At 39.8% G+C, this 57671-nt stretch carries 54 protein-coding genes and 7 pseudogenes (1 of these 61 cut by a window edge); 27 read left to right on the forward strand and 34 right to left on the reverse strand.

Annotated elements, in window-relative coordinates:
• Positions 1–270 carry the 5' portion of a saccharopine dehydrogenase C-terminal domain-containing protein gene (locus tag V8V91_RS18735; RefSeq protein WP_373396752.1) on the reverse strand. The gene continues 1056 nt to the left of window position 1, outside the view, so only the first 270 of its 1326 coding nucleotides appear in the window; the start codon lies at positions 268–270; the stop codon falls past the left edge of the window.
• Positions 271–387: 117 nt separating this feature from the next.
• On the opposite strand from V8V91_RS18735, the gene V8V91_RS18740 reads away from it, so the two are divergent.
• The 7 genes from V8V91_RS18740 (at position 388) to V8V91_RS18770 (ending at position 4919) form a co-directional block, all read left to right on the forward strand.
• Positions 388–870, forward strand: coding sequence for a cytidine deaminase (locus V8V91_RS18740; protein WP_373396753.1), 483 nt, complete (start codon positions 388–390; stop codon positions 868–870).
• A gap of 4 nt (positions 871–874) precedes the next feature.
• Positions 875–1390, forward strand: a complete 516-nt coding sequence (locus tag V8V91_RS18745; RefSeq protein WP_373396754.1) for an alpha/beta hydrolase — start codon at positions 875–877, stop codon at positions 1388–1390.
• Positions 1387–1524 (forward strand): hypothetical protein, encoded by a 138-nt coding sequence (locus V8V91_RS18750; RefSeq protein WP_373396755.1) that lies wholly within the window; start codon positions 1387–1389, stop codon positions 1522–1524. The genes V8V91_RS18745 and V8V91_RS18750 overlap by 4 nt, the downstream gene beginning before the upstream one ends.
• A gap of 85 nt (positions 1525–1609) precedes the next feature.
• Positions 1610–2047 carry a UPF0158 family protein gene (locus V8V91_RS18755; RefSeq protein ID WP_074226755.1) on the forward strand — a complete coding sequence of 146 codons (438 nt, stop codon included), beginning with the start codon at positions 1610–1612 and terminating at the stop codon, positions 2045–2047.
• A gap of 75 nt (positions 2048–2122) precedes the next feature.
• A complete protein-coding gene (locus V8V91_RS18760; protein ID WP_373396756.1) occupies positions 2123–2584 on the forward strand; it encodes a GNAT family N-acetyltransferase in 462 nt (153 codons plus the stop codon).
• Between the two features lie 54 nt (positions 2585–2638).
• A complete protein-coding gene (locus tag V8V91_RS18765) occupies positions 2639–3235 on the forward strand; it encodes an HdeD family acid-resistance protein (protein ID WP_373396757.1) in 597 nt (198 codons plus the stop codon).
• A gap of 106 nt (positions 3236–3341) precedes the next feature.
• Positions 3342–4919, forward strand: a complete 1578-nt coding sequence (locus V8V91_RS18770; protein ID WP_373396758.1) for a M1 family metallopeptidase — start codon at positions 3342–3344, stop codon at positions 4917–4919.
• 4 nt (positions 4920–4923) lie between these two features.
• Here V8V91_RS18770 and V8V91_RS18775 read toward each other — a convergent pair whose 3' ends face one another.
• From V8V91_RS18775 to V8V91_RS18790, 4 genes and pseudogenes are all read right to left on the reverse strand, one after another.
• Positions 4924–5595: a permease gene (locus V8V91_RS18775; RefSeq protein WP_373396759.1), complete on the reverse strand. Its 672-nt coding sequence runs from the start codon at positions 5593–5595 to the stop codon at positions 4924–4926.
• A gap of 106 nt (positions 5596–5701) precedes the next feature.
• Positions 5702–6085, reverse strand: a pseudogene (locus V8V91_RS18780) (permease); the annotation flags it as partial.
• A gap of 210 nt (positions 6086–6295) precedes the next feature.
• Positions 6296–6736, reverse strand: a complete 441-nt coding sequence (locus tag V8V91_RS18785; protein ID WP_373396760.1) for an SRPBCC domain-containing protein — start codon at positions 6734–6736, stop codon at positions 6296–6298.
• Between the two features lie 2 nt (positions 6737–6738).
• Complete coding sequence (locus tag V8V91_RS18790; protein WP_373396761.1) at positions 6739–7686, reverse strand: carbon-nitrogen hydrolase family protein; 948 nt, start codon at positions 7684–7686, stop codon at positions 6739–6741.
• Between the two features lie 106 nt (positions 7687–7792).
• Between V8V91_RS18790 and rlmN the strand changes: the two genes are divergently transcribed.
• On the forward strand, positions 7793–8851 hold the full coding sequence (gene rlmN, locus V8V91_RS18795; RefSeq protein WP_373396762.1) for a 23S rRNA (adenine(2503)-C(2))-methyltransferase RlmN: 1059 nt from the start codon (positions 7793–7795) through the stop codon (positions 8849–8851).
• Between the two features lie 220 nt (positions 8852–9071).
• Positions 9072–9371, forward strand: a complete 300-nt coding sequence (locus tag V8V91_RS18800) for a hypothetical protein (RefSeq protein ID WP_373396763.1) — start codon at positions 9072–9074, stop codon at positions 9369–9371.
• A 1-nt stretch (position 9372) separates the two neighbouring features.
• Here V8V91_RS18800 and V8V91_RS18805 read toward each other — a convergent pair whose 3' ends face one another.
• The 4 genes and pseudogenes from V8V91_RS18805 to V8V91_RS18820 form a co-directional block, all read right to left on the reverse strand.
• Positions 9373–10305, reverse strand: a complete 933-nt coding sequence (locus V8V91_RS18805; protein ID WP_373400753.1) for a rhomboid family intramembrane serine protease — start codon at positions 10303–10305, stop codon at positions 9373–9375.
• Between the two features lie 3 nt (positions 10306–10308).
• Positions 10309–11100 (reverse strand): rhomboid family intramembrane serine protease, encoded by a 792-nt coding sequence (locus V8V91_RS18810; RefSeq protein WP_373396764.1) that lies wholly within the window; start codon positions 11098–11100, stop codon positions 10309–10311.
• Position 11101: 1 nt separating this feature from the next.
• Positions 11102–12945, reverse strand: a pseudogene (mutL, locus tag V8V91_RS18815) (DNA mismatch repair endonuclease MutL).
• The gene (locus V8V91_RS18820; RefSeq protein ID WP_373396765.1) at positions 12938–13342 is read right to left on the reverse strand and encodes a hypothetical protein; all 405 of its coding nucleotides are present in this window, start codon (positions 13340–13342) and stop codon (positions 12938–12940) included. The pseudogene mutL and the gene V8V91_RS18820 overlap by 8 nt, the downstream one beginning before the upstream one ends.
• 279 nt (positions 13343–13621) lie before the next feature.
• Between V8V91_RS18820 and V8V91_RS18825 the strand changes: the two genes are divergently transcribed.
• Both V8V91_RS18825 and V8V91_RS18830 read left to right on the forward strand, forming a co-directional pair.
• Entirely contained in the window at positions 13622–16225 is a 2604-nt protein-coding gene (locus V8V91_RS18825; protein WP_373396766.1) for a glycoside hydrolase family 3 N-terminal domain-containing protein, read from the forward strand.
• A complete protein-coding gene (locus V8V91_RS18830) occupies positions 16222–16581 on the forward strand; it encodes a serine hydrolase (RefSeq protein WP_373400754.1) in 360 nt (119 codons plus the stop codon). The genes V8V91_RS18825 and V8V91_RS18830 overlap by 4 nt, the downstream gene beginning before the upstream one ends.
• A gap of 1 nt (position 16582) precedes the next feature.
• Here the strand turns inward: V8V91_RS18830 and V8V91_RS18835 are convergent, their stop codons facing one another.
• Together V8V91_RS18835 and V8V91_RS18840 are read right to left on the reverse strand one after the other, a co-directional pair.
• Entirely contained in the window at positions 16583–17302 is a 720-nt protein-coding gene (locus tag V8V91_RS18835; protein WP_373396767.1) for an APC family permease, read from the reverse strand.
• A complete protein-coding gene (locus tag V8V91_RS18840; RefSeq protein WP_373396768.1) occupies positions 17268–17897 on the reverse strand; it encodes an APC family permease in 630 nt (209 codons plus the stop codon). Before V8V91_RS18840 ends, V8V91_RS18835 begins: the two co-directional genes overlap by 35 nt.
• Positions 17898–18211: 314 nt before the next feature.
• Here V8V91_RS18840 and bshA point away from each other — a divergent pair.
• The 6 genes and pseudogenes from bshA (at position 18212) to V8V91_RS18870 (ending at position 24801) form a co-directional block, all read left to right on the forward strand.
• Positions 18212–19347 (forward strand): annotated as a pseudogene (bshA, locus tag V8V91_RS18845) (N-acetyl-alpha-D-glucosaminyl L-malate synthase BshA).
• A 115-nt stretch (positions 19348–19462) separates the two neighbouring features.
• Positions 19463–20085: pseudogene (locus V8V91_RS18850) on the forward strand (sterol desaturase family protein).
• A 43-nt stretch (positions 20086–20128) separates the two neighbouring features.
• Positions 20129–20956 (forward strand): epimerase, encoded by an 828-nt coding sequence (locus V8V91_RS18855; RefSeq protein ID WP_373396769.1) that lies wholly within the window; start codon positions 20129–20131, stop codon positions 20954–20956.
• Between the two features lie 90 nt (positions 20957–21046).
• Positions 21047–21520: a PQQ-binding-like beta-propeller repeat protein gene (locus tag V8V91_RS18860; RefSeq protein ID WP_373396770.1), complete on the forward strand. Its 474-nt coding sequence runs from the start codon at positions 21047–21049 to the stop codon at positions 21518–21520.
• Positions 21483–23165 carry a PQQ-binding-like beta-propeller repeat protein gene (locus tag V8V91_RS18865; protein ID WP_373396771.1) on the forward strand — a complete coding sequence of 561 codons (1683 nt, stop codon included), beginning with the start codon at positions 21483–21485 and terminating at the stop codon, positions 23163–23165. Before V8V91_RS18860 ends, V8V91_RS18865 begins: the two co-directional genes overlap by 38 nt.
• 94 nt (positions 23166–23259) lie before the next feature.
• A complete protein-coding gene (locus V8V91_RS18870) occupies positions 23260–24801 on the forward strand; it encodes a long-chain fatty acid--CoA ligase (protein ID WP_373396772.1) in 1542 nt (513 codons plus the stop codon).
• A gap of 61 nt (positions 24802–24862) precedes the next feature.
• Here V8V91_RS18870 and V8V91_RS18875 read toward each other — a convergent pair whose 3' ends face one another.
• The 12 genes and pseudogenes from V8V91_RS18875 to V8V91_RS18930 all read right to left on the reverse strand — a co-directional run bounded on the left by V8V91_RS18875 (position 24863) and on the right by V8V91_RS18930 (position 34460).
• Positions 24863–25180 (reverse strand): hypothetical protein, encoded by a 318-nt coding sequence (locus V8V91_RS18875; protein WP_373396773.1) that lies wholly within the window; start codon positions 25178–25180, stop codon positions 24863–24865.
• A gap of 2 nt (positions 25181–25182) precedes the next feature.
• Positions 25183–27210: a carboxypeptidase-like regulatory domain-containing protein gene (locus V8V91_RS18880; protein WP_373396774.1), complete on the reverse strand. Its 2028-nt coding sequence runs from the start codon at positions 27208–27210 to the stop codon at positions 25183–25185.
• Between the two features lie 77 nt (positions 27211–27287).
• Positions 27288–28484 carry a hypothetical protein gene (locus tag V8V91_RS18885; RefSeq protein ID WP_373396775.1) on the reverse strand — a complete coding sequence of 399 codons (1197 nt, stop codon included), beginning with the start codon at positions 28482–28484 and terminating at the stop codon, positions 27288–27290.
• A gap of 79 nt (positions 28485–28563) precedes the next feature.
• Positions 28564–28926 carry a hypothetical protein gene (locus V8V91_RS18890; protein WP_373396776.1) on the reverse strand — a complete coding sequence of 121 codons (363 nt, stop codon included), beginning with the start codon at positions 28924–28926 and terminating at the stop codon, positions 28564–28566.
• The gene (locus V8V91_RS18895) at positions 28916–29623 is read right to left on the reverse strand and encodes a hypothetical protein (protein WP_373396777.1); all 708 of its coding nucleotides are present in this window, start codon (positions 29621–29623) and stop codon (positions 28916–28918) included. The genes V8V91_RS18890 and V8V91_RS18895 overlap by 11 nt, the downstream gene beginning before the upstream one ends.
• 84 nt (positions 29624–29707) lie before the next feature.
• The gene (locus tag V8V91_RS18900) at positions 29708–30238 is read right to left on the reverse strand and encodes a hypothetical protein (RefSeq protein WP_373396778.1); all 531 of its coding nucleotides are present in this window, start codon (positions 30236–30238) and stop codon (positions 29708–29710) included.
• A gap of 9 nt (positions 30239–30247) precedes the next feature.
• Positions 30248–30742 (reverse strand): FecR family protein, encoded by a 495-nt coding sequence (locus V8V91_RS18905; protein WP_373396779.1) that lies wholly within the window; start codon positions 30740–30742, stop codon positions 30248–30250.
• Positions 30743–31055: 313 nt separating this feature from the next.
• Positions 31056–31223: a hypothetical protein gene (locus V8V91_RS18910; protein ID WP_373396780.1), complete on the reverse strand. Its 168-nt coding sequence runs from the start codon at positions 31221–31223 to the stop codon at positions 31056–31058.
• On the reverse strand, positions 31220–31822 hold the full coding sequence (locus V8V91_RS18915) for an RNA polymerase sigma-70 factor (RefSeq protein ID WP_373396781.1): 603 nt from the start codon (positions 31820–31822) through the stop codon (positions 31220–31222). Before V8V91_RS18915 ends, V8V91_RS18910 begins: the two co-directional genes overlap by 4 nt.
• Positions 31823–31912: 90 nt before the next feature.
• Positions 31913–32107: a hypothetical protein gene (locus V8V91_RS18920; RefSeq protein WP_373400858.1), complete on the reverse strand. Its 195-nt coding sequence runs from the start codon at positions 32105–32107 to the stop codon at positions 31913–31915.
• 54 nt (positions 32108–32161) lie between these two features.
• Positions 32162–32604, reverse strand: a pseudogene (locus tag V8V91_RS18925) (cyclase family protein); the annotation flags it as partial.
• Positions 32605–32669: 65 nt separating this feature from the next.
• Positions 32670–34460: a heparinase II/III family protein gene (locus V8V91_RS18930; RefSeq protein ID WP_373396782.1), complete on the reverse strand. Its 1791-nt coding sequence runs from the start codon at positions 34458–34460 to the stop codon at positions 32670–32672.
• 169 nt (positions 34461–34629) lie between these two features.
• On the opposite strand from V8V91_RS18930, the gene V8V91_RS18935 reads away from it, so the two are divergent.
• From V8V91_RS18935 to V8V91_RS18945, 3 genes are all read left to right on the forward strand, one after another.
• Positions 34630–36735 (forward strand): beta-L-arabinofuranosidase domain-containing protein, encoded by a 2106-nt coding sequence (locus V8V91_RS18935; RefSeq protein WP_373396783.1) that lies wholly within the window; start codon positions 34630–34632, stop codon positions 36733–36735.
• 686 nt (positions 36736–37421) lie between these two features.
• Positions 37422–39155, forward strand: a complete 1734-nt coding sequence (locus tag V8V91_RS18940) for a WD40/YVTN/BNR-like repeat-containing protein (protein WP_373396784.1) — start codon at positions 37422–37424, stop codon at positions 39153–39155.
• A 23-nt stretch (positions 39156–39178) separates the two neighbouring features.
• A complete protein-coding gene (locus V8V91_RS18945; RefSeq protein ID WP_373396785.1) occupies positions 39179–39862 on the forward strand; it encodes a hypothetical protein in 684 nt (227 codons plus the stop codon).
• Between the two features lie 8 nt (positions 39863–39870).
• On the opposite strand, the gene V8V91_RS18950 is transcribed toward V8V91_RS18945, so the two are convergent.
• Both V8V91_RS18950 and V8V91_RS18955 read right to left on the reverse strand, forming a co-directional pair.
• Positions 39871–40443, reverse strand: a complete 573-nt coding sequence (locus V8V91_RS18950) for an alpha/beta hydrolase family protein (RefSeq protein ID WP_373396786.1) — start codon at positions 40441–40443, stop codon at positions 39871–39873.
• Between the two features lie 34 nt (positions 40444–40477).
• On the reverse strand, positions 40478–41260 hold the full coding sequence (locus tag V8V91_RS18955; protein ID WP_373396787.1) for an alpha/beta hydrolase family protein: 783 nt from the start codon (positions 41258–41260) through the stop codon (positions 40478–40480).
• 637 nt (positions 41261–41897) lie between these two features.
• Between V8V91_RS18955 and V8V91_RS18960 the strand changes: the two are divergent.
• A pseudogene (locus V8V91_RS18960) lies at positions 41898–43036 on the forward strand (acyl-CoA dehydrogenase family protein).
• Positions 43037–43120: 84 nt separating this feature from the next.
• Here the strand turns inward: V8V91_RS18960 and V8V91_RS18965 are convergent.
• From V8V91_RS18965 to V8V91_RS18975, 3 genes and pseudogenes are all read right to left on the reverse strand, one after another.
• The gene (locus V8V91_RS18965; RefSeq protein ID WP_074226779.1) at positions 43121–43855 is read right to left on the reverse strand and encodes an MIP/aquaporin family protein; all 735 of its coding nucleotides are present in this window, start codon (positions 43853–43855) and stop codon (positions 43121–43123) included.
• Positions 43855–45353: pseudogene (glpK, locus tag V8V91_RS18970) on the reverse strand (glycerol kinase GlpK). The gene V8V91_RS18965 and the pseudogene glpK overlap by 1 nt, the downstream one beginning before the upstream one ends.
• 69 nt (positions 45354–45422) lie before the next feature.
• A complete protein-coding gene (locus V8V91_RS18975) occupies positions 45423–46988 on the reverse strand; it encodes an FAD-dependent oxidoreductase (RefSeq protein WP_373396788.1) in 1566 nt (521 codons plus the stop codon).
• Between the two features lie 125 nt (positions 46989–47113).
• Between V8V91_RS18975 and V8V91_RS18980 the strand changes: the two genes are divergently transcribed.
• Positions 47114–47875: a DeoR/GlpR family DNA-binding transcription regulator gene (locus tag V8V91_RS18980; RefSeq protein ID WP_373396789.1), complete on the forward strand. Its 762-nt coding sequence runs from the start codon at positions 47114–47116 to the stop codon at positions 47873–47875.
• On the opposite strand, the gene V8V91_RS18985 is transcribed toward V8V91_RS18980, so the two are convergent.
• A complete protein-coding gene (locus V8V91_RS18985; RefSeq protein WP_373396790.1) occupies positions 47872–48369 on the reverse strand; it encodes a histidine phosphatase family protein in 498 nt (165 codons plus the stop codon). The two genes, V8V91_RS18980 and V8V91_RS18985, sit on opposite strands and share 4 nt — an antisense overlap.
• Positions 48370–48483: 114 nt before the next feature.
• Positions 48484–49218 (reverse strand): RluA family pseudouridine synthase, encoded by a 735-nt coding sequence (locus tag V8V91_RS18990; RefSeq protein WP_373396791.1) that lies wholly within the window; start codon positions 49216–49218, stop codon positions 48484–48486.
• A 111-nt stretch (positions 49219–49329) separates the two neighbouring features.
• Here V8V91_RS18990 and V8V91_RS18995 point away from each other — a divergent pair, with 111 nt between their 5' ends.
• Positions 49330–50502: a hypothetical protein gene (locus V8V91_RS18995; RefSeq protein WP_373396792.1), complete on the forward strand. Its 1173-nt coding sequence runs from the start codon at positions 49330–49332 to the stop codon at positions 50500–50502.
• A gap of 18 nt (positions 50503–50520) precedes the next feature.
• Here the strand turns inward: V8V91_RS18995 and V8V91_RS19000 are convergent, their stop codons facing one another.
• From V8V91_RS19000 to V8V91_RS19010, 3 genes are all read right to left on the reverse strand, one after another.
• Positions 50521–51495 carry a YpdA family putative bacillithiol disulfide reductase gene (locus V8V91_RS19000; RefSeq protein ID WP_373396793.1) on the reverse strand — a complete coding sequence of 325 codons (975 nt, stop codon included), beginning with the start codon at positions 51493–51495 and terminating at the stop codon, positions 50521–50523.
• Between the two features lie 61 nt (positions 51496–51556).
• Positions 51557–52261: an NRDE family protein gene (locus tag V8V91_RS19005; protein ID WP_373396794.1), complete on the reverse strand. Its 705-nt coding sequence runs from the start codon at positions 52259–52261 to the stop codon at positions 51557–51559.
• Positions 52262–52306: 45 nt separating this feature from the next.
• Positions 52307–53416 carry an alkene reductase gene (locus V8V91_RS19010; RefSeq protein ID WP_373396795.1) on the reverse strand — a complete coding sequence of 370 codons (1110 nt, stop codon included), beginning with the start codon at positions 53414–53416 and terminating at the stop codon, positions 52307–52309.
• Positions 53417–53645: 229 nt separating this feature from the next.
• On the opposite strand from V8V91_RS19010, the gene V8V91_RS19015 reads away from it, so the two are divergent.
• The 4 genes from V8V91_RS19015 to V8V91_RS19030 are packed head-to-tail and all read left to right on the forward strand — an operon-like array spanning position 53646 to position 56112.
• On the forward strand, positions 53646–54017 hold the full coding sequence (locus V8V91_RS19015) for a BlaI/MecI/CopY family transcriptional regulator (protein ID WP_074226790.1): 372 nt from the start codon (positions 53646–53648) through the stop codon (positions 54015–54017).
• The gene (locus V8V91_RS19020) at positions 54017–54892 is read left to right on the forward strand and encodes a M56 family metallopeptidase (protein ID WP_373396796.1); all 876 of its coding nucleotides are present in this window, start codon (positions 54017–54019) and stop codon (positions 54890–54892) included. The genes V8V91_RS19015 and V8V91_RS19020 overlap by 1 nt, the downstream gene beginning before the upstream one ends.
• A gap of 3 nt (positions 54893–54895) precedes the next feature.
• A complete protein-coding gene (locus V8V91_RS19025) occupies positions 54896–55204 on the forward strand; it encodes a hypothetical protein (protein ID WP_373396797.1) in 309 nt (102 codons plus the stop codon).
• The gene (locus tag V8V91_RS19030) at positions 55201–56112 is read left to right on the forward strand and encodes a hypothetical protein (RefSeq protein ID WP_373396798.1); all 912 of its coding nucleotides are present in this window, start codon (positions 55201–55203) and stop codon (positions 56110–56112) included. The genes V8V91_RS19025 and V8V91_RS19030 overlap by 4 nt, the downstream gene beginning before the upstream one ends.
• An 82-nt stretch (positions 56113–56194) precedes the next feature.
• On the opposite strand, the gene V8V91_RS19035 is transcribed toward V8V91_RS19030, so the two are convergent.
• Positions 56195–57310 (reverse strand): TlpA disulfide reductase family protein, encoded by a 1116-nt coding sequence (locus V8V91_RS19035; protein ID WP_373396799.1) that lies wholly within the window; start codon positions 57308–57310, stop codon positions 56195–56197.
• Positions 57311–57671 lie beyond the last annotated feature (361 nt).

Here is a 57671-nt window from a genome sequence, read left to right on the forward strand (position 1 = left end):
ACATTCTTTAGCGACGATAGGATGCATAAATGCAGGCAGCATGGAAATGACCAGATCCGAGGCAGTGATTAATTTTTTCAATGCCTTTTTATCTTCAATAGAAAAACCTGTTGCTTCTGTATTTGGCCTTCCTTGGAGTTTGGAGTTAGCTAATGCGAGGTCTAAATCTGCAAGAATAAGTTTTCTGCTACCATCACTACAAGTTGCTGCTATATAATCAATTAAATAGGAGGATGATTTTCCCGCTCCAAGAATCAAAATTGTCTTCATATTCAAACTTGGTCAAAGGCCTAAATTGGTTATTATTATCAAGCTAGGAAAGGGACTGGCATTTAATTTTGGAACTATTCACTACATTGTTCGTATGGATAACTCCTAGATACAACTATGGGTAAAAAAATTAAAATATCGGCCGAATTAGAAGAGTTGGTTTGGGAGGAATTGAAGGATGAGGACCAGGAACTGATTTTAGAGGCAAAATCAATTAGTAATGATGCTTATGCACCCTATTCAAATTTTCAAGTTGGTGCGGCGGCTAAACTTAATTCGGGCAGGATTTTGAAGTCCAGTAATCAGGAGAATGTAAGTTTTCCTGTAGGGGTTTGTGCCGAACGATTGTTATTGGGATATGCAGGAGCTAATTATCCTGAAGACCCGGTTAAAAAGCTGGCGATTGTAGCCAAAAGAAAAGGCGAAGAAGAATGGGCCTCGGTTTCACCTTGTGGGTTATGCCGACAGACCATCAGTGAAACAGAAATGAGGTTTAATCAAGCGATTACCTTACTCATCTTAACACCACAAGGTCATATATTGAAGATTCCTGGAATTCAGGCTCTCTTACCATTTAAATTTGAGGATTTGAATGGGTAATCCAATGAAGAGACGTATCATGGTCAGTTATGAGGCAGAATACTGTGTCTCCCACGAACCTAATTTTCAAGAGGAAGAAATTTGGATTTTGTTTCATGGATACGGACAATTGGCAGAATTTTTCATTCGTAAGTTTTTGCCCTTTGATCAAAACCATCGGCTTTTTATTGCACCTGAGGCAACGAATTATTCTTATTTGAAGGATTTCTCTGGCCGGGTTGGTGCCAATTGGATGACCAGTCATGAACGGGAACTAGCCATTGAAAATAATCATAGGTACTTGGATCAATTAGTGGATGGAATCCTGTCAGGATTTGAGAATGCTCCAAAAGTTCATGTGTTAGGCTTTTCCCAAGGAGTAGCCACTGCCACCCGTTGGGCAAGTCGTTGGGAGGGAAAGGTCAACAAGTTCATTCTGTGGGCTGGGGGATTTGCACACGATTTGCAATTAAATGTCAGCAGAGAAAATTTTTGGATACTGAGTTTATTAGTGTTTTGGGAGACCAAGATGAATTTGTGAATTCTGAGAATCTCCAAAAACAGGAGGAAATAGTAAAACTATTGGGGAAAAAAGTGAAAAGAATCAATTTTTCTGGAGGGCATATCATTGATTCTGAGGTTTTAAAAGACCTTTTTGAAAAAAATGAGAAATAAATTCATGATTTTTAATACCGAGTCCAAAAACAATTTGATGCAACTTTGACATTCACTATTTTTCGAAAAATTTTGTAATTCATTCATGTTTTCGCTTACTGAAAAAGAGGTTGAATCAATATCAACCCAATTGCTGAAAGGCAATGTATGTTTCTATCAAATCGATAAAAAGAAGATTCATCATATGCCCGATGACGAAGATTATTTCAACTACGATCTCACCGAAGAGGAGGAGGATATTCTAGACGAAATAGAAGATAATCCTGACAATTTTGCTGAGTTCACTAAAATGGAACCTGCTCAGGAGCATCAAATGATGCAGGACTTTGTCGATAGAAAAATCAAGGAGAAAAACTTAGCCGAGGATTTGGTGAATGCTTTGAGTAAACCAAAGGCTTCTACGGGTTTTAAGTTTTTAATTGATGAATCCAAATACAAGAATGAATGGTTGGAGTACAGGCTTTCGAAATACCATGATTGGGTAAAAGAGCAAGTTGATAGCTTCAATTATTCTGAAGATTAATCCCAAACCGCCTTTCCGGCGGTTTTTTGTTTTAGTATGATCACTGAAGAAAATAAACTTTCGATTCGGAATTTTTTGAAACCTGGGGATTTGGGACAGGTAGCTGCCTTGCATGGCAAGATATATGGGGAGGAACACGGTTTCCCCATTGGTTTTGAAATGTATGTAATGGAGAGCTTGATAGAGTTCTATAGACAGTTTGACGAAGAAAGAGATCGTGTTTGGGTGGTGGAGTCCGAAGGGAGAATGGTTGGTTTTTTACTTTTGATGCATCGGGCTAAGAATAGTGCCCAGCTCCGCTATTTTATTATGGAGAAGCTCTATAGAGGAATTGGAATAGGGAAAGAGTTGATGCAAAAATGGATGGAGTTTTTTGAGGAAAAGAACTACCAATCTGCCTACTTATACACTACCTCAGGATTGGACCCCGCTATCAGCCTATATGAAAGATATGGCTTTGTGAGAATATCTGAGGAACAAACAGAGAATTTTGGTTTTCCAATGTTGGAGATTTTATATCGATTAGAAAAGGCTTGATAGTTAAGGGTTTGCTATAGGAAAATGTATTTTTAGTAAACAATCATATCAATCATGACTTCACAACCTTTCAAAACCATCAAAAAAGCGCTGGATTACTGGTATTTCTTGACATTAATTGGCGCAGTATTTATTCTTTTAGGAATTTATGTGTTTAGTACTCCTCTCGCTTCCTATTTAGTGTTGGCGACACTTTTTAGCCTATCATTTTTAGTTTCTGGTTTGAGCGAGTTGACCTTTGCTTTTGGGAATATAAAACACCTGGATAATTGGGGCTGGTTTTTGGCATCAGGCCTGATCAGTACGGTAATTGGATTTTTATTACTGACTAATCCGGCACTTTCCATGGTGACTTTACCCTTGTATGTAGGGTTTGGGGTTATGTTTAAGTCCATAGCAGGTATCAGTTTTGCTTTGAGTTTGAAAGACCATGGCGACGAGTACCAATCCTTACTTTGGTTAAGTATTGGAGGGATGATTTTGTCCATCATTCTAATTTGGAACCCAGCAATCATCGGGATGACTTTAGTTACTGTCACAGCCATGGTGTTTATTCTTCTAGGGATTGTTGCAGTTTTATTCTCGTTGAAGCTTAAGAAATTACACGACCTTCCCAATAAGCTAAAAAAGAAAATTGAAGAGAATTCTTGAGGGAAATGACTTTCTTGGATAGTTGAAAAAGTGGTTTAACCTTTTCTAAGGGTTAAGACCTTAGAAATGGGGATGGATTTTAATTCCTTCAAGCTATCTTTGTTTCATGCTAAAATCCATATTCTCCTTATTGATTGTTTTCTTTTCTATCTCTTCTTCCTATTCCCAAAATTGGGATTGGGGCGGTCCTATGGATCCTCTGCAAGAGAAATTCAAAGTGTTGCATTATCAATTGGAACTTGAAATTCTTCTGGATTCAAAATCTATTAAAGGGAAAAATAAGGTCACTTTTGATGCCCCTGAAAAACTAGATACCCTTCGATTAAATTTAATTGATGAATATGAGGTGTCCAGGGTTTTGATGAATGAGGAGGAAGTGAGTTTTACCCATCAAAACGATATTTTGGATATCATTCCCATCGATTGTACCTGCAATTCGGTCGAAGTATTTTACGAAGGGATTACACCTATCGCAATCAACCCGCCCTGGACCGGTGGATTCACTTGGGAGTTAGATTTATTGGATCAGCATTGGATGGGACTTTCTTCCCAAGGAGAAGGGGCAAAGATTTTTATGCCTGCTCTGGATCACCCTTCAAGTGAGCCAGAAAATGGAGTAGACTTATTTTTTACGGTTCAAAAACCCTATTTCGTAGCTTCTAATGGGAGGTTGCTTGAACAAAAGGAAACAGCTGATCGCATCACTTATCATTGGGCAACAGAGTATCCCATTAATAATTATGGAATAAACTTTACAGTGGGAGTTTTTCATGAAGCTAAAATGGATTTTGAATCCATTTCAGGGCAGAATATCCCCATGCACGTATTTGTTTTGCAGGAAGATGAAGCAAAAGCGCAGTCCTTGCTAGAAGTCTTAAAGGTAAGTGTAGAAACGCAAGAAAAATATTTTGGAGCATTTCCTTTCCCAAACGATAAAATAGCGGTAGTTGAAACTCCCTATTTAGGGATGGAGCACCAAACCATCAATGCCTATGGGAATAATTTCCAGTTTGTTCCAATGGGGGATGTTTCCTATGATTGGTTATTGCATCATGAACTAGGGCATGAGTGGTTTGGAAATAAAATGTCGGTTGGGGATTGGGCAGATATGTGGATCCATGAAGGTTTTACAGCCTATGGAGATTGGTTGTTTTATGAAGCCCATGGTGGTTTTGATGCCTATTTGGATCACGCTGCTTCTGTTTTAAAGACTATTCCCCATGCCAAACCGGTGGTATCCCCACCTAACAGTACGGAAGAGGAGGCTTATCATGGTGAGATTTATAGTAAAGGGGCTGCGGTGGTTCACAGTTTACGAGGAGTAGTAGGAGACGAAGTATTTTTCCCTCTGTTGAAAGCATTTATTTCAGATGATCGCTTTACCTATCTTAATCAAGTAAATACCACTGACTTTATTGAGTTTGTCAATACCTATACAGGACAGGATCTAAGTCCATTTCTAAATTTTTATTTGAAAACGACTGACTTGCCTGTACTAAAAGTAGGAAAGAAAGGGAAGGATGGGTATCAAGTGAGCTTGAAAGGGATCGATTTTACCATTCCTGTTGAAATTGAAACTTCCAATGGATTGATTAAGGAAGAGATAGGTTCCAATTCTGTTTTTATTGAAAGTACCACTGAGATTAAAGTTGATCCAAAAGGATGGTTGATGTTATCCAAATAACCCTCTAGATGATAAAGAATTGGACCGCTAATCCCCCCAAAAGCCAGATATAACTAAGAATGGCAATGTATTTAAGAATGGTTTCCATGTTTTTGCTTTTAGGAGCCATTTCTTTCATGTAATGCATGTCCTTATATTTTTGATAACCTAACCAAATCAAATAGACTGAACCAATCAGAAAAGTGATGTTTAGAAAAAAGGTATAGTTTATTTGAAAATAAGATTCATCTTGAATACTAACCTGAGAGGGGTCAGGTAATATTCCTAGAAAGTCAAATGAGTAATGAAGGAATATTGATGTGAAAATTAATGAAGAAAGCAACAGGAATAGGATGTAAAGGGCCATTTTCCAACCATAATACTTTGCATTGATTCTGAGTACAGGGAATACTACCAAGTCACTGAATATAAAAGCCATCACTCCCGCAAAACTTACCCCTTTCCCAAATAGCAAAGCTGCCAATGGAATATTACCCATAGAGCCTATAAAGGTCAAAAAAGCTGCTATTGGACCAATGAAGACATGTTCCAGGATTTCTAAAAACGAATAATCTGTCTTCCCTAGATTGCTGTTGATAAAAAGTGTTTGAAAAAAGGAATCTGGGATCAATGCGGCTACTATTCCGGCAATAGTGAAGCCTATAGTCACATCTTTCCAAACCATCTTCCATTCCATCCCATATTGACGCCCTACTTTTGCCCAGCTTTTTTCGATTGCACATCATCTTCACCAGTAACTCCCATTTCTTGCATCCCCATTTCTCCTTCAGACAGGTTTTTTTGGCTGCTTTGATCAGTTTTAAAGGTTTGGTAATTCGGATGATTATCCAGCTGATCAATATCAGTAAAATTCCTCCCAGGTATTCGCCAACAACGAACTGCCAGCCTAAAAAGATGGAAATGATAATTCCCAATTCGATGACCAAATTGGTGGACGCTAGTAGAAAAGCGATGGAGGAAATAAAGCTAGCTCCTTTTTTGAAAAGTGATTTGGTAGTGGCCAATGCAGAGAAACTGCAGGAGCTGCTAATAAATCCAAATAAGGTTCCCAAAAGCACCCCTTTTCCTTCTTTGCCTCCCATGGTCTGTTCCATTTTTTCTTCAGTTACGAAGATTTGAATCAAGCTACTAATAAGGTAACCCAATCCAAAGGCCCAAAAAGCCATCCAAAAAAACCAAAACTTGTATTGGCAGCTTCTGCCCATTTTTCTAAAAATCCCATCACCGCAGTCTTAATTCTTTAGGCAATCAAAGTTTTCAAAGATCGTGCAAAGCTGGGTTTCGAATATGATCCCTTGTATTGGGCAATAGGAAAAAGGGTTGAAGATAAATTTTTTAACTTGCTGTGCCCAGAATGGGGTGTGTTTTGCACGTAATTATTCCCGTTCCTCAAAAGGTACGATGGCGCCATTCTCCACATAATTTTTCAACCCTTGCAGAAGAATTGCCCAACAAAAGGAAGATCTCTTAAAATGATCATTGCAGAAAGGCCATCCGATATGCCAAAAATTCACTTTTGTTTTTCCTGAATCCCGGCTGAGATCAAATCCAAATGTAGTAGGATTCCAATCCTCATCAGAGTCTGTCATTTTAATATGAAATGATTGATTTTCTTGGTACTTGATCACCTTTCCATACCAATCATATTCAGGGGTAAAAAAGAAATTGTATGTTCCATTCAATTCAGATTCTCCTTTACATGCTTTTGGCCACCAGTTGATAAGTTCTGAAGGGTTGGAGATTGCTTGGAAAACCTTTTCGATAGGACTATCAATCCATAGATCATGGTAAATAGCGAAGGACTGGGTGTCAGACATGTTCATTTGGATTCTTTGATAATGGTAGGTTGTTCTTTGACTATTAATTCAAAGATGTCAGGTCGGTTATAATGCCCAATTGGGTCAAAATCCAGTTTACTTTTAAGGATGTCTTCCAGATCAATTTCTGCACAAACTTTACCTGCTTCTCCAAAAAGAGGACCTGCCAAAATCTCTCCCATGGGAGATACGATGAGGGACCCCCCAGCACAGATTGTTTCAGGATCATCCTTTAATTCTTTTTGAAGTGTTTTGGGATACATGGATTTGGTAAAATATTGGTTGCATCCTAATACAAAGCATCTTCCTTCCAATGCAATGTGCTTCATGGTAGAGGTCCAATTTTCCCGGGCGTCTGCAGTAGGAGCGATATAAATTTCTACTCCTTGGTTATACATGGACATTCTTGCCATGGGCATGTAATTTTCCCAACAAATCAATCCTCCCAATTTACCGATTTTGGTGTCGAAGCTGACTAAGGACTTACCATCTGCCTCAGCCCAAACCAATCGCTCCGTTCCTGTTGGTTTGATTTTTCTATGTACGCCAAGGAATCCTGCAGAGGGAGAAATATAGATCATCGAACAATACAGACTCCCATGCAATTTTGATTTTTCAGTGACGCCAATGACTAGATAGATGCCTAGTTTTTTACTGAGTTTCACAAGTCTTTGCAAGTCCCCACTATCTAGGTCAAAACTTTGTTTTTGGTATTCAGCATATAATTCTCTGCCTTCTTCTGAACGGCTTCCAATCCTTGCTCCGAAGCTTAATCCTCTGGGATATCCAGGAATAAAGGACTCTGGAAATATGATTAATTGATACCCTTCTTTGGCATTTTGTGTACAAAGGCTTTCTACCTTTTGTAAGGTCTTTTCTTTATCAAAAAAATGGGATGATCCTGAATTAAACAGACTTTCAGCTTCATAAAATAGGCGTTTGCCAATCAATTTACGAACTCAATAGGAAACCCAAGGGAAGTTCTTGTAATTTTGCGAACTCAAAGTAGGAAAAAAGCATTCATTCTTTTCCCATACTTAATACCTAAATTGCAGCATGGAAGAGATTCAGAAACAAGACATTCGCAAATTAAGCCTCGCTGAACTGGAAGCGTTCTTTTTGTCCCATGGGGAAAAGAAATTTCGAGCCAAGCAGGTGTATGAATGGCTATGGAATAAATCCTTAAAGAATTTTGATGACATGAGTAATATTTCTCTAAGTACGAGAGAAATGCTTAAATCTCACTTTACCATTAACCATATTCGAGTGGATCTCATGCAGCATTCAGAGGATGGGACCATCAAGAATGCAGTCAAATTATATGATGACAAAATTGTCGAATCTGTCTTAATTCCTACTTCAAAAAGAATTACGGCTTGTGTATCTTCCCAAGTAGGTTGTAGTTTGGATTGTAATTTTTGTGCTACTGCCCGCTTAAAGCGGATGCGAAATCTCAATCCAGATGAAATCTATGATCAAGTAGTAGCGATAAAAGAGGAGGCGGAAACCTATTTTCAGCGTCCTTTGACCAATATCGTTTTTATGGGAATGGGTGAGCCGTTGCTAAATTATGCCAATGTGTTGGCCGCAATTGATAAAATCACCTCACCCGAAGGCTTGGGTATGGCTGCAAGAAGAATTACCTTATCCACTGTTGGAGTCACTAAGATGATTCGAAAAATGGCGGATGATGGTGTGAAATTTAATCTGGCTGTATCCCTTCACTCAGCTATCAATGAAACCCGTTCCAGGCTTATGCCTATCAATGAATCCAATCCAATCGAGGAGTTGGGTGAGGCGTTGAAATACTGGTATCAAAAGACAGGGAGGAAAGTCACCTATGAATATGTGATTTGGGATGGGGTGAATGATGATGAACGTCATGCGAAGGCATTGGCTAAATTTTGCAAGATCATTCCATCAAAAGTAAACATCATCCAATATAATCCGATTGACGAAGGAGAATTCAGACAGGCCAAACAAGAGGCAGTAGATATGTATGTGAGGATTTTGGAAAGTCAGGGAATTATTGCCAAGGTTCGAAAATCAAGAGGACAAGATATTGATGCTGCCTGTGGCCAGTTGGCTAATAAAAATGAAGTAGCTGAGATCTAATGGTATTGAATTTGTTTTTAGAGTTACCCCTCCAGTTTTAAATTGAAACCTATGAAAAAAATTATACTTCTTTTTTTGCTTGCTTTGTAATCAGTTCAATAGCTTCTGCTCAAACACAGGGTGATAGTAGAATACATGCACTTGGATCCTATGGTTTGAGGTATAAATACTTTGGAGTAGGGGCAGGATGGGAGTTTTTTTCGTAGATAATTTTTCCTTTATGCCTAGCTATACGAGGGTTTTTCCGAATGTGGGTAAAACCAGTAACTTCAGTGCAGATTTAAGATATTATGTATCTGTAGAGAGCTCTCAGCTATATTTTATGGCTGGATATAGTCAAAATTGGGAAAATACAAATCCTGATGGCGCTGGAACAAAAAGAAATGAAAAAGGAGCAAATGTGGGGGTTGGAGCCTATATTCCTTTGGTAGATTGGGTAGGTTTAAGTACCGAATTTAAATTCCAAAGTCAATACCCACGAGAAGCAGGTTTCCGATTTGGGCTTGCTTTTCCTTTATAAGTTATTTCTTACTGAATTCGAATAATTTTCTTTTCTCTTCCTTGGAAAGTGCTTCATATCCTTTCTCTGCGATTTTATCCAAAATTAGATCAATTTCTTCCTGAGAGGATTCGCTATTGGATTTTACTGCTGGCTTAGAACTAGGAGCTGCTTTTGAAAAAGGCTTAAACGAGCTGGATTTTTTGGGTCTTCGGTAGGTAACGTTGATTTTCTGTCTTTTGGAAAATAAGTTTTCGAAGAATATCCCAACTTTCTGGATTGGGATTCCCCAATCCGTTCCTTTTCTTAACTGAATGATGTATAGATATCCCATTAAGGCACCACCCAGGTGAGCCAATTCTCCACCAGCATTTGCGCCAGCAGAATTTGCAAATGAGAGGATCACATAAAATATCGCGATGTATTTTATTTTGACAGGCCCAAGTAAGATTAAGAAAAAGGTGGTGTTTGGACTTAGAGTGGCCGCTCCAACCACGATTGCAAATACTCCTGCACTTGCACCAAGCATCAAAGAGGAGTTGAGTGAATTTTGGAAATAAGGGGCAAGATTATAAATCAACACATAAAATAGCGCACCAGTCAATCCCCCTAAAATGTATAGGTTGGCAAGCTTCCGACTTCCCAGGTATTGGTGTATCAATTGTCCAAACCAATACAAGAACAGCATGTTGAAAAGAATATGGAATATCCCTTCATGCATAAACATATAGGAAAGAATGGACCAAGGCTGCGTAGCCAAAGTAGTCAAAGAGGCGGGCATCATAAACTTCGCTACCCCTGCACTGTAGAGATCCCCAAACCCAGTAATAGTAAGAAGCACTCTGGATACCAATAGCACCAAGAACACCAAAATATTGATCGCAATCAGCTTGAAAAGGCTGTTGTTATCATGCCGGAAGGCGTTTCGAAGATTTTCCCAAAAATTTCCGTACATCATTTAATAAAAGCTATTTCTATCTTTTTTCCAGAAGTAAACTAAAACTCCACCTATGATTAATCCTCCCAAATGGGCAAAGTGGGCGACATTATCCGTGGGATTATTAATCAGTACGTTATATATCGTGTACAGTCCATAAAAAAGCACTAAATATTTTGCTTTTACTGGCATAGGAGGAAACAATAAGAATAATTGTGTATTCGGGAACAGCATGGCAAAAGCAATCAACACCCCGAAAAGGGCTCCTGAAGCACCTACCATGGGTACATTTCCCTGAATTTCTAATATAGCATCTAAAGTTTGACTCGCTCGACTGATTTTTACCTGGTCTGTTGGATTTCTGCTATAGTCATCTACAAAATCAAAAATAGCACGATCGAAGAAGCCCCTGTTTTCCAATACAATTTTATTGAAAGTGTCCGGGTCAGGATCCGTTTGGAATGCAGCAACTTTATCTTGCAGGTTGGCCATCCTATAGGAAGTATATCCGGAATATAGGACACCAGATCCAACTCCACAGGTCATCCATAATATGAGCAACTTTTTGGGGCCTAGAAACTGCTCTAACAAAGGTCCAAATATTAACAGTCCAAACATGTTGCTGAAGAGATGCCAGAAATCGGCATGCATAAACATGTATGTCAAAAACTGAAAAGGCTGAAAGTAAGAACTGTGTATATAATACAGTGCAAACATACCGCTGATTTGAGGGAACAAAAATGCAGAGACTAAAAATATTCCTACGTTAATCAGCAGTAGGTTTTTTACTATAGGTGTGATATTTCTAAACATACTATTTTCCGAAGAAGGAGTGAATATTGGATAAATCCAATTTTATGAATGTTTTGTTCCCCGAAAGCCCATAATTTGGATTCTGGCAGGCAAATAATTGGCCTACGATCGTTTCCATTTCTTGGGAATTCAGTTTCTGTCCTCTTTTTAAGGAGGATTTTCTAGCCAAGGACCGGGCTAAATTTTCACGGTTGTCCAGCGAAAGCTCATTTTTAAAGTTTTTGTATTGCTCAATAAATCCTTCAAATAGCTCTTTTTCACTTTTCGACTGGATATCCGCTGGAACACCCTGAATCAAAATGGTGTCTTTTCCAAACTCCGAAACCATAAATCCCAGGCTATGAAGTTCAGGAAGAATATCCATCACCAAAGCAAAATCAGATGGGCTCAATGGTACGGTTGGAGGGAAGAGACATTGTTGGGATGGTCCCTGGGCAGAATTTAATTGCTTGATGTACCTTTCATATAAAATTCGCTCATGTGCCACTTGCTGATCTACGATCAACATGCCAGTGGACATTTGGGCAACAATATAATTGAGTTCTACTTGGAAAGTAGTGCCAGTGGTTTCCTCTTCTCTTCTTAAAGGAATGAACTCTTTATTCTCTTCTTGACTTGCCCGGCTAGGAAAGGTCAATACTTCTGGTTCCTCTTGCTCCACGGATCGCTCTAAACTAGGATGTTTTTGATTGCCCTCGAACAACTTTTCCCAACCTGAAGTGGAAGCTTTTTTGAATTCAGGAGTATTGTAACTTTTATAACTGTATTCCCGATCCACTTGCTCTTTTTCTCCGTGTCTTTGCTCCAGTTTTCGGTAAAATTGACATCGAAGGAAAAATCCAGAGAAGGAACCACGTGGTGTGCTCCTAACGCTTGTTTTACAGCTGATCTAACTACCGCATAAACGGTACGTTCATCATCAAATTTTATCTCTGTTTTGGTAGGGTGTACATTGATATCGATATGAGCTGGATCAATCTCCAAAAACAATACATAAAAGGGGTGCTGATCTGGTTGAATCAGGCCTTCAAAAGCATTGCTTACCGCATGATTCAAATAGCTACTTTTTATATACCGGTTGTTTACAAAGAAAAACTGTTCTCCTCTGGTCTTTTTGGCATTTTCTGGTTTACCTATATAGCCCTTTACATTGATATGTGGAGTTAATTCTTCACAAGGCACCAACTGACCCTGGTAATTTTTCCCAAATAAGCCTACGATTCTTTGGCTAAGTTTTCCTGGACTTAAATTAAAGGTCTCCAAGTCTTGCTGATGCATGGTAAATGAAATTTCTGGGTAAGACAATGCCACCCTTTGAAACTCATCTACAATATGTCTCATTTCCACAGGATTGGACTTCAGGAAATTTCTCCTTGCAGGCACATTGAAAAAGAGATTTTTCATTGCCACCGATGTTCCGTTTTGGGCGGCAACCGGTTCCTGTTTTTTTATCTCTGAACCTTCGATTTGGATCAAGGTACCCAGATCCGAATCTGCTTGTTTGGTTTTTAGTTCAACTTGAGCTACGGCTGCAATGGAAGCCAAGGCCTCTCCTCTGAAACCAAATGTTCGGATAGAGAAAAGGTCACTACTACTTCTAATTTTGGAGGTAGCATGCCTTTCGAAACTCATTCGGGCATCTGTGCCAGACATACCTTTTCCATTATCAATCACTTGAATGAGCTGTTTTCCAGCATCTTTAATGATCACTTGGATATGGGTAGCTCCGGAATCAATCGAGTTCTCCAGTAATTCTTTTAAAGCAGAGGAAGGTCTTTGTACTACCTCTCCAGCTGCGATTTGATTGGCAATGGCATCAGGCAGGAGCTGAATGATGTCACTCATTTTTTCTTTTTGGTTTTAGCCTGAAGAAAAAATATACACCAGCAGAAATTGCAGTCACGTAAAGAATGTATTCAAAAATGATAGGACCTAGATAGATGTAACCTCCTAGTCCTCCCAATAAAACGAAAAATATGAGTGATCGTATCATTCCTGTAGAGGTAAAGGCACTGGAACTGCGCTCTTTGATACCTCGGTGTTGGGCAAAAGCACCTCTTATCCCAGACTGGTAGCTAAAGCCAGTTTCATGCTGGTCTTTGGATATGACTCCTTCGGCTTCCAATTCTTTTTTGATACGGGAAGTTCTTTGATCTATTTCCTCCTTGACCGGGTCGTAATACCTGGGTTTGATATCAAAACGCATGGGTGTCGCAGTACGAAATACGGATGGAAATTTCATGGCAATATATGTTTTAAATGAAACTTCTCGTTAAGGAGAAGGTTCATAGTAGGACAAAGTTCTTGATCATTCACCGGATATCAAATTTATGAGGGAATTAACCCTATAAATTGATCATTCTTGCTTGATCTTTTATATCTTCAAATATCCGTAGTTCCTCTAATTTTAGACCAATGACGGCTTTGGAACTAAGGAGCGGAAATTTATGATACGAATTTTCCGATGGGCCGTTTTCACAAATTTATTTTAAAAGTTAAGGATTAAAAATTTTACACGGGAATGAGCATGAAGCTTTGGAGGGTTTTGACCGTAGGATTTATTGCAATTTTATTCAGTTCAGGCAGAACAGATAATCTAGCAGCTGTGGAGGATCCACTGATTAGTAAGGACCCATTGAACCAAGTGAGTTGGGTGGATAGTGTTTTTAACTCCCTCAGTTTTGAGGAGAGGCTAGGTCAACTTTTTATGGTGGCAGCTTATTCAAATAAAGACCAAAGGCATGTGAATGAAATTGCCAATTTGGTCAAGAGTGAAAATCTTGGGGGGCTGATATTTTTTCAGGGAGGCCCAGTAAGACAAGCCAATTTGACCAATTATTACCAGGCACAGGCTAAAACACCTTTGTTCATTGCAATGGATGCAGAATGGGGGATCAGCATGCGCCTTGATTCCATACCGGATTTTCCTAAAGCCATGACTTTAGGTGCTGTTCAGGATTCCGAATTGATTTATGATATGGGAACTGAAATGGCTAGACAGTTCAAAGAGTTGGGAATGCATATCAATTTTGCTCCTGTTGTGGATGTTAATTCCAATCCTGATAATCCCGTAATCGGATATAGAGCATTCGGAGAAAATAAAAAATTAGTAGCCCAACGTGCCGTCTCTTATATGAAAGGGCTGCAAGATCATGGGGTGATTGCCAATGCAAAGCATTTTCCAGGACATGGGGATACCGAAGTGGATAGCCATTATTCGTTGCCGGTGATTAAGAATCCGGAACAACGGATCTGGGAGGTAGATCTTTATCCTTACCAGGAGCTTTTTAGGGAAAACCTGATGTCCGTGATGGTTGCTCATCTCAATATTCCGAGCTTGGACCCAGCGGCAAATATGGCAACCAGTTTGTCCAAAAAAGTGGTGACGGACCTACTTCAAAATCAAATGAACTTTCAAGGCCTAATCTTCACAGATGCCTTGAATATGAAAGGGGTAGCCAATACTAATTCTCCAGGTGAGGTGGATCTAAAAGCCCTATTAGCAGGGAATGATATTCTTCTGTATTCCCAAGATGTGCCTAAGGCAAAAGCCATGATCAAAAGAGCTGTGGAAGATGGAGTGATTGAGGAAGCGGAGGTGAATCGAAGAGTAAAGAAAATCCTAAAGGCAAAATATTGGGCCGGTCTCAATAAATACAAACCGATTGAAACAGAAGGTTTAGTGGAGCGATTGACCAGTCCAGAAACGAAAGTGATCACTGAAGAGCTTTATGCAGATGCCATCACTATTGCTACCAACAAAGATGATTTGGTCCCTTTCAAGCAGCTTGACTTGAAAAGCTTTGCTTCTTTATCGATAGGAGATGAGGGAAAGGTATTTCAAAAATACCTGTCCAAGTATGCCAAATTTGACCATTTCTCAATTCCAAAGGCAGCAGATCAGACTTCCCACTACAACACCATGAAAAAACTGGAAGAATATGAGGTGGTGGTAGTCGGGTTAATGGGGGTAACCAATAGTCCCAGAAGGAAGTTTGGAATTGCTCCTGCGGATGTTCAATTGCTGAAGGATTTAAGTAAACGTCAGAAAGTGGTTGTGGTATTGTTTGGAAATTCCTATGCTGCTCAATATTTAGAAGGATTGGAAAATGTCATTTTTGCCTATGAGAATAATGACTTTACACAAGAATTGGCTCCTCAGGTATTATTTGGAGGTCGACCTGCGCAAGGGATCCTGCCTGTCTCAGTTAGCGATCAATTTACCCAAGGAGTAGGAGGGTTTTTGCCTGGAAACCAACGATTGTCCTATGGTACTCCTGAAAGTGTAGGGTTGAATAGTGAGATCCTTAATAAAATTGATGAAGTGGCTGAAAGAGCTATTCGTATTCAAGCCACTCCCGGTGCCAATGTTTTGGTGGTCAAAAATGGAAAAGTGGTTTTCGAAAGATCCTATGGTCAATTGGAATATAAGTCCAGCCCCAAAGTCACCTCTGAGACGGTCTATGATTTGGCTTCGATTACCAAAGTCTTAGCCACTACTCAAGCAGTCATGTTTCTTCAAAGTAGGGGAGAGTTGGATATGAATAAGACTCTTGGAGACTATTTGCCTGAATTAAAGGGGACCAACAAGGAGCATTTGGTGATCAAGGATGTCCTCATGCATGAATCCGGATTGGTTGCTTACATTCCGCATTATGCAAAAACCGTTGAAAGAGGGAATTGGAGAGGGGATTTTTACAAACCCCGTCCAGAACAAGGGTTCAATAGGCCCATTTCCAACGATATGTATGGTCGAGACGATTTGAGAGACAGTATTTGGAATTGGACAGTGGAGTCTAAGCTTCTTCCAAAATCCGGAGGCAAGTATAAATATGTCTATTCCGATTTGACCATGTACTTTATGCAGGCAGTAGTAGAAAGAATCGTAAACCAGCCATTGAATGATTTCATGGACCAGAATTTTTATGAGCCTTTGGGATTGTATACCATGACTTTTCGCCCTTCTGAGAAAATGCCTCTTGATAACATCGCTCCTACAGAGGATGATGTAGCTTTCAGGAAAAGACTTGTCAGGGGCTATGTTCATGATCCGGGTGCAGCGATGTATGGAGGAGTAGCAGGGCATGCAGGTCTTTTGGAAAAGCCAATGATTTGGCCGTCATGATGCAGATGATGCTAAACCGTGGATATTACGGGGATGTTTCATTGATCAAACCTACGACTGTGGATATGTTTACAAGGTTACAATCTAAACAAAGTCGAAGGGGATGGGGATGGGATAAGCCTGACCAAGAACCTGGAAAAGGAGGTTCTGCAGGTGAATTAGCTCCAAAAAGTACTTTTGGACATACTGGATTTACAGGAACTTGCGTTTGGGCAGATCCTGAAAATCAATTAATATATGTATTTCTTTCTAACAGGGTATATCCTGATGCCAATAATACCAAATTGCTCAAAGAAGGAATCCGGACAGAAATCCATGATATTATTTATCAGGCCATGGGTAAAACCAGTGAATAATCTATTTATTCCTTGAAAGATAGGTTTCGGACTTTTTGTAAAAGTATTCTATTACAAAACATGTTAGAACAATAGAAAGGGCTATAATTACCCCTAGTTTGTTGGACTGGGCTTGCTGAATTACCAACGTAATACTGGCAATTATGCAAAGAAGGAATCCGGCCAAAGGAAGGATTTTATTGCCTCTTGTCTGACTGGAAAGTTTATAGCCAGCATAATTCACAGCTGCAAAAACAAATAGAAATCCAATACTCCCTGAGGTAGAGATACTTTCTAAATCTACCGTATTACAGCAAAGTAAGGTTAGAATTGTAGTGATTAATAATCCAATGGGCTGATTCCATAATTGCGAGCTAAGTTCATGGGGAAGTTCATCGTCCTTGGCTATTTCGTAACTAACACGGCTCCCACCGTAAAGCGAAGCATTGATGGCTGAGAAAGTAGAAATTAATGCGGCAACTGTGATGACAGTAAACCCAATTTTTCCTAGCATGGGCTCCGCTGCTTTTGCCAATACATAATCCTGCGCATCGTATATTTCGGAAAAAGGGAGGGACCCAACAGTTACAATTGAAATAAGCAAGTAAAGGAGAATGACAAAACCAATGGAGTAGTAATAGGCTTTGGGGACATTCACCGATGGGTTTTCAATATCCGGAACTGCATTAGCAATGAGTTCAAATCCTTCATACGCAACAAAAATCACCATTCCTCCTCCCAAGATCTGAATTGCTTTTTTCCCAATTGTCTGGAGATAATTGAGAGAGATTTTCGTTTCCGATTAAGCCATATAAACCAATTCCAACAAAACCAATCAGAATTAAGAGTTTTATAATTACCGCAAAAGATTCGATCTTACCTACTGTTTTGATGCTGTAATAATTAATCAAAGTAGCTAATACGATCACAGAACTGGAATAAATGTGGAAGTCGATGCCCTCATTTCCGGATATAGAATACAAATTCGGTGCGTAGGAGCCGAAGGCAGATGCGTATAATGAAAGCATGATGATATAACTCAGCCAAAGAAGATTATTCATCCCGCCACTAAAAGCAGAAATACCAAAACCTTGATTGATAAATTTAACTGTGCCTCCCCGATCTGGAAAGGCTAAAGACAATTGCACATAGCTATAAGAAGTTAGAAGTGCCAACATCCCCGCAAGCAGAAAGGCAATCGGTGTAGCTCCTTTTGCTAAGGAAACTGCAAGGCCTATGACTGCAAAAATACCTCCCCCCACCATTCCTCCAATTCCAATTGAGATTGCATCTAATAGTTTGATTTTTGAGTTGCTTTGGTTTGAGGACTGGGGCATATTTTAGTGAATCGAGTCGAATTTGGTAGTTTGAATTTGGGTTAAGAAAATTGAAGTTACACCTCTTATTTTCATCAGATCCCCCCAAGAATTAATGATTTAAAGGGTTTTTGCCAGTTGTTATTTAATGGAAGGTAGATTTTTATAAATAATTATTTTAGGAACAAAATGGTGTAAATTCCTGTATTTCAGTAAATAAAGACAGTAATTGCCTTTCTGGCTTAATTCATTTAATATTAAAAATACTTAATTTGAACAAAAATAAACCCAAATCGTGTTTAAAGTCAGGTTTAAACACCGATACGATCTGAAATATGAAAATAGGCATTGTTTGCTATCCTACATTTGGGGGTAGTGGAGTAGTAGCAACAGAACTTGGAAAAGGTCTGGCGAAAATTGGGCATGAGATACATTTCATTACCTATAGGCAGCCGACGCGCTTAGATTTTTTTAGTGAGAACTTATTTTATCACGAAGTTGATATCAAGTCCTATCCATTATTTGAACATGCACCCTATGAATTGGCATTGGCCAGTAAAATGGTTTCCGTGGTCAAATACGAAGACCTTGATCTATTGCACGTTCATTATGCGATACCACATGCTTCTGCGGCCTATATGGCAAAACAGATTCTGAAAGAGCAGGGAATCCATATTCCAGTAGTGACTACCCTGCATGGTACAGATATTACTTTGGTAGGAAAAGATCCTAGCTACGAACCTGTCGTGACCTTTAGTATTAATCAATCAGATGGGGTGACGGCAGTTTCAGAAGATCTAAAAAAGAGACCCTGTCTCATTTTGATATCAAGAGAGATATTCAGGTAATCCCAAACTTTATTGATTTAGATAGATTCAAGAAACAGAAGAAAGAGCACTTCAAATTGGCTATTTGTCCCAATGGTGAAAAACTTTTGGTACATACTTCTAATTTCAGAAAAGTCAAACGTGTGGAGGATGTCATCCGGGTATTTTATGAAATCAGAAAACAGGTTCCAGCTAAACTATTATTGGTAGGTGATGGGCCTGAGCGTGATAAGATGGAGCGGCTTTGTAGGGATTTAGGCACCTGTGATGATATTCGTTTCTTAGGTAAATTGGATGCTGTGGAAGAAGTTTTGTCTGTAGCTGACTTGTTTGTCATGCCTTCTGAGAAAGAAAGTTTTGGGCTGGCAGCCTTAGAAGCCATGGCTTGTGAAGTTCCTATTCTATCTTCTAATGCAGGAGGAATTCCTGAATTGAACTTGGATGGAGTAACAGGGTATGTTTGTGAAGTTGGTGATGTGGATGATATGAAAGATAAAGGGTTGTATATTTTAAAAGATGAAAACTTGCCTAAATTCAAGAAGAATGCTTTGGCGAGGGCTCTAGAGTTTGATATTTCTGCGATTTTACCAATGTATGTGGATTATTATCAAAAGACGATTGAGTCTACTTTAGCACGCATTTAATATTTTCTTATATTATAGTAACTCAATAGCCTATCTAAATAACTCAAATAGATTAACTTTGTAATTCGAATCGAGGTTTTGCCTCTTTGAACAAGTAAATTTGATTAAAGTTCGTATGAAAAAGATTGGAAGACTGGATAAACCGGACAATTTTAATACTGCACGGATGTTTACCAACCCAATTTTGGAAAGGTTGACAAGGACAAATATCCTAGTACCGATTACAATGTTTATTGTTTTTGCAGGGATTTCATTTTACTATGCTTTTACCACTACTTCCATTAGTTTGGCAATGGGACTTGGAATTACCGTAGTGGGATACATCGCTTTTACCTTTGTAGAGTATATGATGCATAAGCATTTCTTCCATATGGAGCCAAGCAACCCGGTCAAAGATAAGTTGCAGTATACTGTTCACGGGGTGCATCATGATTATCCAAAAGATAAATACAGACTTGCAATGCCTCCCTTCGTATCTGCGGCCTATGCAGCTATTTTCTATTTGGTATTCACCTTAATTATGGGTGACTATGCATTGTATTTTCTTCCAGGGTTTTTATTTGGATACGCAAGTTACCTAGGTTTTCATTACTTGGTTCATGCGATTGCTCCACCAAAAACTTCATGAAAGTACTTTGGGTTAACCATGCAATTCACCATTATAAAGATCCAGACGTGGCATTTGGAGTGAGTACTCCACTTTGGGATATCCTTTTGGGAACCATGCCGAAAAAATAAACAAACATCAACCTCCTTTTTGGAGGTTTTTTTATAAAAGCACATGAAGACAGTAGGGATAATTGGCCTTGGATGGACTGGTTTGCCATTAGCCCAATTTTTAAAAAGCAATAGTTGGGAGGTAATAGGCAGTACAACCAGCGATCATAAAAGACTAGATTTAGAGCAAGAAGGTCTGAATGTAGTAACCCTAAAAATGAATCCCCATCCCGAAGGAAAAGGGTTTCAAAAATTATTTCAAAGTGAATACCTCGTAATCAATATCCCTCCCAGGTCTAGGGTTCAAAGTTCGGATTTTTATTTAGAACAATTGAAATACTTGAAGAGTATGATCAATCAAGCAGGTGCAAAAAAAGTTCTATTTGTATCTAGCACAGGAATTTATCCAACTACTCCAAGAGCGGAGGCCTACGATGAATCTTTCCCGATTACCAGAGAAAATACTGGTAATCCCACCCTTTGGGATGCCGAACAAATGATTACTAATTCAGCAGGTTTTGATCTGACTATTATTCGTTTTGGTGGGCTAATGGGAGAAGAAAGAGTTCCAGGAAAATATTTTTCGGGCAAAGAGCAAGTCAAAGGGCATACACGGGTCAATTATGTGCATCAAGATGATGCCGTCAGATTGATAGCCTGGATTTTAGAGCATGATTTATGGAACGAGGTGTATAATGGAGTGGCTCCTATTCATCCGGTTAAGAAAGAGATCTTTGAAAAAAATGCTATAGACTTAAATCTGGCTCCTCCTTTAAGTTATCAGTCTCCTCAGCCTGAAGAGGATAGATTAATAGATTCCAAAAAAATTATTCAAACAGGTTTTAAGTTCAAATACCCCGACCCTCTAGATTTTACCTATACCTTGACCTAAAAGAAGGATTGATTTCATCAGCAATTAAAATGCTTGGTAGGTGGTGAAAAAAAGGCGATATTTTATTCCTTTAACATTAAACCCACGCTGATGAAAATTTCTTACTTCTTGTTAGCCCTCTGTATTTTTTTTTTGGTAGGATGTGAAGGAGCAAAAGAAGAAATTGATTATACCGATTGGTCTCATTATGGAGGTCCTGAAGATGGGTCTCGCTATTCTTCTCTCCAACAAATCAATAAGTCAAATGTAGCACAGCTTTCGATTGCCTGGACCTACCAGACGGGCGATGCCACCGAAAGGTCTCAGATTCAATGCCAACCCATTGTTGTGGATGGGTTGCTTTTTGGTACTACTCCCAAATTAAATGTTTTTGCCTTGGATGCTGAGACTGGAAAAGAAGTCTGGAGATTTGATCCATTTCAAGTCCTCCCGGGGGAGAAAATTCCTGGGCAGGCACCAATCGGGGAGTTAGTTATTGGGAGGCAGGAGAGGATAAAAGAATTCTTTTGGAGCAGGGAATTGGTTGATGGCAGTGAATGCGTTAACGGGACAGCCTATTCTTGAATTCGGAGATCAAGGAAAAGTGGATTTACGAAAAGGGTTGGATACCGAAAGACAGGATTTTTTAATCGTTGCCAATGCACCTGGAGTCATTTTTAAAGATAAAATTATCATAGGAATGAGGCTTTCTGAGGGGTTAGATGCGGCTCCGGGACATATCAGGGCCTATAATGTCAAAACAGGAGAACGGGAATGGATTTTCCACACCATTCCTCATGAAGGGGAAGAGGGCTACGAAACCTGGGACGCAGAACACGTTCAGAAAATTGGTGGGGCAAACAATTGGGCAGGAATGGTAGTGGATCAAGACCGGGAGATGGTTTTTGTCCCTACAGGCTCTGCTACGTATGACTTTTGGGGTGGATATAGGAAGGGAGATAATCTATATGCCAATTCCTTGGTGGCCTTAAACGCGAATACAGGAGAACGGATCTGGCATTTTCAAGCAGTTCACCATGATGTTTGGGATCGGGACTTTCCAGCCAATCCAAACTTAATTCGGATTCAAAAAGATGGAAAATGGATGGATGCTGTGGCTCAAATTTCAAAACAAGGGATGACCTATGTTTTTGACCGGGAAACTGGTGAACCTATTTGGCCCATTGAAGAGATTCCAGTACCCCAATCGACCTTGCCCGGTGAAGAAACCGCAGCAACACAGCCCATGCCTACCTTGCCGGAGCCATTTATGAAAATGCGCTTTGAGCAGCAAGATATCCTAAATTTGAAGCCGGAATGGGAAGAAGATATCAAAAATCAACTTGAAAATGTTCTGTTTGGAGACACTTGGGCTCCACCAAGTGCAGAACATGGAATTATTCTCTTTCCGGGTATGGATGGGGGAGGAGAATGGGGAGGAGCTTCATTTGATCCTGGTTCGCAGACCTTATATGTCAATGCCAATCAAATTCCTTGGCTTATTGAAATGACTCCAAATGCAGAATTTGAAAATGTAGGACAATCCATTTATTCCACGTATTGTGGGAATTGTCATGGGCTGGAAAGAAAGGGAAACCCTCCATCGATTCCCTCTCTTTTGGGCGTGGAGGAGAAATATTCGGCAGATTCGCTACACCAACTGCTACGAAAAGGCAGAGGTGCCATGCCAGCTTTCGATCATATTTCTGAGGAAAATAGAAAAGTGCTGGTCAACTACCTGCTGAACCAAAAACCAGAGGATGGCGATAAAAAGGAGATGGAATCTAAGGATGCACCATTGGCTCCTAGGTATTTTATGAATGGTTATAAAAGGTTGCGGACCAAAGAAGGTCTCTATGGTTCCAATCCTCCTTGGGGGTTATTAACCGCCATTGATATGAACACTGGCAAAAAGAAATGGCAGATTACCTTGGGAGAAATTGACTCTTTAAGCGCTCAAGGATTTGAACCCACAGGAACGGAAAATTATGGAGGACCAGTAGCCACGGCGGGTGGGTTACTGTTTATTGCAGCTACCAAAGACGAAAAAATAAGGGCTTTCGACAAAGAGACTGGAGACTTGCTTTGGGAGGCGAAATTACCTGCTTCCGGGCATGCTACTCCTGCAGTTTATGAAAAAGGAGGGAAACAATTTTTAGTCATCGCCTGTGGTGGAGGAAAGGGGACTAAAAGTGGTGATAGCTATGTGGCATTTTCTTTACCCGATTGACTTATTGCGACTTTGATTGGGGACAATGCGGTGAAAAATCTTTAGATTGAATAGGCTTTTTAATGTATCAAACCCAATTAAACCCAAAATAATCATGATGAATCTTGCAGTATTGCTGGAAGAAAGCGCTAGGAAATACCCCAATAAGGACGCTTTTATTTTTATGGATAAGCATTTGTCTTTTGCCCAAATAGATAATGCAGCCAATCAAATTGCCAATGGACTGAATACACTTGGCATTCACAAAGGAGATCGAGTAGCATTAAGCTGTCTTAATTTGCCTTATTTCCCTATGATCTATTTTGGGATTTTGAAAGCTGGCGCCATCGTGGTTCCGTTATCGGTCTTATTAAAGCATGATGAAATAGAATATCATCTACAAAATTCAGGGGCAAAGGCCTATTTCTGTTTTGAAGGGACGAAGGAATTGCCAATGGCAAAGGAAGGTCTGGAAGGATTTAAAAATGTAAGTAACTGCGAGCATTTTTTTGTGATCACGCCACAGATGACAGATCCGTCGCCTTTTGAGGGGGTTAAAACCTTAGGAATGCTCATGGCAAATAGGTCTTCTTTATATTCTACCATGGTCACGGGAGCAGATGATACTGCCTTGATTATCTATACCTCTGGAACTACCGGTAAGCCAAAAGGAGCAGAGCTTTCACATTCTAATTTGGTTTTGAATGCGATGCTTTCAAAGAAAATTCTTTCTCTGGAAAGGGACGATAAGTTATTAATTGTATTGCCCTTATTTCACATTTTTGCCATGACGGTACTTATGAATGCGGGACTTTATGTTGGGGCAACAAGTGTTTTACTACCAAGATTTGATGGTACTCAGGTGCTGGGATTAATGGAGAAACATGAGATCAGTATTTTCGCAGGAGTTCCTACCATGTATTGGGGTTTGTTGAACAGCGACGAAACCCAGTTTGATATTGCCTCAATCGCTAAAAATCTAAAAACATGTGTTTCTGGAGGGGCTGCTTTACCTGTAAACGTGCTTGAAAATTTCGAGAAGAAATTTAATGTCCCTATTTATGAAGGGTATGGAATGTCCGAAGGATCTCCCGTGGTTACATTCAACCAAAAAGAATTTGGCAAGAAACCTGGTTCAGTAGGTGTTCCAGTATGGGGAGTTGAAGTTAAAGTGGTGGATGACCAAGGAAAAGAGCTGCCCGCAGGAGAAAAAGGAGAATTAATTTATAGGGGGCACAATGTGATGAAAGGATACTATAACAACCCCAAAGCAACTGCAGAGACTTTAAAAGATGGCTGGCTATATTCAGGAGATGTTGCCATAAAAGATGAGGATGGGTCTTTTTTTATCGTGGATAGAACCAAGGAAATGATCATCCGGAAGGGACTGAATGTCTACCCGAGAGAGATTGAGGAAGTGATGATGAAGCATGATGCAGTGTCTATGGTGGCTGTGATTGGTGTTCCAAGTGAAGAATCCGGTGAAGAAATCAAGGCTTGTGTGGTTTTGAATCAAGGCTTTGAGTTGAAAGAAGAAGCTTTGATTGCCTGGACCAAAGAGCACATAGCTTCTTATAAATACCCAAGAATTATCCAGTTTATGGATGCGCTTCCAATGTCTGCCACTGGAAAGATCCTGAAGAAAGAACTTAGATAAGAATCAATTTCTTGGCTTATAAAAAAGGGATGATAGTAAATTTCTACCATCCCTTTTTTGATTAAAACTCAACACGATAGCTCAATATAGGGATTAATGGAGCTTGATAGGAGGTTTTGATCTCACTATCCATGGGTTCGAAATAGCTTCCATAGATGTTCTTTCTATTGGTGGCATTTTGAATATCCAAAGCCCAAGTGCGAGTAGATTTTGCCTTATTTCTTTTTAGGCTGACCCTTAAATCAGCTCTGAAGTAATCGGGATTTTGAGTTTCAAATGCCTTTGCATCATCCAAAACAGTTTCTCCTTTTTTGATGGATTGGTCTAGCAAAATGGGAGTGGTCCTTAACCCGCCTCCGTAAATGCCTCTAATGTTCACTCCTAAGGTTCTGTTTTTTGAAGAGGGAATTCTTTGCCTCCTGTAATAGTGATATTAAGATTTCCATTATATCTCGTATTCCTCCACACATTTTCCTGGGTTTTATATTGTGAATTATACAAAGAAGTAGATAACAGGAAATAAAGATTGTTGTGGGTAAACTGTTCCAAAGTCAATTCAACACCATAATTTTTTCCTAACCCTTCATTGATTAAGGGGTCTGTGGCAAAAGACCATTGTTGATTGATGATGGAATAAGTTTCATTCATCCCTTCTTTGATTGGAATTTGGAATAGATGCTGGTAGTAAGCCTCGATCTTCATTCTCAACAATGGGTTTAAGGATCGATCATATCCTAATACAAAGTGATGGGATTTACTCAAATCCAAGTTCTTATTAGCTAGGATAATTTCTCCTTCTATCTCTTTTTCCGCGAAGTAAGTCCCAAGTGGTTGGACCTGACTATGCAATCCATATCCAAAACTCAATCGTTGCTTTTCATCTAATTCGTATGCCAGGCTAAATCTTGGCTCCAAAGAATTAGAATTATTTAGCAGGAGTTGGAGGTAGTGAAGCCCTACATTAAACGTCAGCCTTTCATTGGCTTTATAATTCCATTGTGAAAAAGCCTGGATACTTTGTGTATTACCTTTTGAATTGGCATGGGTGATTATTTGACCCTGTTCCTCATCATAGTTGTTTAGGTGAATATTATAAAACAGTTGATTTAAATACACCCCACTTCGTAAGCTGGACCTTGCTGAAAGCTTTGAATTTAACACTGAACTTAGAGTGATTTTTGAATTGCTCAAATGATCATCATACCTATTTTCATCCAGATATTCGTTATCCAGTCTTGAACCTTTATCTCCTAAAGTGTTTCCAGAAACCAACAAAGTGGTTTGAAGAAAATTTGAAGGGTTGAGAGTTTGGGAATATTTGATTCCGGCTGCACCAGTATTAGAAAGGAATTTTGAGCTGTAGCGATCTCCTTCACTTTCCCAAGTTAGAGAGTCTTGCTCCGCATTACTTTTTTGATTGCTCAATCCTCCAAAACCAAATAAGGTGATACTACTGTTTTTTCTGGTTGGGAGAAATATGTTGATGGATAAATCTTGAAAATTGGTTACGAAATCCCCCAATGGAAGTCCTAGCTTGGAAAGTAAGGAAAGAGTGGAGTACCTATAGTTGATCAGGTAAGATCCTCGATATCCTGCTGCAATGGGTCCTTCCGCTGCGAGATCCAAACCAAGAAATCCAGCTTGGATAGTGAATTCCTGATTTTCATTATTTCCCTTTCTCAAGTTAAGATCAAAGACCCCAGAAAGTGCATTTCCGTATTCGGCAGTAAATGCTCCCGTTAGGAAATCAGAATTGGAAAGTAACTGGCTACTTAAAATAGAAACTCCTCCTCCTGATGTTCCGGGGTTTACAAAATGATTTGGATTTGGAATATCTATTCCTTCCATTCTCCATAGTAATCCGTTTGGACTATTGCCACGAATAGAAATATTGTTGTTTCCATCATCGGTGCTTACTACCCCTGAAAAGGAAGCGGCCATTCGTGCTGGATCGTTGACTGCTGCAGCAAACTTTCTTGTTTCCTCAACAGAAAAAGTCCTGCCGCTTACCACTACCATGTCATTGATTGTTCGATCCTTGTCGCTTGCATTGACTACAAATTCCTGGATTTGTGTGATGTCTTCCTCCAAAGAAATTTGAAGTACCACTTCTTTGCCCGAATTCACTTGAATGTTGGGAAGGATCAGGTCCTTGTAGCCCACAAAACTTACTCTCAATGTGTAGTTACCAATAGGAACGTTTTTCATTCTAAACTCTCCATATTCATCGGTAATTTCACCAACCAGCGGATCTGTGTTTAGAATCATAATAGTTGCACCTGGCATGGCCAACTGACTGATTTGGTCAACTACTTTTCCTCGAATTGTCTGACTTAATTCCTGTGAAAACCCAGGAAAACTGAAAAATGCCAAAAGCAAGGTTACATAGAATGTGAATAGATATTTCATGGAGTTCGTGTTTTTAGGGCAAAGAATTTCCAGTCTGATCTTAAATCAGAGATGGGTTTGAAAGATTTTTAAAAGGATTAGAAGAACCTGATTCCGGCACGGAAGCCCCACCAAAATTGACTTGCTAGATCATCAAACCGGTAGTTTCTCTCGGAGAATACCTTAGGGCCATCGAAAGTAAAGAGGTCAGGGTGTTGATTATAGGAGGTGTCGTATACTCTAAAATTGATGGAAGGACCTGCATAGAGTGCGACTTTAGGCGCCACTTGAAAATCAGCTCCTACATAAAACCGATTGATCAGATTCAATGCTTCTACATTTCCTCTATTGAGTTGCTGGGAGCTGGCTTCAATATTCAAGTACGTTTTTCTCCCTAGCCTTGGAGAAGTACCAATTCCATATCCAAATGCCCAAACCGTATAATCTGTTATTTCTGGTCGAATCCCTACGAAAAGCATATTGTAAAAGCTTCTCGTGCCTGTTCGAAAGGCAAGGTTGATTGGAAGGATTTCATCGGTTCCAATTTCTAGGGTATGATACCCGCTTTTAACGATACTGAGTAGTCCAATGGGAGCTCCTGAAATACTATCTGCATAATTAAAAAGGCCGATTTGGCTACCCTTTACTTTTCTTGCAAAATTTAGAATTCCAGCAACCTGTACTCCCTGGACATCCTTTGGTGTGAAATTGACGATTCCTGCAGCTTGAGTACCTTTTACATTGCCGCCTGCAAAATTGGCAATACCAGCACCTTGAAAGCCTGTTAATTCCTGACCTGCAAAGTTGACTATTCCAGCACCTTGGAATCCACGGACTGATTTGCTGGTAAAGTTGGTGATGCCAGCGAGCTGGGTGCCTTCCACAGCCCCTGTGGTGAAGTTGACTATACCGGCTCCTTGTACACCTCGGATGGAGTCCAGGTTTGCATTGGCAATGCCTGCAAATTGAGCGCCCTCTACTTTACCACCTACTTGATTGAAAATCCCAGCAAGCTGTACATATTTTGCATCAAACCTGTTGATGTTAAACAAACTTGCCATTTCTAGTTTGTTGGTTCCAGCAGAGTATCCTCCAAATAAATTAAAGGAGAAATCATTGGTAGTAATTCCAGAATTTTTTCCATTGGTTCCCAGGTAAGGGACGATGGAAATCTGAAGTTCTGTATTCCGGATTTCTTGGTTTTCAGAATCTGTAGAAACAGTTTGAGAAATGGCTGAAAGAGGATTAAGAGCAACAAATAAAATAGCTCCAATAATTTTATTTACCGTTTTCATAGCATTGGTTTAGTTTTCGTATCTATGACAATCGAAAACTTTTCTCCCCCTATGGACAGGTAGAAAAAATTAAAAATTTTTAAAAAAAGCGGATTCCAGCCCGGAAACCCCACCAAAGCTGTGATTTAATATCATCCGGGTAGTCTTGTTCAGAGATGATTTTTGGAGAAGTATAGGTAAATAAATCTGGATGATCTGAATACGAACTATCGTAAATTCTCCAATTGATGCTTGGGCCTGCGAAGATTCCGACTTTATTGGCAAACTGATAATCTAATCCCAAATAACCTCGATTGATCAAGTTTATGGCTTCCAAATTTCCTTTTAAGAGCTGCTGTGAACTCAATTCGATGTTGAGAAATAACTTATTTGCCAATTTGGGGGAGCTTCCTACTCCGTATCCGAATGCCCATGTGACTGAATCCGCTCTTTCAGGTCTCATCCCAGCAAAAATCATATTGTAAACCCTCTGGTGCCGTTCTCAACGAGATGTTCAAAGGCAACATTTCATCCACTCCAATTTCCACTTTGTGGTATCCTTTTCTTACAAAGCTGATCAGGCCAATAGGGGTTCCAGAAGTGCTGTCTGAATAGTTGAATAAGCCCAATTGAAAACCCTGGACATTTTTGGCAATATTGAGGACAGTAGAGATTTGCCCACCTTCTACATCATGATGGGTGTAATTGGTAACTCCTGCCAATTGTACTCCTTTTAGGTCTGAAGTGACGATATTCAATACGCCTGCCGCTTGAACGCCAGAAACTGGCCCGGAGGAAAAATTACCTATTCCTGCAGCTTGAAAACCTGTCACCGCCTCTAGGTTGATATTGGTTAAACCTGCTACTTGGAACCCTTTTACCGATCCGCCCACTTGGTTGAAAAGACCAGCAGCTTGGAAATACTGTACATTTCTGCGGTTGATGTTAAAAAGGCCTCCAATTTCAGCTTTGTTGGTTCCCCCTGAGAAACCACCCAGAATATTGAGGGAAAAGTTATTGACTACAGATCCGCTTATTTTTCGATTGGTTCCAATAAAAGGGACAAAAGATGCCTGAAATCCACGGGATAAGGTGTCTTGAACGTTTTCAAGGTTGGTAAAGCCCACAGAGTTGGAAGTCCAAGCCCAAAAATTTTTCATGGGTTCCGTGAGACTTCGGACTATAGGAGAGGCATTTTCACCTTCTGCCTTCAAAAGATTTTTGAAACCTGGAGTTTCTACTTTCTACCAATAGTGTGTCAGCATAATCTTTTTATTGACGATCAACTGGAAATTTTCCTCCGCAGGATTTTTTACCTGAAACTGGAAAAAACCAAATTCATCAGTAGTAGAAGATTGTAGGGTGATGGGGTTATATACCGTCGCATTTTTTATACGATCTCCAGATTGTTCGTCTACCACATAACCACTGATGGTTATTTCTTTTTCAGCCGGAGGAGCAGGGGTCAATATTAAGTAAACCCCTTTTTGTTTATAGTTGACTGCTCCATCAAAAACTTCTTCCAGCACTTCCCTACAGGATTGATCAGAAAAATTGCCAGTAATATTCCTGTTGACATCCAGGGTAGAAGGACTGTAAGAAAATACCCCTCCTACCTCTTTAGAAAGCCTATTTAGAAACCCCTCCAAGGGTTCTCCTTGTGCTTCAATGGAAACCCTTTTTTCCAGCAAGGATATCTGCTGAGCAACAAGGTTATGGTAGCTGCCTAGCAACAATAAGATGGCTATAATAGGCCGGAAAAAGGTATGTCTCATTTGAAAAAATTAATTGCAGGCTGCTCCTGAAAGTACGATATCACTCCCGTTTCTTGTGATATCTAAATTAAGCGTTTCAGAAATAATAGACAAAATGGTGTCCAGTTCTTCATTTTCAAAATCTACAGTCAAACGGCAGCCTCCAATGTTCCCTTCCAAAACAATCTCAGTTTGATATACTTCACTCAATTGGGCTACTACAAAAGCCAATTCTTGATTGAGATAGGAAAAGGATTTAGTACTGTATGAATCCACATTGGCATCAGTTTCTTCTTTCGAGAAACTTCCCGAGTTTTTGTCAAATATCCCCTTTTCTCCTGCTAGAAGTTGAATTCCTTCTTTGGATTGTAAATACATCCTTACTTCCCCTTCCAAAACAGATACCTCTATCAAAGGATTAGTTGGATAAGCTTTCACATTGAAGACTGTCCCGATATCCTCAATAAACAATTCATTGACTTGAACCTGCCATTTTACTTTTTTGTCCTCAGGAATGGAAATCAAGGATTCTCCGCTTAGTTTGATCAGCCCAGTTTTTTTCGCTCGTTGTATTCTACACTTACCTCTGAATCCCGATTTAAAGAGAGTTGGGTTTGATCTGGAAGAATTTGCGTTTCCACTTGATTCTCGCTCAAATAAGTAAATTTTTCAGGAGCGGAAAGTTGTTGATAGATCAAGAAAGATACTGTGCATAGGAGGATAAAACTGGCAGCAATCCTCCATGGAGTAAAGAAAATTTGCTTTCCTTTTTTAGGCGGATGGATTTTTGGTTGAATTTTACTCCAGGCAAGGTCCGCGTCAAACTGCTGGTCGGAACCTAGATTTGTTTTTGAAAAATCAATAATTCATCATCCAGCACTTTTTGATTCTCCTCCGATAGGGCACACCATTCCTTCAGTTCTTTTTCTTCTGAAGGACTGATTTCACCAACTATGTATTTGGCGATAAGGCTGTCAATATAGAATTCTTCCTGCTCGCTCATCATTCTAATATGATATGAAGTAGTAGCGCAATCAATGGAAGATACTCCTGTAACTGGGTCCTCATGAGTTTCAGGGCTTTTCCCATTTGATTTTCTACTGTTTTAATCGATAAATTTAATTGATCGGCAATCTCTTGGTATTTCAACTCCTCAAACCTACTCATGGTGAATATTAACCGGCATTGTTGGGGTAAGGATTGAAGTGCAAGGGCAATTTTTTCTTCCAATTCTCCTTTCAGAGTGCTTTGATCAGAAGCTTCACTTTGCTGTTCTCCCTGTTGGGTTATCATATCTCCATAATTCTTCTTGACCTTCTGATGCTTGATCTCATTGAGACAGGCATTTCGGATAATCTGATAGAGATAGGATTTGACCGAACTTTGGATTGAAATGGTTTCTTTTTTCTCCCAAAGCTTGATAAAGCAGGATTGTACTACTTCTTCGGCATCAGCAGGATCTTCCAGATAGGAATTCGCATAGCGACATAAGGGCTGATAATATTCTTTAAATAACATCTCCAGTGCTTTTTCATCACCTGACTTGATCGACTGAAAAATCATTTGATCGCTTGTTTGCATGGAGGCATTTTGCTGTTCATGCAAGATAAGGTTTTGAATGGTTTTTATAAATAGGACAACTCAGAAGATGCTTACCCCTATGTAGATTTGAAAAAAAGTAAAAAAACTGTGAGCTTACTCAAATACTGCCACTGCCCTTACTGGTGACCCTGTACCACCTTTGATTTTTAAAGGTAAAGCTATAAATCGAAACCTCCCTCTTCCTATGAGTTGATCTAAATTGATCATATTCTCATAATGTGTAAAGCTCAATTCTCCACAGATATGATGCACCTCTTTATTGGTGATTTTAGGAATACCAGGAGACATGGTTTCCACTCCAAATGCAGCAATTTTTTGATCGCCTAACCATCGAGTAGCTTCTGCAGTTAATCCAGGACCTTTTCCCCAATTCTCGGTACGGTAGTGTTTCCGATAATGATCGGTATAAAGTAAAACAGTATCTCCTTTCTTGATCTGAAGATTGCTTTTTCCAAGGCAGTTTTTAAATCTTGGGTATTAATTAATTCTTGAAGGCCTTTATGAGAAAGGTCAATACAAATCCCCTCTGTGTAAAATATGGATAAGGGCATCCTGTCAATGGATCCACTCGAAAATTTTATACCCATATGGTTGAGCGCATCTACATGCGTTCCGGTATGTTCACTCATTTCCAGATTTAATACACTGGGTGTTTGGGTTCTAGGGTTCTCAATTTTATCCCATTGTTCATGAGTGGCATAGGTAGATATTGTAACTGGGGGTAGGGAATGATAGGTTGGCATTCCCGAAAAGATTTCCTGCGATAAGTCAATAATTTCGGCCATAAAATAGTTTTCAATAAAAAAGATTTACCACAATAATGGTTCCTTGAATTCTATATTGATTAGCATTAGTCCATGGGGATTAAACGCACTTCTAGCTTTTGCTTTTGATCAGGGGAAAGATTGGTTTCAAATCCTATTAAAATCATTCCCTCATTCGTTTCTTCCCCTTTTGCAGTGGGATTGGCAGGGTACAATTGAAGTTGGGCATTTTTGGGATAAATCACTTCCAATTTTAATTTTTCATCTCCTTTCGATATGACTGCCTGATTCTTTCCATTGAAAATTATCGCATCATACGTCATCATTCCCCATCGAACTTTCGAAGGATCGCTGTTATTTTGAATTTCATCAATAATTCTTACTTCTCTTCCTTTTTTGATCAGAGTGGTTCTTTCAGCGCTTTTTAGGTGATTTTCATACACTTCAGAAAAATCCAAAGAGGTGGATTTCAGGTTCTTTTTATCTTTTACTTTTAAGATTTCGGCCTTTCCTTCTATGTTTTGAAGGGCGCTGTCCACCACCAAGGTATTGTGGGAATAATTGGTATACCGAAAAACAGACCAACGCTCCCCGTCTTGGCTTCCATCCCAAATATTGACCCCCTGTGATTCCAATGAATTGTAATTATTCATCCCTAGGTCATGTGCCCATCTAACTCCATTGGCATCCATGACAAAACTCCCGATATCCATATGTCCATGACTGACTTTGGGGGAACCGGCTTTGGTACCTACATAAATAGCATCTTTGGTCCAGCCACTTCTTTGGAAACTGACGGGGTTTTCACCATTCCCAGTCCAGGTCAATTGGGCTGGAGTAGGGATAAGTGTGGTATCCAATTCTGAAAGCCAGATCATTAAGAATACGAAAAAACGATTCGAAGTATTCGCTGGATCCAAAGTTCTCTTTTGATCCAAAAATTCCTGAATCAAGGGGATCTGTTTAAATAGTAAACTGGGCTGCTGGGACTTGGATGCAAACCAATACATCCCTGCTGACATCACCTCACTTTGTCTGGAATCAGAATAGTTGAAGCTACCCATAGGTCCATGGGCATGTAGAAAATAATTCCCGGTTTTCAAAAATCCTTTAGAAACAGGCAATACCAATTCTGGATGTTTTTTCTGAAATGCATCAAGGTAAAGTACATGGAAGGTAGTGCCATATTCCCAATAGGAAGTGCCTTCAGGATAAGCTCCATCCGGATTGTATTGGGCTTCTGGAATAGGAATTTTTTCTTCCGATCGAGCTAGAATTTGGTTTGTCAATTCAGGATAATTTTCAGCTACAGCCCAAGCTCCTACCGCAAGAGAAGCATGGCAGACTTGATTCCAATTATTCGTAGTGTTGATCCACCAATAATCTTCAGCCAAGGATGGTTTTAGTCCTTTCTCCACAATGGCTTCCCTTATTTTTTGTGCTGATTCCTCGGATAAGTCTTCATGTACCCAGTCATAACCAATCCCCATGGCCATGGTCATTTCAGCTACGTCCAAAAAATGTGAAGGGTTCCAATCTTGAAAATCAGCTGCTGCCAATAGATTTTTTTCAATTGCCTTTAAGTATTTTTCATCAGCAGTAAGCTGAAAGGCATAGCCTAAATAGGTAATCCGTTTCAAATAAGCCCTACTTACACTTAGTAACCTCCTTCCAGTCAATTCACGAGGTAAAGTTGGTAAGGCGGCAACTTCATCCGCCACTTTCAAAAATTCAATCTGGACTGCTTGAAGTAGTGGGATGCTGGTTTCTGGATCTTTCGAAATAAACAGAGATGGACTAGTTTTTTGAGCTATTGCGGGAATAGTAGAAATCAAAAAAGAGAGTAAAAGAAATCTACAAAAATAGTATAGAGACATGTCGATCTAAGTTAGAGGAGTACCCAAATTATCTTATGTTTTACATCTCTACAAACAAAGGATGCAAGATTTTGAGGTGATTTACGAAATGGATTTCTGTGGATGGTAAGAGGATGGCCTTTGAGAAATGTATATTTATATTAATATGAAACCAACCTTTCAAAGATCAATGCGAAAAGACTTTTACTTCAGATGGTCAATAGTTCTCTTTTTCATAGGGTTATTCTCTTGTAATTCTGAAAGCTCTCAGAAAAAGACCACCTTACAGCCCCATTATTTGAACAATCGGGCTCCTTTGAGACCTAATCCCTATTTGGAACTTCCTCTGGGAAGTATTAAACCCAATGGTTGGTTAAAGGAACAATTGGAAAGAATGGCAAGTGGTATGACTGGAAATCTGGATATTGTGTATTCCGAAGTGGTAGGGGAGCGAAATGGCTGGTTAGGAGGAGATGGAGATGGTTGGGAGCGTGGGCCTTACTGGATTGACGGCTTGCTACCTTTGGCATTTATTTTAGAAGATGAGGAACTGAAGGGTAAAGCCATGAAATGGGTGAATTGGACATTGACCCATCAAGCAGAAAGTGGGTATATAGGACCTGTTCCATTTGAGGAAGACCCTACTCCAGAAGCAGGTATCCAAAAAGGGCCTAGGAAGGATTGGTGGCCAAAGATGGTGATGCTTAAGGTTCTAAAACAATATTATCAAGCAACAAATGATGCCCGGGTAATTGAGGTGCTTACCAAGTATTTTCATTATCAGTTAAATGAATTGCCTTCTCATCCTTTGGATGAACTTTCGTTTTGGGCTAATCGTAGGGCTGGAGACAACTTGGAAGTGATCTATTGGTTGTACAATATCACTGGTGATCAAAAGTTACTGGAGCTTGGAGAGTTGGTTCAAGAGCAAACATTTCCTTGGCAAAAGGTATTTGAAAGTGAGCCCAATGACTATGTTTTTGCGGATATATGGGAATATAATCAAGGCAAAAGATACCCTTATGAGCCAGCTGAAATCTCTCGATTGAATTTAGCTCAAGTTCCAGGATTACATACAGTCAATGTGGCGCAAGGTCTAAAACAGCCTGTGGTTTATTACCAGAAATCAGGTGATCCTAGTGCGGTGAATTCAGTTAAGAATGCGTTGGCAATGCTCAAAGAATATCACGGACAACCTCAAGGGATGTATGGAGGGGATGAACCCCTACATGGGAATAGCCCGGTACAAGGAATTGAATTTTGCTCGATTTCCGAGGAAATGTTTTCATTGGAAACTATCCTGAAAATTACGGGAGATGCCAGTTTTGCAGATTTATTGGAAAAAATCACATACAATGCCCTACCTACCCAAGCCTCTGATGATTTTACAAGCCGTCAATATTTTCAGGCTGCAAACCAAGTAGTTCTTTCAGACGAGATGGATTTCTCTTATGAGACAGAGCATCATGGGGGTACTGATTTTGTATTTGGTGAACTGACTGGTTACCCTTGTTGCACCACCAACATGCACCAATCTTGGCCTAAGTTTGTCCAAAACCTCTTTTATGCTACCCCCGATGCAGGGGTTGCCGCTTTGTTGTACGGACCAAGTTCTGTAGAACTTTTAGTGGGGAATGGAGAGAAACTACAGCTCACTGAAACTACTGGTTTTCCTTTTCGAGAATCCGTTCAATTTGAGTTGAACCTGTCTGCGACCTCTGATTTTCCATTTCACTTAAGAATCCCTAATTGGGCGGTAAATCCAACTATCCTAATTAATGGGGAATCTGTTGCTTTTGACCATACAAATGGAATCGCAATCATTCAGAGAGCCTGGAAGGACGGAGACCAGGTGGAGCTCAAGTTGCCCATGCAATTAAAATCTTCGACTTGGTATGAAGGAATGGTGGCGATAGAACGTGGTCCACTGGTTTACAGTTTGAAAATTGAAGGAGAAACGAAAACAAAAGATAGAAATGATAGATTTCGGGCTTTTCAAGAGGTTTATCCTTTAGACCCCTGGAATTATGGATTAATAGAGTCCACTTTGAATGACTTAGAAAGTTTGGTGGAAGTGCAAGAAAACCCTTGGGATGGCAGTTATCCCTGGAACCTTGAAAGCTCCCCCATTCAATTGACTTTACCAGCCTATCAAATTCCTTCTTGGAAATTGATCAATGAAGTACCCATAGGCTTAAAACTTGAAAATCTTGGTGAGAGTCGAGAGGTGGTTTTAGTACCCTACGGGACCACTACACTTCGAATTACGGAGTTCCCTTTCATAAAATCAGAATGAATTTGGAAGGAGTAATCTGGAACCATGGCCATTCCTATAATTGCCTTGTTTTTTAAGCGGAATTCCCAGTATATTTTGTCTTTAACTGAAATTGCAATGCTAAAAAAGCTACTAACCACCGCCTTTTTGTTACCTATGAGTATTTGGGCCTTTTCCCAAGATCTCACTCCTTTATTGAATTCATATAAATTTCGAAATGTGGGGCCTTTACGTGGAGGTAGAGTGACTGCCGTTGCCGGGGTTGCTTCAAAACCTTCTTTGTTTTATATGGGGGCAACTGGAGGTGGTGTATGGAAAACAGAAGATTATGGGATCACTTGGGAGAATATCTCTGATGGATATTTCCCTACTCCTTCCATCGGAGCCATTTCCGTTTATCAAAAACAACCTGAAATTATTTATGTGGGCACAGGTTCAGATGGACTTCGCTCCAATGTTATTACCGGTAAAGGGGTATATAAATCCACGGATGAAGGTAAAACCTGGGATTTCATTGGTTTAAAAGATGCAGGTCAGATCGGATCGGTAGAAATACACCCTGATAATCCAGATATTGTGTATGTAGCTGCAATTGGTCAGGCATTTGAAAAAATGAAGAAAGAGGGGTCTTTAAAACCATGGATGGAGGAAAATCCTGGGACAAGGTTTTCTATCATTCCGATAGTGTTGGCGTTTCCGATTTGGAATTGGCTCCTGATGATCCAAATACCATTTATGCAGGTGCTTGGAGAGGGGAACGAAAGCCATGGACGATTACTTCAGGTTCCACTGAGGGCGGAGTTTACAAGTCCATTGATGGCGGTAATACATGGAATAAGCTCAGCAATGGCCTTCCCACTGGATTAACAGGAAAAATCGATTTTGCAGTTTCACCGGCTGACCCGGATGTCGTATATGCAAATATTGAGGCTTCGGAAAATCAAGGAGGGTTATATCGATCTTCGGATCGAGGTGCTAGCTGGGAGTTTGTTTCCGATAATGCCAATTTGACTAATAGGCCTTTTTACTATACCAATATTTACGCGAATCCAAAAGATGCCAATACGGTTTATAATAATTCGCTACGCTTTTTAAGATCCTTTGATGGTGGAAAGACTTGGAAATCCATTTCTACTCCCCATGGAGATAATCATGACATCTGGATCAACCCAAATGATACTACCATTTGGATTCAATCAAATGATGGAGGAGCCAACATCACATTAAACTCTGGTAAAAGTTGGTCTACCCAGTTCAACCAGCCTACTGCCGAATTGTACACAGTAGAGGTTGATGATCAATATCCTTATTGGTTATATGCTGGACAGCAGGACAATTACAGTGCGATTGCGGTGCCAAGTATGCCTCCTTCCAGTGTGCAAGCTGGGCCTAATTCTTTTATTATTAATGTGGGGGGATGTGAAACAGGACCGGCAGTTCCAAAGCCTGGAAACCCAAATATTGTTTATTCTAATTGTAAAGGGCGTTTTGGGGTATATGATAAAACCTCTGGTCAAGAATTGCAATATTATGTAGGGGCAACCAATATTTACGGGCATAATCCCAAAGACTTGAAGTTCAGGTTTCAACGAGTTGCTCCTATTCATGTGTCTCCTCATAATCCAAATGTGGTCTATCATACTTCTCAGTATGTTCATAAAACTACAGATGATGGAAAGACTTGGGAGATCATTTCACCTGATCTTACAGCATTTGATCCAGAAACTCAGGTGGTGCCGGGATCGCCGATCACTCGAGATGTAACTGGCGAGGAGTATTACAGTACCATTTATGCAATTAGAGAATCTCCTATTCAGGAAGGGTTGATTTGGGTAGGTGCAAATGACGGACCTGTACACGTGACCAAAGATGGAGGTAAGACTTGGCAAAATGTTACTCCAAATATGCCTAAAGGTGGAAGAGTAGATGCGGTAGAGCCTTCACCTCATGACCCTGCAAAAGCCTATGTTTCTGTGTTGCGTTATCTGTTAGGAGATGACAAGCCTTATATTTATAAAACCGAAGATTATGGCCAAACCTGGACCTTATTGACTACAGGTTCTAATGGAATTCCAGAGGATTATCCCACTTTGGTGATGAGAGAGGATCCAGTAAAAGAAGGCATTTTATATGCAGGAACTCAATTTGGTTTATTTATTTCTATGAATGATGGAGAGACTTGGACAGCTTTTGAAAGTAATCTTCCTGTAACTCCTATTACAGATATTAAGATTCATCAAGATGATTTGGTGATGTCCACCATGGGTAGGGGTTTCTGGATTTTGGATAATCTGGTCAGCTTGAGAGGGATTACTAGCATCGGTTCTCAAGGGGTGGTGTTTTTCAGCCAAAAACTGCCATCCGAAATTATCTTTCTGAGAGAAGTGAAACAAATGGGCCTGAATACCCAAGAGCTGCTGCAAATCTGGATTACTATTTAGAAGATAAAGCAGAAAATCTCCGCATGGAAATAATCAACGAAAAAGGAGAAGTGGTTCATGCCTATCAAGCAGATGGCCCCAAAGAACCTGAAGTTGATACCACTAGAAATATGTCAACGGAATTCACTGAAGCTCCTGCTTCAAAAGGTCTTCCCAATAAAGCCGGCATGAATCATTTCAACTGGAATATGAGACATCAAGGTGGGTGGGATAAAGATCCGAAAAAGGCTTACTTAGGAAATGGACCAATGGTTTCTACAGGTACTTATACCGCAAGGTTGATTGCCGATGATCAGGTACTGGAAGAGAAATTTGATGTGATTTTGGATCCAAGAGTGACACTTGTTTCTGATGAAGATGTGGCGGAACAAGAGCGACTTTCTCTACAGATTCAATCATTCAGAGATGAGGTTGAACAATTGATCGCGGCTATCGAAGAGGAGCAAGAAACACTCAAAATGGTGCTTGAAAATGAAAACCCGGCTAAGAATGTAGAGAATAGGAAGAAGCAGCTAGATGAAATTTATTATGAATTGGTAACTCCTGAAGGGACTTACATGCAGCCAATGCTTCAGGATCAAGCAAGGTACTTAGGTTCTATGCTTGGAAGAGCAGATCAAAAACCAGGTAAAGATGCGTATGAGAGATTAGAGGAATTGCAACAGAAATTCAATGAGGTAAAATCAATTTATGAGAGGATGAAATAACATCCTCTCTATTTAATGTGCTCATTAATCCACTGGAGAATTTCTTCCATGGCAATGGGTGAAAAAGTTTGTTCAATAGACGCATATTCACTCGGCATTCCTGTAGTGCTTTCTTGAAATAAATGATTCAGCTCAGGGATTTCTACAGTAGTAACTTGATTATTACCACCCCGCTCAAGCGCAGATTTGATGGCTTCCAGATTTTCCTTAGGAGCAACTTGCAAGTCTTTCGATCCATTAATTGCCAAAACAGGACAAGTCACTTTTTCTAAGGTTGGAGAAGGATCATATTGAATGAAATATTGCATCCATGGGCTGGTCATTTGATTGACCTGGGCATTGACAAAATCGGCCTCCGTCATTCCGTTGGGAATTTGATTTTTGGGAATGTTTCTAAAAGTTTCACTCATTAAGTCAAATAAGTCTCTTTCCAAAGAGTTTGAGTTTTTGACGAGCTCAAATGCTTTTTTACTGATAATGTCATTTTCTATTAATTGATTTTCTGTCATCCCGGAAGCTTTCCCAAGCATTCTTTGTTGAAGCAAGAGTAATTCATCCCCAGGAATTCCTGTTCCCGCCATTAAGATTAAAAAGCAACCTCCTTATTGGCAACTGCTACCTTGGGAGCGATAATCCCTCCTTCACTATGTCCTGCCAAACCAATTTTTTGGGATCAATTTCTTCTCTGGTTTTTAAATAAGCGAATGCAGCTTCCGCGTCATTTGCAAAATCAGCACTTGTAGCTTGTCCATGGTTTCCGGTAGATTTTCCAGTTCCCCGGTCATCGTAACGGAGTACCGCGATACCATTTCGAGTCAAATAATCGGATAAGACCAAAAAGGGCTTGTGCCCCATTAATTCTTCATCCCTATTCTGGGGACCACTTCCACTGATTAAAACAACTGCTGGGAAATTGCTTCCGGTTTTGGGTAGGGTGAGAGTTCCAGCTAACGTAATCCCATCTATTGAATTTTCGAATGTCAGATCCTCTGATATATAAGGATAAGGTTTTGTTGGTTCCTGAGGTCTTTTGGATTCTTCCTTGGAAATCTCTCCTTTGGTAAGATTTAATGGGAAAGGCTGGCCTGCCTGAGTAAAAACACCAATAATGATTTGGTCCTCATCTAAAGTCCCTTCGTATTCAATTCTTGCATTGGAAATAGTGATTTTCAATGTACCATTTTGGAAAGTCGTAGAGTTGACAGGGATTCCAAAAGCCGCTTGGTCGGGGCTGTCCATGGTAGATTTATAGCCAGATTCTGTTTTTTCAATATTAAAAACCAGCCTCAGCTGTATGCCTTGAACTTTCAAAACCCCGTTCCATTGACCTTCAATGTCTTGAGCAAAAGTGGAAATAGAGATAATTAGGCTGGCAAATAGAAATAAAAAGGATTTCATGAATAGAAATTAATGTGGGTTGCTAAATTTTCTGGAAGGTTAATTTACAAGCTTCTCGAGTCTTTTTTCGCTGAGGGATTTGTCAAACACAGCTAATCTGCCCATTCGAATTTTAAAGAAATTACCTATTCCATCTGGATAATAATATAGGTTCTTACGTTTGGTTAGTCCGTTTGGATATCCTTCAAAGTCCTCTTTAAGTTGGATCAATTCGTGTTTATAGAATCGATATGATTTTGATTTGTTTTCTGGGCAAATACACCCTGCGCAATCTGAATTGAAAAAAGGATAGAAGTAAATAAGGTATAGGTAATTCTGGTCATTGTCATTGGATTATTCCAAATAAGCTTAAAAGAAATGTGATTAGATCAAAAGATGATCAAAGTGAAGTCCCATGCTCTATAAGCAGTTGGTTTTTAGTTAAATAAATCATTTTTTTATCGTAAAAAAAGAAATTAAAACTTGATATTTTAGCCTTAGATATTTGAATTAACTAGGGTTGATAGAAATAGCAGTTGGATTCATTGGGTTTTTAAGAAAATGCAGAAGTTTTTTGATAATGTCATGGTTTGGGGAATCCAAACTTATTATGAATCTTAGGGTTAAATGAATAGATAGACCCAAATAAACTACCAATATGAATTTTAGAGAAAGTGAAAACCAGCGAATGATCGCGGAAATGATCCGTGATTTTGGCGCTAAAGAAATTACACCTTTTCGAAAGGATTGGGATGACCGACAGTTTTTCCCAAAAGAACTTTTAAAAAACTAGGGGAATTAGGACTGATGGGAGTTTTAGTGCCTACCGAGTTTGGAGGAGCAGGCTTTGGCTATGAAGAATATGTAACTGCTATTGTTGAACTTTCTAAGCTAGATCCATCCATAGGTTTGTCCATGGCGGCACATAACTCTTTATGCACAGGGCATATTATGCTTTTTGGAAGTGAGGAACAAAAAAAGACCTATTTACCAAAACTAGCAACCTGTGAATGGCTAGGAGCTTGGGGCCTGACAGAACCAAATACAGGTTCAGATGCTGGGAATATGCGTACAGTTGCCGAAAAAGATGGAGAATATTGGGTAATCAATGGTGCCAAAAACTTCATTACGCATGGAGTATCTGGTGACGTGGCAGTGGTGATAGCCAGAACAGGAGAAATAGGGGATAGCCACGGAATGACTGCCTTCATTGTTGAAAGAGGAACCAAAGGATTTGAAGGAGGTAGAAAAGAGGATAAGTTGGGGATGCGCGCCTCAGAAACTGCAGAGATGATTTTTACTGATTGCAGAATTCACGAATCACAGGTTTTGGGAAAAGTAGGAGAAGGTTTTATCCAATCGATGAAAGTTTTGGATGGTGGAAGAATTTCTATTGCCGCCTTGTCTTTGGGGATAGCAGAAGGTGCTTTGGAGGCCTCTATTCAATATTCAAAGGAAAGAGAGCAGTTTGGTAAACCCATCAGTAAGTACCAAGGAATTTCCTTTAAATTGGCTGATATGGCTACCCAAGTGGAAGCTGCAAAACTATTGATCATGAAAGCAGCAGACTTGAAGAACAGAGGAGAGAAAGTGACCTTAGCTTCTGCAAAAGCAAAATATTTTGCCTCAGAAGTCTGTGTTTCGGTATCCAATGATGCAGTTCAGATATTTGGAGGCTATGGATTTACCAAAGACTATCCAGTAGAAAAGTATTACCGTGATTCTAAATTGTGTACGATAGGAGAAGGAACCTCGGAAATTCAAAAAATGGTGATTGCCAGAGAGGTATTGAAATAATTTCTTGAAAAAGGGCTATCTCAGAACAGGCTAAGACACTGCTCAGCTGACCTTAATGGAATCTTGAGATAGCCCTTTTTATTTTTATGCTCCTGCTACTAAATACAAGCCTGCCGCTAATGCTGCTCCTGCTATGGGACCTAAAACAGGAACCCAGGCATATCCCCAATCGGAGCTTCCTTTGCCCTTAATCGGTAATATGGAGTGCATTAATCTTGGGCCAAAATCACGGGCAGGATTGATTGCATAACCAGTGGTTCCTCCCAAAGCTAACCCAATTACCCAAACTAGGAAGGCAACAGGGATTGCCCCAAGTGAACCCATTCCAATGGGAGTTTCAGTTGCATCCTCTATTTTGGCTCCTGTGTTATATAATATGACCAGAATGAGCACAAAAGTACCGATGAGCTCTGAAAAGAAATTAAGAGGAAGATTTCTTATGGCTGGGGAGGTGCCAAAAGGGGCTGCTTTGAGGGCAGGATCATCTGAAGCTTCATAATGATCCTTATAAAAAAACCAGGCAATCCCGACACCGATCATCGCACCTAATGTTTCTGCAGCGATGTATCCAGGGACCATGGCCCATTCAAACTTCCCTACAATAGCTAAACCTACGGTTACCGCTGGGTTTAAGTGTGCGCCACTGTATGGTCCTGCCACCACTACACCTACAAAAACTGCCAATGCCCAGGCAGTACTGATTTCCATAATTCCTCCACCATTTCCTTTGGTTTTTGGAAGAAGCATATTGGCTACTACTCCTGAACCTAGTAAGAGGAGTAAGCCTGTCCCGATTATTTCTGCAATGTATGGATTCATTATTCTACCCAGTTTTTAGAGCGTTCAACAGCCTTATGCCAAAAATGTAGTAATTTTTCTCGTTTATTGGCATCCATTTGAGGAGTAAAGCTTTTGTCTGCTGTCCATAATGATTGCAGCTCTTCTCTACTTTTCCAAAACCCCAATGCCAAACCTGCCAAGAAGGCTGCACCAATGGCGGTGGTTTCAATGATTTCCGGTCTCTTAATTTCGCAATCCAATAAATCTGCCTGAAACTGCATCATAAAATTATTGGCTGTTGCTCCGCCATCTACTCTCAGTTCCTGGGTGGGTTTTCGGAGTCTTTTTCCATGGCCTTCAATACATCGTAAACTTGATAAGCGATGGCTTCCAAAGCAGCTCTGGTCATATGGGCACTAGTGGTGCCTCTTGTTATCCCAAAAAATGCACCCCGGGCATTTTGGTCCCAATGAGGTGCTCCAAGACCTGTCAATGCAGGTACGAAATATACTCCATCATTATCATCTAAGCTCATGGCAAGCTTTTCAGAATCTTTGGCGTTTGGGAATAATTCGATCCCATCTCGAAGCCATTGAATAGCTGCGCCACCTATGAACACGGATCCTTCCAAGGCATAGTTTATTTCATCACCAATTTTCCAGGCTACGGTAGTCAATAATTGATTCTCTGATTTTACAGCCTCATTCCCGGTATTCATTACCAAAAAGCAACCTGTTCCATAGGTAGTTTTGGCCATTCCAGGCTCGGTGCAGAGCTGACCGAACAATGCAGCTTGTTGGTCTCCGGCAATTCCAGCAATAGGGATTTTGACACTCAATACATCTCCGGCAGTTTCACAATACACTTCACTACAGGATTTAACTTCTGGTAATAATGATTCAGGGATGTCAAAAAGTTGTAAGAGTTCTTTATCCCATTCCTGCGTGTGTATATTGTAGATCATGGTTCTACTGGCATTGGTAATGTCAGTAATATGGCTTTTACCCGCAGTAAGATTCCAAATCAGCCAGGAATCCACGGTTCCGAATGCCAGTTCACCTGCTTCAGCCTTTGCTCTTGCCCCTTCCACATTTTCTAAAATCCATCGGATTTTAGTGGCTGAAAAATAAGCGTCAATGATCAATCCCGTTTTGGATGCTACGAGGTCAGCATGGCCTTTTTCTTTTAATGAATTGCAGTAGGAGGCGGTTCTTCGGTCTTGCCAAACGATAGCATTATAGACTGCCTTACCAGTTTTTCGGTCCCAGATTAAGGTGGTTTCCCGTTGGTTGGTAATTCCTATTCCAGCGATTTGATCAGCTCGAATCCCTTGGTTAATGAGGGACTCCACCATGACGCTGGATTGACTGGTCCAGATTTCGTTTGGGTCATGTTCTACCCACCCGGAGTCTGGAAAATATTGTTTAAAATCTTTTTGGGCAACGGAAACAATTTGCCCCTTTTTGTCAAAAATGATTGCTCTGGAACTAGTGGTACCCTGATCCAGTGCCATCAGGTAGGGTTTTTCTTGGGTCATTCTAATTTAAAATAGGCTGTCATTAATTTTCAAGACAGCTGATGGTTAACAAAATCTCATTTGGTGATGCTACTTTCTAATTAAATACTTTTCGGCCACTTTATTGAAATCCTGAATTTCCTGAGAGATCCAGACCTGGTCTTTATGAAGTTCAATAGCCATCAACTGAGCTACTTTTTCTGCTGTTTCAATGGCTGCCTGAGCATCAAGGATCAAAATACGAATTCTTCTTGATAGGATGTCCTCTACTTTAACAGCCATTTCATTTCTTACCGCCCAAATTACTTCAGCGGCAATATTGGGGAAGTCAGGATGGAGCTTTTCAGCAAGCTTTGGTTCCTCTTTTGCCAATGCTTGAATTGCCAATGCATCTGATCCATATAGCTGCCAGTGGCCTTTTTGAAGCTGCTTAGAATATCCATGAATTTTCATGTCCAGAGATGTGCTAGCTCCAGGCTTCTCTCCAGTTACTTGTTGGAAATGATCCACCGTGTCTTCTCCCATTTTTCGGAAGGTAGTCCATTTCCCTCCGGTCAGGGTAACCAGCCCGCTTTCTGAAACAATCACTTTATGGGATCTTGAGATTTCTTTGGTTTTGGTACTGCCCTCCTGAGGTCTGGCTAGTGGTCGCAGTCCTGCAAAAACAGCTTTTATATCTGCTCTTGTGGGTTTTCTTGTCAGGTAACCTCCGGCCGTTTCCAATACAAAATCAATTTCTTTTTGCAAGGCTTCAGGTTCTAGTTTGGGTTTTTCACGAAGTGTATCTGTAGTACCTACGACAAGTTTTCCATGCCATGGTACAGCAAATAAAACCCTTCCGTCTCTGGTTTTAGGGATCATTAATGCATCGGAACCTCCTAAAAAATCCAAGTCCATGACCAAGTGAATCCCCTGGCTTGGTTGGATCATTTTGGGAGCTTCCGGATTATCCATTTGAAGGATTTTATCCGCAAATACTCCCGTGGCATTCACTACCATTTTAGCTTGAATGATGTGTTTTTTCCTCGTTAGAAGGTCCTGAATTTTCAATCCGGTAATTTTTCCCGAGGAATCTTTCTCCAGGTTATTGACTTTGGTATAATTCAAAATGCAAGCACCTGCTTCGTCTGCAGTTTGCGCAATATCCAAGGCCAGTCGAGCATCGTCAAATTGACCATCGTGATAAACAACTCCACCCATTAATCCTTTTTGTAGGACTGCAGGCAATCTCTTTATAGTTTCTTTTTTAGAAATGAAAGTAGATTTCCCAAGACTCAACCGGCCTGACATCCAATCGTAAAGTTTTAAACCTACGCTGTATTGTATACGGTCAAACCAAGTATAAATAGGGATAATAAAGGGCTGGTCATGCGCAAGGTGAGGGGCATTTTTAAGCAACTTTCCTCTTTCTTTCAATGCTTCCAATACGAGCATTACATCACCTTGCGCTAAATAGCGAACTCCGCCATGAACCAGTTTGGTGCTTCGGCTGGATGTGCCTTTGGCAAAATCAGCTTTCTCCAGTAATACAACAGACATCCCTCTGGATATGGCATCCAATGCAACACCCAATCCTGAGGACCCTCCACCAATCACGGCAATATCCCAGACTTTTGAAGAGTCTTGGATTTGCTTTATATTTTCTTCTCTATTCATTTCTTTCTAAATCGATTTAAAAATAAGAAAAAAGAAACAAAGAGAAACAAAAAGAAAGTAATAATTTAATGAAATGCTATTCTTTCCTATTGTTTTCATTAATTTTAAGTTATAAAAGAAAGTCAATGACCATCGCAGAGCGACATAAGTACATCTTAGATGAATTGAACAGGGCCGGTTTTGTTTCTGTTTCCGAACTATCCAAAAGCATGGAGGTAACCATGGTGACAATCCGGAAGGATCTCAAAGTCTTGGAAGATAAAGGCTTGCTTTACAGGTCACATGGTAGTGCAACCTCTGTTTCACCTTATGTATCAGATCGATCTGTCAACGTAAAAAAGCTGGAGCAAGTAGAGGAGAAGAATAGGATTGCTGAAAAGGCTTTGGATTATTTGGTAGAAAATGAAGCAATTTTAATCGGGTCTGGAACTACGGTGGTTGCTTTTGCTCAGGCAATTCCAAAGAATCTTCCTTTGACTGTCCTTACTGCGGCGATGAATGTCACCTTGGCATTGATAGATTCTCCCGAAGTTGAGTTGGTGCAATTGGGAGGGGTGGTTAGAAAAAGTAGTAGTTCTGCGGTAGGCCACTATGCCGAAGAAATGCTTCAGAATTTTGCTTGTAGTAAATTATTTCTCAGTGTGGATGGGGTAAGTATGGAGCATGGGTTAACCACCTCTAATATGATGGAAGCGCATTTAAATGCTCAGATGATCAAGAATGTGCAGAAAACCATCGTTTTGGCAGACTCTAAGAAGTTTGGGAAAAAAGGTTTTGGGAAAATTTGTGAACTGGAAGACGTGGACATTATTATTACCGATGCAGGTATCCCAGATTTATTCCAAAAGAAGTTGGGGGAAAAAGGAATAGAGATTGTGATTGTTTAATAGTCTTTATAAGTTTTTCTTTCCACAGAAGAGCCATTTTCATCCACGGTAACTACATAGATAAAATCATACTCTATGTCCTCTAAATCCTTATATTTTTCAGCGTCTCCAACAAAGTAATTAGCGATCTGTCCTACCGTGTTGCTATGTCCTACCACTAAGATATTCCCTTCGTCCGCCTTCAACTTTTCTACTAACTCATCATGATTTCTAGGATCATATACCTGTATTTCTAAACCTTGTTGATCTGCCGTAGGTTTTGCAGTGCTTTTAGTTCGAATGTAATTGGTGCTGTAGATATGTTCTATGTTCTTGTCGGAAAGAATTTGTGCGAGTTTTTGGGCTCGGATCTGTCCTACCTGTGCCAATTCAGGATCATCTCCTTCTAATTGCTTTTCAGCATGGCGGACTATATAAATTGTTTTTGGCTTTGGAGAAGGAGAGCAAGAAGCCAAAAATAGAAGCACTAAGGATAGTAGAATTAGATTTTTCATGAAATAAAGATACTTTCTAAGGCACAAAAAAAATGGAAATCCTTAAAAAAGATAACCTTAAACGAGCAGATTCTGAAGTTTAAGGTTATTAATAGAAGGTTGAGCTGTGGGGTATTATCCCGAAAACGTATTGTCAAGGTGTTGGTCCTTCGTCTTTACCGTTTCAAATTCCAGGAATTGCTCCCAGAATTCTTCTTCTGGTACAGCTGCTCTTAGATATAGCTTCTCCTTTTTGACAGGGTGGACAAAAACCAGGTTGAATGCATGCAGGTTGATACTGGCATCTGGATTAGGTTTTGCAAAACCATACTTGACATCTCCTCTGATAGGACATCCCATGGATGCTAACTGAACCCTTATTTGATGCGGTCTTCCTGAAACAGGCCGAACTTCTAACAGCCAATGGTCATTCATAAAGCCCAAAGTTTTATAGTTAAGCTCTGCTTTTTGTGATCCGGGAACTTCCCGATCATGGGCAGTCACGAAATTTTTCTGTTCGTCTTTAACTAACCAGTGGGTGAGTTTTCCTAGTTCTTCACGCGGCTTTCTTTTGACTATTGCCCAATAGACTTTGTGGATATCACGCTTTCGGAACAACTCCATCATCCGTTCCAATCCTTTGGATGTTCTGGCAAATGCTACCAAGCCACTGACAGGGCGGTCCAATCTATGGATCGGGTGAAGAAAGACAGCTCCCGGTTTATTATATTTTTTGGCAATGTAATCTTTGAGGTAGTCCGTCAACGTCTCATCGCCCGTATTATCTCCCTGCACCAAAATGCCTGCAGCTTTATTGACGATTAATAGGTGGTTGTCTTCATAGACAACTGTAAATGGTTTCTTTTTCATAGAAATGCAAAGTTAGCCATTTTCTGTTGAGAGATAGAAATTTATATTCTTTGAGGCGTTGCAGAAGTTTTTAGTTTTGATAATCTTGTAAAGGAACCACCAATTTTATAAATGATGAAAAAGCATTTCCTGTACTTTTTATTAATCATAGCTTATTCTTGCCAAACTCCCAGTAACGAAAAATCAGACTCTGACCAACCAAAAGAAATCTTTATCGAAGTGGAAGATTCAGTAACTGTCAATGGTGTTTTGGCCCAACTTTTTTTATTTCAAACAGCAGATCAGTACCATGTTATTTTTAAAGACTTTTTAAAATCCAAGGTTTATGTGGTGAACAAGGATAATGGAAAAATAGACTACGAATGGAGTAAATCCGGAGATGTGCCAGGTGCTTTTGGTTCTATGACCAAGCCATTGAGTATTTCTAAAGACGGAAAGATTGTGGTAGTAGATTACATGGCTGGCCAACGTGTATTCCAAAAAAATGGAGATGTGACCATGGTTGGAAAACCAGTAAAGAACCAGGTAAGTTTTGGAGGTCCTGTAAGCCTTCTTTCAGATAGCCAGGTAGTGTCAATTGATGGTGAAGAATATGTGTTGTATTCTCTTGATTTACTGGAGCAAGCGGAAGAATACAATTCTGAATTTCTTCAAAAGAGGAGAAATCTGATATTGTCCAACTTAACAACTGATGAGACTCGTTTAATTGTTCCTTTCCCAGAAGGGTCCAAGTTTTTATCAGGAAAGGCTTTTCCTTTCGAAGATTTCCGCCCACGATTTGTAGTCAATGAAGAGGAAGATCGATTGTATTTAATTTTTCAAAACGAACCTGTTTTGTATACTTACCAATGGAATGATGGAAATCCTGTTTTTAGTTCAAGCCTTGCTATTTCATTGCCGGGATTTGAGGAAAATGAAGGAGTTGAAATCGGAGCAATTGGATTAGGTCAGGTAAGCGATCCAGGGAATGAACCTCTTCCTGCTCGAATTCAAGGGATTGCTCAAGCCGGAAATGGTTTTTTAATCACCTATAGCACTAAACCCAGTGAAAGATTATATAGTCTTTATAAGTCTAAAGAAATATCAAAGGAACAACGAGATCAAGTATTCAAAGAGATATCCAGGAAAACAGTATTTATGGATGAATCAGGAAACATTTTTCCAGTGAATTTTCCAGAGATGTATTATGAATCCTTTGTCATGATCGATGACAAGATCCATTGGATGAAAAAAATAGATCCCAATACAGAAGCAGAAGATTTTACGGTGTATTGGGGAAATTAAAGATTGAGTAGCTTTCAATCAACCCAATTTCTCCTTGATATCCTTCATGATAGTCTCTGCATGGACCACACTGTTTTCAATAAAGAATTCCCGGGTGTTTAAGCCACCACATACCACTCCAGCTAGGTAAACTCCTGGTACGTTGGATTCCTGATTGGCTTGATCGTAGCATGGTTGACGTTTTTCGTCCAAGCTTAATTCCACTCCTAATTGATCCAATAAAGCGAAATTGGGCTTGTACCCCGTCATTGCCAGTACAAAGTCATTTTCAATGGTAACCTCTCCTTCTGGTGTCGTGATGGTTACTTCATGTTCTGTAATTTCTTTGACCCTTGATTTGGCGAAAGCTCGAATGGAGCCTTCTTTGATTCGGTTCATGATATCCGGACGAACCCAGTATTTCACATTTTGATCCACTTCATCTTCCAATAGTACCATACTCACTTCCGCTCCTTTTCTCCAGGTTTCCAAAGCTGCATCTACAGCGGAATTGGCTCCACCAACAACGAGCACTTTTCTTCCTATATAGGGCCAGGGCTCTTTATAATAGTGTTGAACTTTTGGGAGATCTTCTCCTGGCACATTCATCAAATTTGGTAGATCATAGAATCCGGTTGCCAGTACAATCTTTTTGGTGTAGTAAGTGGTTTTAGAGCTCGTGACTTCAAAAATAGCTCCTTTCTTCGCGAGGGTTTGAACGCCTTCGTACAAATTGACATTCAGTTTAAAATGAAAGAAGATCCTTCGATAATACTCTAATGCTTCGGTTCTGGTAGGCTTGTTTCCTATCGACATGAAAGGGATTCCAGCCATTTCCAATCGGTCAGAAGTAGAGAAAAAAGTCATATTGATTGGATAATTAAAAATGGAGTTGGTTAATGCACCTTTTTCAAGTATCACATAGTCCAAATTGGCTTTTTGGGCTTCCACTCCACAGGCAAGCCCAATCGGCCCCCCTCCCACAATCAATACATCATGAATTTTTGTTGTCATCAATTTTTAGGTTTGAGCTTTGAAACGATAGGTTTCATCGGCGAATTTACGGTAATCCCATTCAAAACTTCTCTCTGAAGGTTACATTTCCCGATTTTTCTAAAACCAAAGCAGCGGAGGAAACAGTTCCATAGTTTTCGTTTAACCGAATGAATTGGGCTGAAAGTCCTTTCTCCATTTTAGAAGGAACTCCAGTATCCGGTAACTTTTCCAAGGGAAAGGTCTCCTGTGAGTTTAGAATATTTAATAAGGATTCTGCATTGAACCGGTCTTCAATTTGCTCGATAAGCTGCTTTTTTGCCAATTGTACTTTAGGCCAGGGAGCATTCAATAAACCATTGCTTAATCCATGAATTCCAGGTTTCACCTCGATTATGTCTTCTCCATAATTGCTGTAGTAAAGCAAATGGTTCCCATCCGATACCAGTAAGTTAAATCCGTCGTATTTTTCTTGATTGGATTGGACTTCTTTTAAATAATCTAGGGGTGAGAAACTACTTTCCAGAAAATTTTGAACCAGCTTTCCTCTACTGATGAGCGCCTTTTTTGGATGGTGAAAATCCCTGTAATTAGTCAATAAGGACCATCTCCCATTGGGGTGAAATCCCATCCAGGTGCCATCACTTTTTAAATCTTTTCCGGCATAAAACCCAGATTCCCAAGGGTGAATCTTTTTGCTCGGCCTCATGAAAAACTCATCTCGATTGGCTCGGATAACTAAGGGGTAATCGGGATGGTTTTTCCAGGAAAATACAACTAAGCACATATTTAAATGTAAAAGAAAAGGCCGGAATTCCGGCCTCGGTGGTGATTATCCAACATTCGTTTCTTCAACCAAAGGATAGTCTGTATATCCTTTTTCCCCTGGCGTATAGAAGGTGCTTTGATCCCATTCTTCCAATGGAGCATTGGTTTCAAACCGTACTGGGAGATCTGGATTTGAGATGAATAGTTTCCCAAATGCAACGGCATCAGCTAAGCCTTCTTCAATGATTTTATTGCCTTTTTCCTGATCAAAAGCATTGTTAATTACCAACGTACCTTTGTATATTGGTCTATATCTTTTTGCAATATTTGGTTCTAAATAAGGTATATCGGAAACATCTGTAAACGGTTCCGAAAGGTGTAAATAGGCCAGATTGTAGTCGTTTAATTTATTGATGATATAATCAAAAGTAGGAATGGTTTTTTCATCGGCTTTCATTCCAAAAACACCATTTAAAGAAGGGTTTAAACGAACTCCAATCTTATTTTCCGGCATTACTTCTTTAATCGCTTCGATTATTTCAAAAAGGATTTTTGTTCGGTTTTCGATACTTCCTCCATATTCATCCGTTCTTACGTTGCTGGTAGCGCTGAAGAACTGATGCAATAAATACCCATTGGAAGAGTGAATTTCAACTCCGTCAAATCCTGCTTTCATCGCATTTTTAGCACCGTTTTTAAAATCCTCTATCGTCTGCTTGATTTCCTCCAAGCTCATTGCTTTAGGAGTGACTGTTTCTTTAAAGCCTTCTGGAGTATAAGATTTTTCATTGGGATTAATGGCGGAGGGAGCAAGAGGTAATTCACCGCCATGGAAATCAGGATGTGAGATTCTTCCCACATGCCATAGTTGTATGAAAATATGTCCATTTTCTTCATGAACGGCTTTCGTAACTTTTTTCCAACCTTCTACTTGCTCCTGAGAATAAATCCCTGGAGTATTGATGTATCCAACTGCTCTTTTTGAAATCTGGGATCCTTCAGTAATAATCAATCCTGCGGAAGCCCTTTGTCTATAATATTTCGCGTGAATTTCGAATGGTTTGTTTTCGGGGTTGGCTGCTCTGGAGCGCGTCATGGGAGCCATCCATACCCGATTGGACAAATTTAAATCGCCGACTTGTATAGGTTCTAATAATGCTTGTTTCGTACTCATGTTAGTAGTTGGTTTTGTTGAAAAATTCAATGTCTATACAACTAATGTTTGGGTAAGAAAGTTCATTCCTTTCCAAAGAAATTCCTCTAATCTTTAGTAGGTTATAATTGTTGAAAATCAGTGGTTTAACACATTTTAATATTTTTTAATACGATTATTTTCGTAGAATTTTTGAAATTACGATTGTCTTCGTATAACTTTGGTACGAAAGATATCGTATAACCAGACCATGAGTAAACCTACAGAAGCCGAGCTAGAGATTTTATCCCTTCTATGGGAAAAGAAAGAAGCCAGTGTGAGACAGATCCACGAGGAGATTTCAAAGACCAAGGAGACGGGATATACTACTACATTGAAAATCATGCAGATCATGCATGCTAAAGGGATGTTGACCAGAGATGAGCAAAGTAGAACGCATATTTATAAACCTGCTACTAATCAAGGAGAGACCCAAAAATCCCTCTTGAAAAATTTGATGGCCACTGCTTTTGGTGGTTCCGCAAAGAAACTGGTCATGCAGGCACTTGGACAAGAAAACCCTTCCAAGGAGGAGTTGAATGAAATAAGAGAATTTTTAGACCAACTAGAACAAAAATCCTGATGACAATTTTAAACGATTTGATACCGGATAACTTGCTGTATGCCTTGGGATGGACTTTGGTTCATTCGATCTGGCAGCTTGTATTGATTGGAGGGGCACTTTGGTTGCTTCTCAAATTGTTTGCTCGCCGTAGTCCCACTTTTAAGTACGTTGTGGCAATGTGCAGCCTAGGATTTACCTTGCTCCTAGCTCTTGGGACATTTTTCTACCAGCTTACTATCCAAGCACCAGATTCCCTTTTTGATAAAGTGACTTTGGATGCCATGGTATTAAGCCAAATGAATGAGGCTTCTACGCTTAGCTCGGAAAGTTTTGTCCCCAGAATAATTCATTGGATCGAGATTCAACTTCCTTTATTAGTGAATTTTTGGTTTTTGGGTGCTTTACTATTCTTGTTCAGATTGGTGAATAGTCTTTCTGAAATTAGAGTGCTTAGAAAATCTTCTACTCTAAATGAGGATTTGAACTTAAATGATATCGTAAAAAGACTTTCTTCCAAGATTGGAGTCAGTAAAAAAGTGCAGCTTCGAATCACAGATTTAGGCCAATCTCCGATCACTTTCGGGTATTTGAAGCCAGTCATCTTAATCCCTGCAGGATTATTATTTCAACTTTCACCTTCCCAATTGGAAGCTATCATTGCCCATGAATTGGCGCATGTAAAGCGAAATGATTATTTGGCAAATCTGATTCAGTCTTCATTGGAAGTCGTGTTCTTCTACCATCCATGTTTTTGGTGGATGAGCCAAACAGTGAAGGAGCTACGTGAAAATGCTTCCGATGATTTGGCTGTTTCTGCAGGTGTTTCAGCGAAAGAATTGGCTTTTGGCTTAGCTGAAGTTTTGAATTTCGCAAAGCAAAATCCCCTGAATTAGCACTTGCAGGAAAAAAAACGAAACCCTACCCTTCAAAGAATTAAAAGAATCATGGGCTATCCAGCTCAAACCTATCCGCAAAACCCTATAATTTCTATCCCTATGTTAATCACATTAATACTTAGTGCCGGTTTAATTGCCAGTGCACAGCAGGATGTACCTGCCAAAACAGATAAAGTGGAGCCCATCGCTCAAGTTGTTGTTAAAAATACCGTTGAAAAGTTAGTGCCTAAAGTTATAGAAGCAACCAAAGATACCGTTGATAAAAAAGTCGAAAAGGTAATTATCACCGATGGGTTCCAGTTTGGGTGAATGAAGAAAATGAAGTGATTGACCCAAAGGATAAAAAAGTATATCGTATCCAGGTTCAGGGAGATACCATTATCCATAAAGGGAAACCAATGGTTTGGAAGTCGGATAAAAAAGGAACTTTTGTGTATAAGTTCAATGGCGAAGAGGTAATTATTGAAAATATGCCTGAGCTAGAATTGGCTCCAATGCCTGAATTTCCAAAAGAGGCCATGGCTCCGATGATGGATTTTGAAATAGCTGTTGCTCCTCAAATGGATTTTGAAATGGCACCAGTACCCGACTTTGACTTCGAGATGGCACCAGTTCCTGATTTTGAAATGGCCCCAATGCCACCAATGGAATTTGGAGAGGGATTTGCGCCAATGGTTTTTGAGTTTAAAAATGGACAGGATTGGGCTTTTTCTACCAAAGACACCATTGGAATGACCAAAGCTGAAAAAGAGAAATGGCAAAAAGATATGGAACTTCGTGCTGAAGAAATGGCAAAAAGAGCGGAAGAATGGGCTGCCAAATGGGAGGAAAATGGCGCTGAATACGAGCTCAAAATGAAAGAATGGGAAAAGAGTATGGCTCCAAAAATGAAGGAGTTTGAAAAGAGAATGGAAGAGTGGCAGAAAGCCTATGAGCCTAAATTGAAAGAGTTTGAAAAGAAAATGGAGGAATGGCAAAAAGCTAATGAGCCCAAAATGCAGGAGTTTGAAGCGAAAATGAAAGCTTGGCAGGAAGAGAATGAGCCTTTGTTGAAGGATTATGAGGAAAAGATGAAGGCATGGGAAAAAGAAATGCAACCAAAAATGGAAGAATATCAACGTAAAATGGAAGCATGGCAAAAAGAAAATGCCGCTAAAATCGAAGAATTCCAGAAAAAACTACAGGAAGAGCTTAAAAAGAAAGACGATAACCAATAAATATACGTTAGAAGAAAATGACCTGAAAAGGTAATTGTGTGTTGATGCTTCAATAAAGACCTGTTTCCTGAACAGGTCTTTTTTATTCAGATAATAACTTGTCTATCAAAATTTTATGGCTCTCAATCCATTGAGCGTAATAATCCCCTGTGCCGGGTCCGCTAAACCCCGTGTGGATCTTTCTAACCTTGTGTTTTTTGTCAAGATATATCAGAGTAGGAAATGCAATAACTTCTTTCAAAGCAGGTAGAGATTTCGCCGCTTCATCTTTTTTTGAAACACCTGCAATCAGCTGAGGGTAGGGAACCTCAAATCTTTCTGCATGTTTTTTTACCCTTCCTGCCGCATAGTCAAAATCAGGTTTGCTTTCAAAAGCTAGGGCAACTACTTCAATTCCTTTAGATTTGTTTTCTAAGTACCAAGGAGCTAGAAAATTGGTTTCATCCATGCAATTGGCGCACCAGGTTCCAAACAGTTGGACCAATACAATTTTGTCTTTAAAAGTGGAATCGCTGAGAGAAACAATCTCTCCATCTGCATTAGGAAAACTGAAGTCGATGGTTTCATACCCTTCTTTCAATTGGGTTAAATGGTCGTTTTCAGGTAGTTCAAAAGACTCATTTCTTGATGCTTCAAAGGTTTGGAAAAAAATGGGACCAGACCTGAACCTTCCTGTAACTTCTCCACTTTTATCTGCCTGGCCTGTAAAGAAAAAGGCATGTCCTCCATCGAAAGCGCTTAGGTAAAACGTATCGCCACTTACATTGCCTTCCAGAAATCGATAATCTCCCACATTGGTCAGAAAAGTTCCGGTAATTTTATTTCCGTTTTGTTGGAATATCCCCAATGCCAGGTAAGTGCTATTATCTGATCTTGTAAATTCAAATTCCCATTTTCCAGAAAAGTCAGTTTTTGGAGCTTCCGATACAGGAAATCTTGTATCGATGTTACGTTCAGCTACAAATCCAGAATGGTAATTCTCTTGGTAATTTCTTTGATATTTTCCTTGGATGCTGCCATCCTCCATCATTTTGGCATGTACCTCAGAATCAAATGCATTCATGATGATATGAATGCTATCCTTTTTAATTTCTACATCAGGAACCGCCAGGTTTTCACTGTCATTTTTTAGGTATACGGTCCAATTATCTCCAGCTTTTTCTAAGCTAAACCAAAATGGCAATTGGTCTTCGCCCAAGTCCAGATAACCATGCCAATTCCCTTCAAAATTTATACTTTTTTCAGGGCTTTTCTGACAGCTAACTAGCAGACAAAACAGAAAGAAATGTAGGATTGTTTTTTTCATAGATATGATGTGCAACCACAAATCTATCAGGATAATTCAATTTAGTCTACATGGATAGTAGGGTAATTAAAATTGATTGATGGAATTTTCTTCCACTTTTCCGAAAAGAGGTGAATTTCTATGGGAAATTGCCCCACTTTTAAAATTCATATCACAGGATGTTTCAAGGAAATTGGACTATTTGGCAGTAAAAGCCCTCAATACTGTCTATAATGGAGGTTTTTGAACTTTATAAAGGGCTGTTAATCATTTA

It is taken from the genome of Algoriphagus halophilus, assembly GCF_041729275.1.
In the GTDB taxonomy this organism is placed as follows: domain Bacteria; phylum Bacteroidota; class Bacteroidia; order Cytophagales; family Cyclobacteriaceae; genus Algoriphagus; species Algoriphagus halophilus_A.

Excerpts from the sequence above, each read along its gene's own strand:
- V8V91_RS18840 (WP_373396768.1), bottom strand. The coding sequence starts at position 17,897 with ATGCCCCAGTCCTCAAACCAAAGCAACTCAAAAATCAAACTATTAGAT.
- V8V91_RS18800 (WP_373396763.1), top strand. The coding sequence starts at position 9,072 with ATGCCTAGCTATACGAGGGTTTTTCCGAATGTGGGTAAAACCAGTAAC.
- V8V91_RS18885 (WP_373396775.1), bottom strand. The coding sequence starts at position 28,484 with ATGAAAACGGTAAATAAAATTATTGGAGCTATTTTATTTGTTGCTCTT.
- rlmN (WP_373396762.1), top strand. The coding sequence starts at position 7,793 with ATGGAAGAGATTCAGAAACAAGACATTCGCAAATTAAGCCTCGCTGAA.
- V8V91_RS18945 (WP_373396785.1), top strand. The coding sequence starts at position 39,179 with ATGGAAATAATCAACGAAAAAGGAGAAGTGGTTCATGCCTATCAAGCA.
- V8V91_RS18890 (WP_373396776.1), bottom strand. The coding sequence starts at position 28,926 with ATGAGACCTGAAAGAGCGGATTCAGTCACATGGGCATTCGGATACGGA.
- V8V91_RS18830 (WP_373400754.1), top strand. The coding sequence starts at position 16,222 with ATGATGCAGATGATGCTAAACCGTGGATATTACGGGGATGTTTCATTG.
- V8V91_RS18935 (WP_373396783.1), top strand. The coding sequence starts at position 34,630 with ATGCGAAAAGACTTTTACTTCAGATGGTCAATAGTTCTCTTTTTCATA.
- V8V91_RS18745 (WP_373396754.1), top strand. The coding sequence starts at position 875 with ATGAAGAGACGTATCATGGTCAGTTATGAGGCAGAATACTGTGTCTCC.
- V8V91_RS19000 (WP_373396793.1), bottom strand. The coding sequence starts at position 51,495 with ATGACAACAAAAATTCATGATGTATTGATTGTGGGAGGGGGGCCGATT.
- V8V91_RS18965 (WP_074226779.1), bottom strand. The coding sequence starts at position 43,855 with ATGAATCCATACATTGCAGAAATAATCGGGACAGGCTTACTCCTCTTA.
- V8V91_RS18995 (WP_373396792.1), top strand. The coding sequence starts at position 49,330 with ATGATGAAAAAGCATTTCCTGTACTTTTTATTAATCATAGCTTATTCT.
- V8V91_RS18775 (WP_373396759.1), bottom strand. The coding sequence starts at position 5,595 with ATGGAATGGAAGATGGTTTGGAAAGATGTGACTATAGGCTTCACTATT.
- V8V91_RS18765 (WP_373396757.1), top strand. The coding sequence starts at position 2,639 with ATGACTTCACAACCTTTCAAAACCATCAAAAAAGCGCTGGATTACTGG.
- V8V91_RS18865 (WP_373396771.1), top strand. The coding sequence starts at position 21,483 with ATGGCAGTGAATGCGTTAACGGGACAGCCTATTCTTGAATTCGGAGAT.
- V8V91_RS18895 (WP_373396777.1), bottom strand. The coding sequence starts at position 29,623 with ATGAAAAATTTTTGGGCTTGGACTTCCAACTCTGTGGGCTTTACCAAC.
- V8V91_RS18980 (WP_373396789.1), top strand. The coding sequence starts at position 47,114 with ATGACCATCGCAGAGCGACATAAGTACATCTTAGATGAATTGAACAGG.
- V8V91_RS18740 (WP_373396753.1), top strand. The coding sequence starts at position 388 with ATGGGTAAAAAAATTAAAATATCGGCCGAATTAGAAGAGTTGGTTTGG.
- V8V91_RS18860 (WP_373396770.1), top strand. The coding sequence starts at position 21,047 with ATGAAAATTTCTTACTTCTTGTTAGCCCTCTGTATTTTTTTTTTGGTA.
- V8V91_RS19010 (WP_373396795.1), bottom strand. The coding sequence starts at position 53,416 with ATGAGTACGAAACAAGCATTATTAGAACCTATACAAGTCGGCGATTTA.
- V8V91_RS18900 (WP_373396778.1), bottom strand. The coding sequence starts at position 30,238 with ATGAGACATACCTTTTTCCGGCCTATTATAGCCATCTTATTGTTGCTA.
- V8V91_RS18810 (WP_373396764.1), bottom strand. The coding sequence starts at position 11,100 with ATGTTTAGAAATATCACACCTATAGTAAAAAACCTACTGCTGATTAAC.
- V8V91_RS18910 (WP_373396780.1), bottom strand. The coding sequence starts at position 31,223 with ATGATGAGCGAGCAGGAAGAATTCTATATTGACAGCCTTATCGCCAAA.
- V8V91_RS18755 (WP_074226755.1), top strand. The coding sequence starts at position 1,610 with ATGTTTTCGCTTACTGAAAAAGAGGTTGAATCAATATCAACCCAATTG.
- V8V91_RS18880 (WP_373396774.1), bottom strand. The coding sequence starts at position 27,210 with ATGAAATATCTATTCACATTCTATGTAACCTTGCTTTTGGCATTTTTC.
- V8V91_RS18805 (WP_373400753.1), bottom strand. The coding sequence starts at position 10,305 with ATGTACGGAAATTTTTGGGAAAATCTTCGAAACGCCTTCCGGCATGAT.
- V8V91_RS18985 (WP_373396790.1), bottom strand. The coding sequence starts at position 48,369 with ATGAAAAATCTAATTCTACTATCCTTAGTGCTTCTATTTTTGGCTTCT.
- V8V91_RS18770 (WP_373396758.1), top strand. The coding sequence starts at position 3,342 with ATGCTAAAATCCATATTCTCCTTATTGATTGTTTTCTTTTCTATCTCT.
- V8V91_RS18785 (WP_373396760.1), bottom strand. The coding sequence starts at position 6,736 with ATGTCTGACACCCAGTCCTTCGCTATTTACCATGATCTATGGATTGAT.
- V8V91_RS18870 (WP_373396772.1), top strand. The coding sequence starts at position 23,260 with ATGATGAATCTTGCAGTATTGCTGGAAGAAAGCGCTAGGAAATACCCC.
- V8V91_RS19020 (WP_373396796.1), top strand. The coding sequence starts at position 54,017 with ATGACAATTTTAAACGATTTGATACCGGATAACTTGCTGTATGCCTTG.
- V8V91_RS19005 (WP_373396794.1), bottom strand. The coding sequence starts at position 52,261 with ATGTGCTTAGTTGTATTTTCCTGGAAAAACCATCCCGATTACCCCTTA.
- V8V91_RS18930 (WP_373396782.1), bottom strand. The coding sequence starts at position 34,460 with ATGTCTCTATACTATTTTTGTAGATTTCTTTTACTCTCTTTTTTGATT.
- V8V91_RS18975 (WP_373396788.1), bottom strand. The coding sequence starts at position 46,988 with ATGAATAGAGAAGAAAATATAAAGCAAATCCAAGACTCTTCAAAAGTC.
- V8V91_RS18820 (WP_373396765.1), bottom strand. The coding sequence starts at position 13,342 with ATGAAATTTCCATCCGTATTTCGTACTGCGACACCCATGCGTTTTGAT.
- V8V91_RS19015 (WP_074226790.1), top strand. The coding sequence starts at position 53,646 with ATGAGTAAACCTACAGAAGCCGAGCTAGAGATTTTATCCCTTCTATGG.
- V8V91_RS18920 (WP_373400858.1), bottom strand. The coding sequence starts at position 32,107 with ATGTCTCCTGGTATTCCTAAAATCACCAATAAAGAGGTGCATCATATC.
- V8V91_RS18990 (WP_373396791.1), bottom strand. The coding sequence starts at position 49,218 with ATGAAAAAGAAACCATTTACAGTTGTCTATGAAGACAACCACCTATTA.
- V8V91_RS18825 (WP_373396766.1), top strand. The coding sequence starts at position 13,622 with ATGAGCATGAAGCTTTGGAGGGTTTTGACCGTAGGATTTATTGCAATT.
- V8V91_RS18955 (WP_373396787.1), bottom strand. The coding sequence starts at position 41,260 with ATGAAATCCTTTTTATTTCTATTTGCCAGCCTAATTATCTCTATTTCC.
- V8V91_RS18950 (WP_373396786.1), bottom strand. The coding sequence starts at position 40,443 with ATGGCGGGAACAGGAATTCCTGGGGATGAATTACTCTTGCTTCAACAA.
- V8V91_RS18855 (WP_373396769.1), top strand. The coding sequence starts at position 20,129 with ATGAAGACAGTAGGGATAATTGGCCTTGGATGGACTGGTTTGCCATTA.